Origin of the sequence: Hydrogenophaga sp. (genome assembly GCF_051858985.1) — a bacterium.
In the GTDB taxonomy this organism is placed as follows: domain Bacteria; phylum Pseudomonadota; class Gammaproteobacteria; order Burkholderiales; family Burkholderiaceae_C; genus Hydrogenophaga.
The window spans coordinates 780,496-837,910 of record NZ_JBHYGM010000002.1 but is presented as its reverse complement, the minus strand read 5'-3'; the positions used below and the strand labels follow the sequence as shown (position 1 = coordinate 837,910).

Annotated in this window: 49 protein-coding genes (2 of these 49 running past the window's edge); 39 read left to right on the top strand and 10 right to left on the bottom strand. The window is 66.8% G+C overall.

Going from position 1 to position 57,415, the window contains the following annotated elements:
• The 9 genes from purL to ACTIEY_RS10335 all read left to right on the top strand — a co-directional run.
• A protein-coding gene (gene purL, locus ACTIEY_RS10375; protein WP_439519025.1) for a phosphoribosylformylglycinamidine synthase crosses the window boundary here: on the top strand, nt 1-3,971 show its 3' portion. The gene continues 130 nt to the left of window position 1, outside the view; 3,971 of the gene's 4,101 nt are visible here — the last part of the coding sequence; the start codon falls outside the window, past its left edge; it ends in the stop codon at nt 3,969-3,971.
• A 1-nt stretch (nt 3,972) separates the two neighbouring features.
• Nucleotides 3,973-4,791: a phytanoyl-CoA dioxygenase family protein gene (locus ACTIEY_RS10370; protein WP_439519024.1), complete on the top strand. Its 819-nt coding sequence runs from the start codon at nt 3,973-3,975 to the stop codon at nt 4,789-4,791.
• Nucleotides 4,792-4,815: 24 nt separating this feature from the next.
• On the top strand, nt 4,816-5,790 hold the full coding sequence (locus ACTIEY_RS10365) for a DUF808 domain-containing protein (protein WP_439519023.1): 975 nt from the start codon (nt 4,816-4,818) through the stop codon (nt 5,788-5,790).
• 98 nt (nt 5,791-5,888) lie between these two features.
• Nucleotides 5,889-7,373 carry a toll/interleukin-1 receptor domain-containing protein gene (locus tag ACTIEY_RS10360; protein ID WP_439519022.1) on the top strand — a complete coding sequence of 495 codons (1,485 nt, stop codon included), beginning with the start codon at nt 5,889-5,891 and terminating at the stop codon, nt 7,371-7,373.
• Between the two features lie 159 nt (nt 7,374-7,532).
• Nucleotides 7,533-8,675 (top strand): hypothetical protein, encoded by a 1,143-nt coding sequence (locus ACTIEY_RS10355; protein WP_439519021.1) that lies wholly within the window; start codon nt 7,533-7,535, stop codon nt 8,673-8,675.
• The gene (locus tag ACTIEY_RS10350; RefSeq protein ID WP_439519020.1) at nt 8,672-9,694 is read left to right on the top strand and encodes a type II secretion system protein; all 1,023 of its coding nucleotides are present in this window, start codon (nt 8,672-8,674) and stop codon (nt 9,692-9,694) included. The genes ACTIEY_RS10355 and ACTIEY_RS10350 overlap by 4 nt, the downstream gene beginning before the upstream one ends.
• A complete protein-coding gene (locus ACTIEY_RS10345) occupies nt 9,691-10,980 on the top strand; it encodes a type II secretion system protein (RefSeq protein ID WP_439519019.1) in 1,290 nt (429 codons plus the stop codon). The genes ACTIEY_RS10350 and ACTIEY_RS10345 overlap by 4 nt, the downstream gene beginning before the upstream one ends.
• Entirely contained in the window at nt 10,970-11,722 is a 753-nt protein-coding gene (locus ACTIEY_RS10340) for an alpha/beta fold hydrolase (protein ID WP_439519018.1), read from the top strand. The genes ACTIEY_RS10345 and ACTIEY_RS10340 overlap by 11 nt, the downstream gene beginning before the upstream one ends.
• Before the next feature lie 4 nt (nt 11,723-11,726).
• On the top strand, nt 11,727-12,467 hold the full coding sequence (locus ACTIEY_RS10335; protein WP_439519017.1) for a heparan-alpha-glucosaminide N-acetyltransferase: 741 nt from the start codon (nt 11,727-11,729) through the stop codon (nt 12,465-12,467).
• Between the two features lie 48 nt (nt 12,468-12,515).
• Here the strand turns inward: ACTIEY_RS10335 and ACTIEY_RS10330 are convergent, their stop codons facing one another.
• The 3 genes from ACTIEY_RS10330 to ACTIEY_RS10320 all read right to left on the bottom strand — a co-directional run bounded on the left by ACTIEY_RS10330 (nt 12,516) and on the right by ACTIEY_RS10320 (nt 14,202).
• Nucleotides 12,516-13,295 (bottom strand): peptidylprolyl isomerase, encoded by a 780-nt coding sequence (locus ACTIEY_RS10330; protein WP_439519016.1) that lies wholly within the window; start codon nt 13,293-13,295, stop codon nt 12,516-12,518.
• A gap of 92 nt (nt 13,296-13,387) precedes the next feature.
• Complete coding sequence (locus tag ACTIEY_RS10325) at nt 13,388-13,663, bottom strand: BolA family protein (RefSeq protein ID WP_439519015.1); 276 nt, start codon at nt 13,661-13,663, stop codon at nt 13,388-13,390.
• Nucleotides 13,660-14,202, bottom strand: coding sequence for a septation protein A (locus tag ACTIEY_RS10320; RefSeq protein ID WP_439519014.1), 543 nt, complete (start codon nt 14,200-14,202; stop codon nt 13,660-13,662). The genes ACTIEY_RS10325 and ACTIEY_RS10320 overlap by 4 nt, the downstream gene beginning before the upstream one ends.
• Before the next feature lie 45 nt (nt 14,203-14,247).
• Here ACTIEY_RS10320 and ACTIEY_RS10315 point away from each other — a divergent pair, with 45 nt between their 5' ends.
• On the top strand, nt 14,248-15,294 hold the full coding sequence (locus ACTIEY_RS10315) for a DUF533 domain-containing protein (RefSeq protein WP_439519013.1): 1,047 nt from the start codon (nt 14,248-14,250) through the stop codon (nt 15,292-15,294).
• A 4-nt stretch (nt 15,295-15,298) separates the two neighbouring features.
• On the opposite strand, the gene ACTIEY_RS10310 is transcribed toward ACTIEY_RS10315, so the two are convergent.
• The 4 genes from ACTIEY_RS10310 to ACTIEY_RS10295 are packed head-to-tail and all read right to left on the bottom strand — an operon-like array spanning nt 15,299 to nt 19,145.
• The gene (locus ACTIEY_RS10310) at nt 15,299-16,321 is read right to left on the bottom strand and encodes an LLM class flavin-dependent oxidoreductase (RefSeq protein ID WP_439519012.1); all 1,023 of its coding nucleotides are present in this window, start codon (nt 16,319-16,321) and stop codon (nt 15,299-15,301) included.
• A 4-nt stretch (nt 16,322-16,325) separates the two neighbouring features.
• Nucleotides 16,326-17,246, bottom strand: coding sequence for a cysteine synthase A (gene cysK, locus ACTIEY_RS10305; protein ID WP_439519011.1), 921 nt, complete (start codon nt 17,244-17,246; stop codon nt 16,326-16,328).
• Nucleotides 17,243-17,662: a peptide-methionine (R)-S-oxide reductase MsrB gene (msrB, locus tag ACTIEY_RS10300; RefSeq protein ID WP_439519010.1), complete on the bottom strand. Its 420-nt coding sequence runs from the start codon at nt 17,660-17,662 to the stop codon at nt 17,243-17,245. Before msrB ends, cysK begins: the two co-directional genes overlap by 4 nt.
• A 22-nt stretch (nt 17,663-17,684) precedes the next feature.
• Nucleotides 17,685-19,145, bottom strand: a complete 1,461-nt coding sequence (locus ACTIEY_RS10295; protein ID WP_439519009.1) for a protein adenylyltransferase SelO — start codon at nt 19,143-19,145, stop codon at nt 17,685-17,687.
• 137 nt (nt 19,146-19,282) lie between these two features.
• Here ACTIEY_RS10295 and ACTIEY_RS10290 point away from each other — a divergent pair, with 137 nt between their 5' ends.
• The 22 genes from ACTIEY_RS10290 to ACTIEY_RS10185 all read left to right on the top strand — a co-directional run bounded on the left by ACTIEY_RS10290 (nt 19,283) and on the right by ACTIEY_RS10185 (nt 41,827).
• Nucleotides 19,283-20,911, top strand: a complete 1,629-nt coding sequence (locus tag ACTIEY_RS10290; RefSeq protein WP_439519008.1) for a 3-(methylthio)propionyl-CoA ligase — start codon at nt 19,283-19,285, stop codon at nt 20,909-20,911.
• Between the two features lie 138 nt (nt 20,912-21,049).
• Nucleotides 21,050-22,285: a branched-chain amino acid ABC transporter substrate-binding protein gene (locus ACTIEY_RS10285; RefSeq protein ID WP_439519007.1), complete on the top strand. Its 1,236-nt coding sequence runs from the start codon at nt 21,050-21,052 to the stop codon at nt 22,283-22,285.
• A gap of 93 nt (nt 22,286-22,378) precedes the next feature.
• Nucleotides 22,379-23,326: a branched-chain amino acid ABC transporter permease gene (locus ACTIEY_RS10280; protein WP_439519006.1), complete on the top strand. Its 948-nt coding sequence runs from the start codon at nt 22,379-22,381 to the stop codon at nt 23,324-23,326.
• A 2-nt stretch (nt 23,327-23,328) separates the two neighbouring features.
• Nucleotides 23,329-24,624 carry a branched-chain amino acid ABC transporter permease gene (locus ACTIEY_RS10275; RefSeq protein ID WP_439519005.1) on the top strand — a complete coding sequence of 432 codons (1,296 nt, stop codon included), beginning with the start codon at nt 23,329-23,331 and terminating at the stop codon, nt 24,622-24,624.
• A complete protein-coding gene (locus ACTIEY_RS10270; protein ID WP_439519004.1) occupies nt 24,621-25,409 on the top strand; it encodes an ABC transporter ATP-binding protein in 789 nt (262 codons plus the stop codon). The genes ACTIEY_RS10275 and ACTIEY_RS10270 overlap by 4 nt, the downstream gene beginning before the upstream one ends.
• Nucleotide 25,410: 1 nt before the next feature.
• A complete protein-coding gene (locus ACTIEY_RS10265; RefSeq protein ID WP_439519003.1) occupies nt 25,411-26,106 on the top strand; it encodes an ABC transporter ATP-binding protein in 696 nt (231 codons plus the stop codon).
• A gap of 113 nt (nt 26,107-26,219) precedes the next feature.
• Complete coding sequence (locus ACTIEY_RS10260; RefSeq protein WP_439519002.1) at nt 26,220-28,334, top strand: 3-hydroxyacyl-CoA dehydrogenase NAD-binding domain-containing protein; 2,115 nt, start codon at nt 26,220-26,222, stop codon at nt 28,332-28,334.
• A 30-nt stretch (nt 28,335-28,364) separates the two neighbouring features.
• Nucleotides 28,365-29,540, top strand: a complete 1,176-nt coding sequence (locus ACTIEY_RS10255) for an acetyl-CoA C-acyltransferase (protein ID WP_439519001.1) — start codon at nt 28,365-28,367, stop codon at nt 29,538-29,540.
• A gap of 12 nt (nt 29,541-29,552) precedes the next feature.
• Nucleotides 29,553-29,993, top strand: a complete 441-nt coding sequence (locus tag ACTIEY_RS10250) for a PaaI family thioesterase (protein WP_439519000.1) — start codon at nt 29,553-29,555, stop codon at nt 29,991-29,993.
• Between the two features lie 10 nt (nt 29,994-30,003).
• A complete protein-coding gene (locus tag ACTIEY_RS10245; RefSeq protein ID WP_439518999.1) occupies nt 30,004-31,827 on the top strand; it encodes an acyl-CoA dehydrogenase in 1,824 nt (607 codons plus the stop codon).
• A 119-nt stretch (nt 31,828-31,946) separates the two neighbouring features.
• The gene (locus ACTIEY_RS10240; RefSeq protein ID WP_439518998.1) at nt 31,947-32,303 is read left to right on the top strand and encodes a YciI family protein; all 357 of its coding nucleotides are present in this window, start codon (nt 31,947-31,949) and stop codon (nt 32,301-32,303) included.
• Nucleotides 32,300-33,598 (top strand): RNA polymerase sigma factor, encoded by a 1,299-nt coding sequence (locus tag ACTIEY_RS10235; protein WP_439518997.1) that lies wholly within the window; start codon nt 32,300-32,302, stop codon nt 33,596-33,598. Before ACTIEY_RS10240 ends, ACTIEY_RS10235 begins: the two co-directional genes overlap by 4 nt.
• 50 nt (nt 33,599-33,648) lie before the next feature.
• Nucleotides 33,649-34,440 (top strand): SDR family oxidoreductase, encoded by a 792-nt coding sequence (locus ACTIEY_RS10230; protein WP_439518996.1) that lies wholly within the window; start codon nt 33,649-33,651, stop codon nt 34,438-34,440.
• A gap of 7 nt (nt 34,441-34,447) precedes the next feature.
• Nucleotides 34,448-34,876, top strand: a complete 429-nt coding sequence (locus ACTIEY_RS10225) for a PaaI family thioesterase (protein WP_439518995.1) — start codon at nt 34,448-34,450, stop codon at nt 34,874-34,876.
• 10 nt (nt 34,877-34,886) lie between these two features.
• Entirely contained in the window at nt 34,887-35,903 is a 1,017-nt protein-coding gene (locus ACTIEY_RS10220; RefSeq protein WP_439518994.1) for an NADP-dependent oxidoreductase, read from the top strand.
• Nucleotides 35,904-36,014: 111 nt separating this feature from the next.
• On the top strand, nt 36,015-37,655 hold the full coding sequence (locus tag ACTIEY_RS10215) for an isovaleryl-CoA dehydrogenase (RefSeq protein ID WP_439518993.1): 1,641 nt from the start codon (nt 36,015-36,017) through the stop codon (nt 37,653-37,655).
• A 20-nt stretch (nt 37,656-37,675) separates the two neighbouring features.
• Entirely contained in the window at nt 37,676-38,611 is a 936-nt protein-coding gene (locus ACTIEY_RS10210; protein WP_439518992.1) for a glutathione S-transferase family protein, read from the top strand.
• Nucleotides 38,608-39,072: a GNAT family N-acetyltransferase gene (locus ACTIEY_RS10205; RefSeq protein WP_439518991.1), complete on the top strand. Its 465-nt coding sequence runs from the start codon at nt 38,608-38,610 to the stop codon at nt 39,070-39,072. The genes ACTIEY_RS10210 and ACTIEY_RS10205 overlap by 4 nt, the downstream gene beginning before the upstream one ends.
• 31 nt (nt 39,073-39,103) lie before the next feature.
• On the top strand, nt 39,104-40,009 hold the full coding sequence (locus ACTIEY_RS10200; RefSeq protein WP_439518990.1) for an SDR family oxidoreductase: 906 nt from the start codon (nt 39,104-39,106) through the stop codon (nt 40,007-40,009).
• A gap of 2 nt (nt 40,010-40,011) precedes the next feature.
• The gene (locus ACTIEY_RS10195; RefSeq protein WP_439518989.1) at nt 40,012-40,572 is read left to right on the top strand and encodes a methylated-DNA--[protein]-cysteine S-methyltransferase; all 561 of its coding nucleotides are present in this window, start codon (nt 40,012-40,014) and stop codon (nt 40,570-40,572) included.
• A complete protein-coding gene (locus tag ACTIEY_RS10190; protein ID WP_439518988.1) occupies nt 40,569-41,489 on the top strand; it encodes a helix-turn-helix transcriptional regulator in 921 nt (306 codons plus the stop codon). The genes ACTIEY_RS10195 and ACTIEY_RS10190 overlap by 4 nt, the downstream gene beginning before the upstream one ends.
• The gene (locus tag ACTIEY_RS10185) at nt 41,468-41,827 is read left to right on the top strand and encodes a VOC family protein (RefSeq protein WP_439518987.1); all 360 of its coding nucleotides are present in this window, start codon (nt 41,468-41,470) and stop codon (nt 41,825-41,827) included. The genes ACTIEY_RS10190 and ACTIEY_RS10185 overlap by 22 nt, the downstream gene beginning before the upstream one ends.
• A gap of 6 nt (nt 41,828-41,833) precedes the next feature.
• Here ACTIEY_RS10185 and ACTIEY_RS10180 read toward each other — a convergent pair whose 3' ends face one another.
• The gene (locus ACTIEY_RS10180; RefSeq protein WP_439518986.1) at nt 41,834-43,621 is read right to left on the bottom strand and encodes a monovalent cation:proton antiporter-2 (CPA2) family protein; all 1,788 of its coding nucleotides are present in this window, start codon (nt 43,619-43,621) and stop codon (nt 41,834-41,836) included.
• A 101-nt stretch (nt 43,622-43,722) separates the two neighbouring features.
• On the opposite strand from ACTIEY_RS10180, the gene ACTIEY_RS10175 reads away from it, so the two are divergent.
• The 7 genes from ACTIEY_RS10175 (at nt 43,723) to trhO (ending at nt 52,802) form a co-directional block, all read left to right on the top strand.
• Nucleotides 43,723-44,937: a multidrug effflux MFS transporter gene (locus tag ACTIEY_RS10175; protein ID WP_439518985.1), complete on the top strand. Its 1,215-nt coding sequence runs from the start codon at nt 43,723-43,725 to the stop codon at nt 44,935-44,937.
• Between the two features lie 50 nt (nt 44,938-44,987).
• Complete coding sequence (locus tag ACTIEY_RS10170; RefSeq protein ID WP_439519440.1) at nt 44,988-46,328, top strand: MFS transporter; 1,341 nt, start codon at nt 44,988-44,990, stop codon at nt 46,326-46,328.
• Between the two features lie 64 nt (nt 46,329-46,392).
• Nucleotides 46,393-48,843 (top strand): Tex family protein, encoded by a 2,451-nt coding sequence (locus ACTIEY_RS10165; RefSeq protein WP_439518984.1) that lies wholly within the window; start codon nt 46,393-46,395, stop codon nt 48,841-48,843.
• Nucleotides 48,844-48,942: 99 nt separating this feature from the next.
• On the top strand, nt 48,943-49,770 hold the full coding sequence (locus ACTIEY_RS10160; RefSeq protein ID WP_439518983.1) for an HDOD domain-containing protein: 828 nt from the start codon (nt 48,943-48,945) through the stop codon (nt 49,768-49,770).
• Between the two features lie 91 nt (nt 49,771-49,861).
• Nucleotides 49,862-50,695: an HDOD domain-containing protein gene (locus ACTIEY_RS10155; protein ID WP_439518982.1), complete on the top strand. Its 834-nt coding sequence runs from the start codon at nt 49,862-49,864 to the stop codon at nt 50,693-50,695.
• Between the two features lie 42 nt (nt 50,696-50,737).
• The gene (locus ACTIEY_RS10150) at nt 50,738-51,835 is read left to right on the top strand and encodes a patatin-like phospholipase family protein (protein WP_439518981.1); all 1,098 of its coding nucleotides are present in this window, start codon (nt 50,738-50,740) and stop codon (nt 51,833-51,835) included.
• Nucleotides 51,836-51,860: 25 nt separating this feature from the next.
• A complete protein-coding gene (gene trhO, locus ACTIEY_RS10145; RefSeq protein ID WP_439518980.1) occupies nt 51,861-52,802 on the top strand; it encodes an oxygen-dependent tRNA uridine(34) hydroxylase TrhO in 942 nt (313 codons plus the stop codon).
• Here the strand turns inward: trhO and ACTIEY_RS10140 are convergent.
• The gene (locus ACTIEY_RS10140; RefSeq protein ID WP_439518979.1) at nt 52,799-54,496 is read right to left on the bottom strand and encodes an ATP-binding protein; all 1,698 of its coding nucleotides are present in this window, start codon (nt 54,494-54,496) and stop codon (nt 52,799-52,801) included. The two genes, trhO and ACTIEY_RS10140, sit on opposite strands and share 4 nt — an antisense overlap.
• Nucleotides 54,493-57,415 carry the 3' portion of a CheR family methyltransferase gene (locus ACTIEY_RS10135; RefSeq protein WP_439518978.1) on the bottom strand. The gene runs 53 nt beyond the window's last position, so the window shows 2,923 of its 2,976 coding nt (coding positions 54-2,976); the start codon falls outside the window, past its right edge; its stop codon occupies nt 54,493-54,495. Before ACTIEY_RS10135 ends, ACTIEY_RS10140 begins: the two co-directional genes overlap by 4 nt.

Sequence of the window (57,415 nt, the reverse complement as noted above, 5' to 3'; positions counted from 1 at the left end):
CCGCCTTCCAGGGCGAACCCGATGCCGCCACCGTGCAGCGCCTGGGCGAGTTGCTCACCTACGGTGAGCCCTGCACCGAAGCGCATCTGGCCCTGGAAAAGGCCGGCGCTCCAGCCCTGTTGGTCATGCCCCGCCTGGGCACGGTCTCGCCCTGGGCTTCCAAGGCCACCGACATTGCGCACAACTGCGGCCTGGCGCTGCACCGGGTGGAGCGCCTGGTGGAGTTCCGCGTCGGCCTCAAATCGGGCCTGCTGGGCAAGGCCCATCTGTCGCCAGACCAGTTGCGGGCCGTGGCCGACCTGCTGCACGACCGCATGACGGAAAACGTCTCGCTCGACCGGACGCAGGCGCAAGCACTGTTCACCGAGCTGCACCCCGCGCCCATGGAGCAGGTGGACGTGCTCGGCGGCGGGCGATCGGCGCTGGAGCGCGCCAACGCCGACTGGGGCCTGGCCCTGGCCGATGACGAGATCGATTACCTCGTGAACGCTTTCAACGGCTTGAAGCGCAACCCGACCGACGTCGAACTGATGATGTTCGCGCAGGCCAACAGCGAGCACTGCCGCCACAAGATCTTCAACGCGCAGTTCACCATTGACGGCGTGGCTCAGGACAAGAGCCTCTTCGGCATGATTCGCCACACCCACCAGCAGGCGCCGCAGCACACGGTGGTGGCGTATTCGGACAACGCATCCATCATGGAAGGCAGCGTGGTCGAACGCTTCGTGGCGCGGGCGACGGGCGATGTCTCGCCGGCCTACGCTGCAGAGACCGCGACCCACCATGTGCTGATGAAGGTGGAAACGCACAACCACCCGACCGCGATCTCCCCGTTTCCGGGTGCTTCCACCGGCGCGGGCGGCGAGATTCGCGACGAGGGCGCCACCGGGCGCGGCTCCAAGCCCAAGGCGGGCCTGACGGGCTTCACCGTGGGCAAGCTCTGGGGCGGTCTCTCCGACCAGCCGGGCGGCAAACCCGAGCACATCGCCAGTCCGCTGCAGATCATGACCGAGGGGCCCCTGGGCGGCGCGGCCTTCAACAATGAGTTCGGGCGGCCCAACCTGCTGGGCTATTTCCGCGAATACGAACTCTCGGTGGACGGCGTGCAGCGCGGCTACCACAAGCCCATCATGATCGCCGGCGGCGTGGGCGTGATCGACGCGGGGCAGACCAGGAAGATCGAATTTCCCGCCGGCTCGCTGCTGATCCAGCTCGGTGGCCCGGGCATGAAGATCGGCATGGGCGGCAGCGCGGCCAGTTCCATGGCAACCGGCACCAACGCCGCCTCGCTCGACTTCGACTCCGTGCAGCGCGGCAATCCCGAAATCGAGCGCCGTGCGCAGGAGGTCATCAACCACTGCTGGCAGCAGGGCGAGGCCAACCCCATCCTGGCCATCCACGATGTCGGCGCGGGCGGGCTCTCGAATGCCTTCCCCGAGCTGACCAACGATGCCGGGCGTGGTGCGCGCTTTGATCTGCGTGCCGTGCCGCTGGAGGAAAGCGGCCTGGCACCCAAGGAAATCTGGTGCAACGAAAGCCAGGAGCGGTACGTGCTGGCGATCGCACCCGAATCGCTGGATCTCTTCACCGCCTTCTGCGAACGCGAACGTTGCCCGTTCGCGGTGATCGGAGTGGCCACCGAGGAGCGCCAGCTGGTGCTGGCCAGCACCCCGGCAGGGGCTTCGACAAGCGCAGTCCGAACGGAGATGGCCGTCGACATGCCGATGAACGTGCTGCTGGGCAAGCCGCCCAAGATGCACCGCGACGTCAAGGCCGTCGCACGCCAACCGGCACCCCTGGATCTCACCGGCGTGGATCTGCAGAAGGCCGTGATCGACGTGCTCAGCCACCCGACTGTGGCTTCCAAGCGATTCCTCGTCACCATCGGAGACCGAACCGTGGGAGGTCTCTCGCACCGCGACCAGATGGTCGGTCCCTGGCAGGTGCCGGTGGCCGACTGTGCGGTCACGCTGGCCGACTTCAAGGGCTTTGCAGGCGAGGCCATGAGCATGGGCGAGCGCACGCCGCTGGCCGCGCTGGACGCCGCCGCTTCGGGCCGCATGGCGGTGGCCGAGGCCATCACCAACCTGCTGGCCGCACCCATCGAGCTCCCGCGCGTGAAGCTCTCGGCCAACTGGATGGCTGCGTGCGGCGAGCCTGGCGAAGATGCTGCACTTTATGAGACGGTGAAGGCTGTCGGCATGGAGCTCTGCCCGGCGCTGGGCATTTCCATCCCCGTGGGCAAGGACAGCCTGTCGATGCGCACGCAGTGGAAGGAGGGCGGTGAGACGAGGAAGGTGACATCGCCGGTGAGCCTGATCGTGAGCGCCTTCGCCACGCTGGCCGATGTGCGTGGCACCCTCACCCCACAACTCGACAGCACCCTGGAAGACACCACGCTGGTGCTGGTCGACCTTGGCAGGGGCCGCCACCGCATGGGCGGGAGCGTGCTGGCGCAAGTGCTGGGGCAGGGCGGCGGCGACTCGCCCGACCTGGACGATCCCCAGGACATCGTCCGTCTGGTCGACGCGGTCAATGCGCTGCGAGCCCGGGGCCAGATCCTGGCCTACCACGACCGCAGCGACGGCGGGCTGCTGGCGGCCGCGGCCGAAATGGCATTCGCAGGGCATGTGGGCGTGGCGCTCAACGTGGACTTGCTGGTCACGGAAGGTGACGGCATCCAGGACAGCCGCATGGAGACCGGCGACGCGAAGAACTGGGCCAGCCAGGTCAGCGCACGCCGCGAGGAACTCACACTCAAGGCCCTCTTCAGCGAGGAGCTGGGCGTGGTGTTGCAGGTGCGCACCGAAGACCGCAACGCGGTGATGCAGACCCTGCGCGAACACGGGTTGAGCCAACACAGCCACTTCGTCGGCAAGACCCGCCCGGCGTCATCGACGATCGACGCCGGCAAGGGCGAGCTGCAGGTCTGGCGCGACGCCAGGGCCGTGTTCTCGGCCAGCCTGTTCGACCTGCACCAGGTGTGGGACAGCGTGAGCTGGAAGATCAACCAGCAGCGCGACAACCCGGCCTGCGCCGATGCCGAGCATGCGGCGGCGGGGCGTCCCGACGATCCAGGACTGCATTCCCATCTCACCTATGCCCCGACCGACGCCGAGACCGTTCGGGCCGAGCCTGTCGAAGCCCTCGCCAGCCGAGACCTCAGGAGCCCTTCGACAAGCTCAGGGCGAACGGGGGTCCTACTCTCCCGACCACGGGTCGCCATCCTGCGCGAGCAGGGCGTGAACTCGCACGTGGAGATGGCCTACGCCTTCACACAGGCGGGCTTCGAGGCGTTCGACGTGCACATGACCGACCTGCAGACCGGGCGCGCGAAGCTGGCCGACTTCAAGGGCGTGGTCGCCTGCGGCGGATTCAGCTACGGGGACACGCTGGGCGCGGGCATTGGCTGGGCGCGCAGCATCACGTTCAATGCCGGCCTGTCCGACCAGTTCCAGGCCTTCTTTGGCCGTCAGGACACGTTCGGTCTGGGTGTGTGCAATGGCTGCCAGATGTTCGCCGAACTGGCCGACATCATCCCCGGCGCCGAGGCCTGGCCGCGCTTCACCACCAACCAGAGCGAGCGTTTCGAGGCGCGCCTGTCGCTGGTCGAAGTGCTGGAGTCCCCCAGCCTCTTTTTCCAGGGCATGTCGGGCACCCGCATGCCGATTGCCGTGGCGCACGGCGAGGGCTACGCCAACTTCCATCACCGTGGCGACGCGGCCCGGGCCATCGCCGCCATGCGGTTCGTGGATCACCACGGCTCGGCCACCGAGGCCTATCCGTTCAACCCGAACGGCAGCCCGGGCGGACTCACCGCCGTCACCACGGCGGACGGCCGCTTCACGGCGCTGATGCCGCATCCCGAGCGCGTCTTCCGCAACATCCAGATGAGCTGGACCGACCAGGACCCGTCGGCCCACAGTGGCTGGATGCGGCTCTGGCACAACGCGCGCAAGTGGGTGGGCTGAGGTGGCACGCCGTCACGCACTGGAGGCGGAGCTGGTGGCAGCGTACCTGCGCGACGGCGCGGTCGTGCTGCGCGGCGTGCTGGATGCGCGCGACCTGTCCCGGCTGGAAGAGGGCATCGAACACAACCTGGCCCACCTGAGCCCGCTCGCCCTCGTGGCCAGCGAGCCCGACGACCCAGGCCGTTTCGTCGAAGACTTCTGCACCTGGCAGGACAATCCGGCCTACCAGGATGTCCTGCAAGGTTCGGCGCTGCCCCACATCGCCGCGCAACTCATGCAGAGCCGTGAAGCACGGCTCTACCACGACCATCTGCTGGTCAAGGAGCCCGGCACCCGCCAGCCCACCCCGTGGCACCAGGACCAGCCCTACTACAACGTGAGCGGGCGCCAGAACGTGAGCTTCTGGATCCCGGTCGATCCGGTGCCGCTGGCGAGCACCTTGCGTTTTGTGGCTGGCTCGCACGCGGGCACCTGGTACATGCCGCGCACCTTCCGCGACCAGCAGGCGAAGTGGTTCCCCGAGGGCGCGCTGGCCGAGCTGCCCGCGATCGACGCCCGGCCTGAGCAGTTCCGCCAACTGGCGTGGGCGCTGGAGCCGGGCGACTGCGTCGCCTTCCACATGCTCAGTCTGCACGCCTCCAGCGGTGTGGGTCCCGACCGCCGACGGCGCGTCTTCTCCGCCCGGTACGTCGGAGACGATGTGCGTCATGCCCCGCGCCCCTGGCGCACCTCGCCCCCTTTTGCCGGTCTTGCCCAACGCCTCGTGCAAGGCGCTCCGCTGGACGATCCGCTCTTTCCCCTGGTCTGGCCTGCGCGCTGACCTCCACCCCACCAGGACCATCCCATGGCCGGAACCAGTCTGCTCACCCTGATCGACGACATCGCCACCCTGCTCGATGACGTGGCCGTGATGACCAAGGTCGCCGCGCGACAAGGCATCACCGCCGCCGATGATGTCGCGGTCATGACCAAGCTCGCGGCCAAGAAAACCGCCGGCGTGCTCGGCGACGACCTCGCCCTGAACGCCCAGCAGGTCACGGGCGTGCGAGCCGATCGCGAACTGCCCGTGGTCTGGGCCGTGGCCAAGGGGTCCGCGCTCAACAAGGCCATTCTGGTGCCCGCGGCGCTGGTCATCAGCGCCTTCGCACCCTGGGCCATCACGCCGCTGCTCATGCTCGGGGGGCTGTTCCTCTGCTATGAGGGCGCAGAAAAACTCTGGCACGCGTTCGGCCCGAAGAAGGCCGAGAAGGAAGCGCACCACCAGGAACTGGTGGAGGCGGTGGCCGATGAGAACGTCGATATCGTGGCCTTCGAGAAGGAGAAGATCAAGGGCGCGGTGCGCACCGATTTCATCCTGTCCGCTGAAATCATCGTCATCACGCTGGGCACGGTGGCGGCCGTGAGCATGGGCCAGCGCGTGGCCGTGCTGGTGGGGATCTCGCTGATCATGACGGTGGGCGTCTACGGCCTGGTGGCAGGCATCGTGAAGCTCGATGACCTGGGGCTCTACTTCAACCAGCAGACCGCCGCCTGGAAACGTGCCCTGGGTCGCGGCATCCTGGCCGCAGCGCCCTGGCTCATGAAGACGCTGTCGGTGCTGGGCACGGCCGCCATGTTCCTGGTGGGCGGCGGCATCCTGGTGCATGGCATTCCCGCCGTGGGCCACGCCATCGAGGCGTTCGCCGCCACGCTCGGCTGGATCGGCCCGGTGGTCTCCAGCCTTGCCGGGGCGTTGGCGGGCCTGGTGGCTGGCGCCCTGGTGGTGCTGGTGGTGAACCTGATTTCGCGCCTGCGGGGCGGCGCCGCCAAGCCGGCCTGAGCGCCCATCAGCGTACCCACTTCGTCTATGGTGCGCGTCGATTCCTGCGCCTAGAATGACCCGGCCACCCTGCGGTGGCTGCAAGGGGTCCAGGCGGCATGGATGGCATTTTCATCAGCTACCGGCGCGACGACTCGGCAGGCTACGCCGGGCGCCTGTACGACCGCTTGGCCGCTCATTTCGGCGCCGGACGCGTGTTCATGGATGTCGAGGGCATCGAACCCGGTACCGACTTCGTCACGGCCATCGAAAAGGCTGTGGGCTCCTGCCGCGTGCTGATCGTGGTCATCGGGGACGAGTGGCTCAGCACCAGCGACGCAGCCGGCCGCCGTCGGCTCGACGATCCGAACGACTTCATCCGGCTGGAAACGGTCACCGCGCTCAAGCGCGACATCCGCGTGGTGCCCGTGCTGGTGGGCGGCGCGCTCATGCCACGCGCTGAAGACTTGCCCGAGGACATCCGCCCGCTGGCGCGCCGTCAGGCCATCGAGATCAGCCACAAGCAATGGGAATCCTCCACCGCCGAACTGATTCGCGCGATGGAAAGCCTGCTGACGGCGGCTGCAGGCACTCGCCCGGCTCCCGTGCCGGGCAGCGATGAAACGCCCCAGCGTCGATGGCCGTGGGCGCTGGCCGTCTTGCTGCTGGCGGTGGGCATGGCCAGCCTCTGGTGGCGCTCGCCCGACCGCACGCCGCAGAAAGAGGCCGACGCCACGGATCGCCCGGTGCTGAGCGCCAGCGTCTCCAGGCAGCCAGCCACGCCTGCCGCTGCCACCGTTGCCGTCCCTGCGCCGTCACCACCTGTGGCCGTGGCCGCCGCGCCGGCGCCGGAGATTGCCCCGGTTCCCGCGCGCCCGGCGGCAGCGACGCGCCCATCCGCGACCGCCACGGCACCGGCCCGCGCAGCGGCGGCACCCGCGCCCCCGCGTGAAGCAGGGCCTGCCGCCGTGGCCATGGCGACCCCCGCGCCCGTCGCCGCCCGAGAACCGCCACCCGCGCCCGCAGCCGATGCAAGTTGGCCCCGAACGGGCGAGACCTGGACCTACGCCACCCGCGGCAAGTGGCCCACGAGTCCGAAGCGCACGGTCGTGATGGGTGTGCAGGCCGTTGCCGGAGGTCAGGTCACCGACAGCCTGCGGGCCGACCCGGCCAGCGGCATGCCGGGCGAAGTGCGCAACCTGCCTGCCCGCGCAGCGGGCTTCGTCAACTGGAGCGTGCTGGGCCTGGAATTCAGCCCCTACCTGGGGGCATTCAACGATCTCGCGACGCTGGGCACGCAGCGGGGCTTTGCCACCCCGAGTGCCGACGGGCAGTGGGGTCAGTGGTACTCCGAAGCCCGCGTGCTGGGACAGGAGTCCGTCACGGTGCCGGCGGGGCGTTTCCATGCCTACAAGGTCGAGGTATCGAGCAACCGGCAGCCCAGCGGTGGCGCGGGCTCCATGCAGGTCGAGCCGGTGCGCATGCACTATGTGATCTGGTACGCCCCGGAAGTCAAACGCTACGTGAAGATGGAGCGGCGGCTCGTCGTGGCCTCGGGCGCCGAAAGCGAGCGCGACGTCTTCGAACTTGTCGCGCACCGCTGAGCATTCGCCGCCGGCAGGTGGCTGTCATCTGTGTTTCACATGCCTGACACGGTCGTTTCACCGGGGGCTCCCACACTCGCGCCCATGCGAGTACTTTTGACCTATCGAATCCCCGGTCCACCCGGCAGGCGTCCGCCATCTGCCAGACAACAGCGCGGCGTGGCCGCCATCGCCATGGCGCTGCTGGCGGTGGCGGTCGCTGGTGCCGCCCTGGGAAGCTTCCTGCTCCAGCAAACGAAAAACACACAGTCGCGCGCCCTGGAGCAGCACCAGGCCATGCGGTGGGCGCACCAGGCGGTGCAGACCTTCCTCACCGTGCAGGGGCGCCTGCCGTGCCCGGCTGCCACGCGCGGTGGCACCGAGGTGTGCGCGGGTGGTGGCGGCAAAGGTTGGCTCCCGGTGGCCAGCCTCATGTCCACGGCGGGCACGCGACTGCCTCCCGTGCACGGCAGCATGGCCATGCGCTATGTGGTGAACCGGGGCGGTGCAGCGGGTGCCGTTGCCGATCTGACGGCCCTCGGCGCGCTCTACCAGCCGGTGTTCTCCCCTGGCGAACGTCCGGCGGCTTATCCGCCTGGCATCGAAAGCACCATGGACGCGTGCACACGACTTGAAAGTGCTGCAGCGGCGGGCGGCATGGCCTACGGCATCGCGGTCGGGGCGCCGGGCGCGCCGGATTCGGCCTCCGGCATCAATGCAGACTTCCAGCTGGCGTCGCTGGAGTCTCCCACGCGCACCGTCGACCACGTCTATCAGGACATCGTTTCATTGCGCTCGCCTGCAGAGGTCCTGGAGTCGACCCGCTGTGAAGACACCAGCGCATCACTCGACGCCCTGGCGGTGGCCTCCACGTGGGTCGATGCGGCCACCGACGTGCAGCAGGCCAACATCGAGCGGGGCGACACCAATGCGCAGATCACGACCTTGAGCGTGGTTTCCGACGGGTTCTACCTGGTGGACGCCATGGCCGATCTGGCCAACGGCGCCTACAACCTGACGAACAACGCAGCCATGAAGGCCATTGCCTCGGCGAACCCTGCCCTGTGGGGTTTCGTGCCAGTGCATACGGGCGGCATGGCCAAGGCCTTGAGCGGCGTCGCGCTGTCGGCCATCGACGCTGCACGCAATGCCGGCACCCTGGCCATTCGCGCCGGGCAGCTCCACGCGTTCAAGAAGATGTCGAGCAGCGCCATCGAACAGCCCGTCTGGCAGGGCGCAGCGGGGATGCTGGTGGCGGCGCAACAGGCCGGCATGGCGGCCCGCCTGCCCGTTCCGATTTCCTGGCCCTCGGTCGAGCCATGAGTGCAGCACCCAGGAGGCGCCAGGCGGGATGGAGCCTGCTCGAAGCGGTGGTGGTGCTGGCCATCCTCGGGCTGATGTCCACGGGCTTGTGGAAGACGCTGGCCCTGGTCGAGGACAAGCGCCGTGGCGAACAGGTCCGCGACACGCTGCAGCGCGCCGAAGACGCCCTGCATGGCATGGCCCTGCGCGATCACCGTCTGCCCTTGCCGGACGATGCGATGCCGTCTTCGCTCGGACCGGAACACTGGGAAGGCTGGCTGCCGGTGGAGGTGCTGGGGACCGAACCCCCGCGAAGCATCCGCTACGTGGTGGACCGGTCACTGGCGGCGGGGCCCGTTGCCATCTACCGGGCCGATCCCGTGGAACTGCTGGGCGATGGCGTGAAGGCGCGCACCCGCATCAACGGCCTGGACCTGTGCCTGCTGGTGGTCCAGCGCGAACAGGCGGCCTTTGCCAAGGGGCAGACGCATCGGCTGGCGCTGCGCCTGCAGCAAGGGCAGGCGGCCAGCGACGCCACGCCAACGCGCGCCAGCGGGTACCTTGAGCTGGTGCACCGCCTGGGTTGTGCCCCGGCTTTTGCACGCCTGGCCACCGGGGTGAAGGCGGCCGTGCTGGCCTCCGATCTGGCCGAACTGGCCCGCCTGGACATGTTGCTGCGCGAACTGGCCGTGCGGGAGGCAGAGGACTCCCTGCGCAACCACCAGTGGCGCGTGGCCAACGCCATGGCCAGGTTCGGGGTGGCCACCTGGAACCTGGTGGCCACCAAGCTCACCGGGGCGACGACACCGCTGGGCGCCTTCCACGTGGCCGCCAACGTGGCGGGATTCGCGTTCGAGGCGGCGCGCTGGACGGCTCTCATCGACTACTCCCTTGAGCGCGCGCAGCACGCCCAGCAAACCCTGGACGAGGCGATGGACCGCCGCGAAATGGCCCACAAGCGCGCGGACCAGCGGAATGCAGCATTCGAAAGCCGTTTGCAGCGCGTCGACGCTTTGCAGGTCAAGGGACTGATGCCATGAGGTTCCGCAGGGTCTGCAGCGGGCGGCGACAACGAGGGCTGTCGCTGGTGGAAGCTGCGGTGGCCATGGCCGTCATGGGTGTGGCGGTCACCGTGCTGTGGCAGGCCGTCGGCGTTGACCGCCACCGCGAGGACCAGAAGCGGGTGCACGCGCAACTCCAGCGGGCCGAATCGGCGGTGCTGGCGTTCGTGGCCGTCCATCAGCGCTTTCCCTGTCCAGCGACGGGCACGGACGGCGTGGAGTCGTGCGCCGGTCGCCCGACCACCGGCCATCTGCCCTTCAGGACGCTGGGCATGCCCGAGGTGCGCGCAGCACGCATCCGCTTCACCGTCGACCCTGCCATCGCTGCCGCAGAGGGCCGCTTTCTGGCCCTGGTGAACGACCGCACCATTGCGCCCGGCGGCGACCCGCGTGCCGTTCCCATGGCCTTGAGGGATCTGATGGCCTCCAGCTACGACGGCATGCTGGATCTGTGCGAGACGCTTGCCGGCAGGGTGGAAGAGGGAAAGAGCGCCTACACGTTTGAGGCAATCCCCGACGAATCCACGGACGACTCCCGCTCGACACAGACGCTCCGCGGCATCGCCGTGAGCGCAGCGCAGGTCTCCGACCACCTGGGATGCGGCCCCATGGTGGCCGTCGCCGGTCGGGGCCAGTTCAACGCGCATCTGGCCGCAGCGGCCATGAGCAAGGCCATTCAGGACCATCGGGTGCAGTCGGAGGTGGCATATTCCCTGAACCACTGGAACCTGTCCGAAGGCATCTGGAGTTTTTCCAACGGCATGTACTCGGCCATGAAAAACTGGGCCAAGCTGGTGCAGACCGCATCCGCGCTCGACGCCAACATCTGGGCCAACCCCGGCCCATTCGCCGCACTTCACGCCAAGGCGATCACCGATCGCACCGTGGAACTCGTGGGCGTCGCCGCGCGGGCCTCCAACCTGGCGCGCTACATCAACAACCTGCGCATCGCCCAGGACGATCGAAGAGCTCACCACGACCTGGTGGCTGCCACGCTGGCTCTGTACGACCGCGTGACTCGCCATGCCCTCATCGGCGCCGCGAGCGCCTGGTTCCTGCGGGAGCAGCAGCAGGGGCATGGCGCTTCCGAAAATCCCGGGCCCGCGCAGGACTACGGCGTCAACCAGGCGGCGCAGGCGATCGCACAGGCCAGTCAGGCAGCGGCCGAAACACTGGGACACGGCGACCTGCTGGCACCACACACCCTGTTGCCGGCAGAATCCGTCAGATCACCTGAACCACCGGAGCAACGCCTTGACCCTTGAAACATCGGCCCGCAAAACCGCTTTCGTGCTCGTGCACGGTGCCTGGCATGGCGCCTGGTGCTGGCAGCGCGTGCTACCGCTGCTGCGCGCCAGTGATGTACCCGCGCATGCCGTCACGCTCACCGGTCTGGGCGAGCGCGCGCACCTCTTGTCGCCCGACATCGACCTGCACACCCACATCCAGGACGTGATGGGTCTGATCGAAGCCGAGGAGTTGCAACGCGTGGTGCTCGTGGGGCACAGCTACGCAGGCATGGTCGTCACCGGCGCGGCCGATCGATTGCTGCATGAGAAGCCCGGCAACCTGACCCACCTGGTCTACCTCGATGCCGCGCTGCCGTATCCGGGTGAGAGCTGGAGCAGCCACCACTCCGCCGAGACGAAGCAGGCGCGCATCGACGCATCCAGGCCCAGTGGCGGACTGAGCTTTCCACCGCCGGATGCCGCCATCTTCGGCCTGTCCGGCGCTGACAGGGACTGGGTGAACCGGCGCCAGACCCCCCAGCCCTTTCGCCTGTACCAGCAGCCGCTGGATTTCGACGGCGCGCGCGTGGCCGAGGTGCCGCGCACGTTCATCGATTGCACGTCGCCCGCGCTGGCCACCATTGCGCCTTCGCGTCAACGTGTGCGCAGCGAACCTCGCTGGCAGGTTCTGGAAATGGCCACCGGGCACGACCCCATGGTGAGTGAACCGAAGGCCCTGGCCGAGCTCCTGCTGAACATCCACCAGGCCAGCGCCTGACAGCATGACCCAGCGACTGGACCGCATCGACCTGCTGCGTGCGGCGGCCATGCTGTGGATGACGGCCTATCACTTCTGCTTTGACCTGGATTTCTTCGGCCTCATCCAGCAGGACTTCTACCGCGACCCGTTCTGGACCTGGCAGCGCACGGCCATCGTGAGCCTGTTTCTCTTCACGGCCGGGCTCTCGCAGGCCGTGGCCTTGCACCAGGGCCAGCCCTTGGCGCGCTTCTGGCGGCGCTGGCTGCAGGTGGCGGGTGCGGCGCTGCTCGTCACGGCCGGTTCGCTGCTGGTGTTCCCGAAGAGCTTCATCTATTTCGGCGTGCTCCACGGCATCGCCGTCATGCTGATCCTCGCCCGCGTCACGGCAGGCTGGGGCGCATGGCGCTGGCCGCTGGGAGCGCTGCTGATCGCGCTTCCCCTTGTCGCCCCGGCGGCCATGGCGGCCTGGCCCACGCTCGACATCTTCAATGCCCGCTGGCTGAACTGGCTGGGGTTCATCAGCCGAAAGCCCATCACGGAAGACTACGTGCCCCTGCTGCCCTGGCTGGGCGTGGTGTGGTGGGGCATGGCAGCCGGGCAGTGGATGCTTCAGCATCGCCCCTGTTGGCGGGGCGTGGGTGATGGGGCGGCCACTGGCGCGCGGCGCAGCCTCGTCACCCTGGGCCGATGGAGCCTGTCGTACTACCTGCTGCACCAGCCTGTGCTGATGGGCTTGATCTGGTTGGCCACGCGCGTGCTGTGACGAAAAAAAAGCGCGGCCGAACCGCGCTTTCTATCGAGCCCGCTGGCTTTACTGAATCTTGGCCTTGTCGCGCAGGCCCTTCTGGAACTCCTGCAGCTTCTGCTGTTGCATCTGCTGGGCAATCTGCGGCTTGACGTCGTCGAACTTGGGCATCTCGGCCTGGCGGACATCGTCGACGCGGATCACGTGCCAGCCGAACTGGCTCTTCACCGGCTCCTGGGTCATCTGGCCTTTCTCGAGCTTGACCATGGCTTCGGAAAACTCGGGCACGTAGCTCGCTGCCGCCGCCCAGTCGAGATCGCCGCCGTTGGCGCCAGAGCCTGCGTCCTTCGACTGCTTCTTGGCAATGTCCTCGAACTTCGCACCACCCTTGAGCGACTTGATGATGGCCTTGGCCTCGTCTTCCTTCTCGACCAGGATGTGGCGGGCGCGGTATTCCTTGCCGCTGTTGGCGGCCACGAGCTGGTCGTATTCGGCCTTGAGATCGGCGTCGGTGACCGGGTTCTTCTTCTGGAAATCAGCAAACAGGGCGCGAATCATGATGGTCTCGCGGGCAAGGGCCATCTGGTTCTTGAATTCCGGACTGGAGGCCACGCCGCGTTTCTGCGCTTCCTGCATGAAGACCTCGCGCAGCACCACTTCTTCCTTGAGCTGGGCGCGAATCGAATCGTCCACCGGCCGACCGGATGCCGCAATCTGCTCTGCCAGCACGTTCAGGCGCTCGACCGGCACGGGCTTGCCGTTGACGATGGCCACGTTCTGGGCCGATGCCAGCGTGGCGGTCGTGATCAGCACGGCCGCAGTCAGGGCCGAGAAGGAGAATTTCATGGTGTTCCTCAGGTGAAAAAAGGTTGGAGCTGTCCTGCGCGGTGGGGTTCAGCAAACTGGTATCAGAACGTAGCGCCTGGCGATCCGGGCTTTCAGGCCTTGATCTCGATCGCCAGGGCATGAAGGCCCGCGTCGGTGAATTTTTGCAGCGCATCATACACAAGGCGATGTTGCGCCACGCGGCTCTGGCCGACGAACGCAGGCCCACCGATGCGCACCCGGAAGTGGGTACCGAAACCGAGCCCGTTGGCCCCGGAATGACCCGCGTGCGCGGCACTTTCGTCCAGGACTTCGAGTTGGGTGGGCGAGAGCACTTCACGCAGCCGCGACTCGATGGCCGATGCGGTGGGCACGGTGGCTTCGCTCATGATTTCTCCACCGCGTCGTCCTTGAGGTAGCGCGAGATGTACAGGCCCTGCCCAAGGATGAAGACGACCGGGAAGATGTAGCCCCAGAGCTTGAAGTCCACCCAGAACTCGGTGGAGAAATAGGCGGCCACGTAGCCGTTGATCGCTGCCATGAAGAGGAAATAGGCGATCCAGGCCACGGTGAGCCGTGCCCAGATGGGCTCTGGCAGCTTGAGCTGGCTGCCCAGCAGAAGCTGCAGGAAGTTCTTCTTCCAGATCCACAGCGCAGCCCCCAGCACGATGGCCATGCTGGCGTACAGCACCGTGGGCTTCCATTTGATGAAGCGCTCGTCCTGAAGGAAGAGGGTGAGGGCGCCGAACACCAGCACGAGCGCCAATGTGACTTTGTGCAAGGTTTGCAAGCGCCGGTCAATGGCGTAGATCAGGCCTGTCTGCACGACGGTGGCGGCCATCAGCACGCCGGTGGCGGTGTAGATGTCGGCCATCTTGTAGGCCGCCACGAACAGCGCGATGGGAAAGAAGTCGATGAGGAAACGCATCCACGGATTATCGGGCTTGGGCGCGGGCGCCGACTTAAGCGGGGCTTGGCCTGGAACTCCCCGGCCTGGTGCAGACTCCTTCAATCGACCCGAGCGCATCGATCAACCCATTCAAGGAACGCCTCCGACATGTCCCCTCAGGAACAACAATCCATCCTCTCCATCGCCTTGCTGGCCGCTTTTGCCGATGGCAACAAGGCCGACGCCGAGCGCGAGTCGATCCGGCAGTTGGCCGACACGCTCGGCCACGAGGCCGGCGGAGCGGGCCTGACCCGGCTCTACCAGGATGTGCTGCTCAAGCGCGTGTCGCTCCATGACGCCGTGGCAGGCCTGCAGGAAGCGGGACAGCGCCAGCTGGCCTACGAAATGGCGGTGTGCGTGTGCGATGCAGACGGCCGGCAGAGTCCGGCGGAAAGCAGTTTTCTCGCCGACCTCAAGTCACGCCTGAGTCTCGGTGCGGCCGAAACCGCCGCGTTCGAGCGCGAGGCCGATGCCGTGGTGGACGCCGCTGAAGTGGCTGTGCCACGCCATGCGCCCGCGGCGGCTGCCGCTGTGGCCATGGCGGCGCCCACGCCTGCACTCGACGCTGAACTCGACAAATCGATCCTCAACTACGCGCTGCTCAATGGCGCGCTCGAACTGCTTCCCCAGTCATGGGCGTCCATGGCCATCATCCCGCTGCAGGTGAAGATGGTCTATGCCATTGGCAAGGCGCACGGTGTGGAGCTGGACCAGGGCCACATTCGCGAATTCATCGCGGCTGTGGGCGTGGGCCTGACTTCGCAGTACCTGGAACAGTTCGGCCGCAAGCTGCTGGGCGGCCTGCTGGGCAAGGCGGCTGGGCGCACCGTGGGGGGCATCGGACGCGCAGCCACCGGCATGGCGTTTTCGTTTGCCACCACCTACGCGCTCGGGCAGGTGGCCAAGCGCTACTACGCCGGTGGCCGGGTCATGAGCACCGATCTGCTCAAGCAGAGCTTCCAGGGCCTGCTGGGTCCGGCCAAGCAGATGCAGACACAGTACCTGCCGCAGATCCAGCAGAAGGCCGCCACGCTGGATGCGGGTCAGATCATGCAGATGATCCGACAGTGACGCGTCAGGCCAGTTCGGGCGTGGGCTGGCTGGCCATCGCTTCAGCGGTGAGGGTGAGCGAGCGCAACCGCAGCGCCGGGTCGTAGAGGTCGCTGACGATCATGAACTCGTCCGCCTCGGTGGCTTCGGCCAGCGCATTCAGACCTTCGCGCACGGTCTGTGGGCCGCCGATCACGGCCATGGCCAGGAAGTCGGCGATGCCCGCGCGTTCCTGCGGATGCAGGCGCTCCATGAAGTTCTCCACGGGCGGCGGCAGCAGGCCACGCCGCCCCGTGAGGATGCCCAGCACGCGCTGGTAGGTGCTGCTGGCGAGGAACTCGGCTTCCGCGTCGGTGGGCGCGGCAATCAGAGGCACGCCGACGATGGCGTACGGCTTCTCGAGCGAGGCCGACGGCTGGAAATGGCTCCGGTACACGTCCAGCGCCTGCAGCAGCAAACGCGGCGCGAAATGCGAGGCAAAGGCATAGGGGAGGCCGCGTTCGGCCGCCAGGCGCGCCGAGAAAAGGCTGGACCCGAGCAACCAGATCGGCACGTTGGTGCCGGCGCCGGGGGTGGCGATCAGGCGTTGTCCGGGTTGGGCCGGGCGCAGCAGTTGCTGCAGTTCGGCCACGTCGCGCGGAAAATCGGCCTCGGTCTCCACGCGGTCGCGGCGCAGTGCGCGCATGGTGTGCGGGTCGGTGCCAGGGGCGCGACCCAGGCCCAGGTCGATGCGGCCGGGATAGAGCTCGGCCAGCGTGCCGAAGGCTTCGGCCACCACCAGCGGCGCGTGGTTGGGCAGCATGACGCCGCCCGAACCCACGCGCATGGTTTTCGTCCCACCGGCGATGTGCCCCACCAGCACGGCAGTGGCCGAGCAGGCGATGCCGCTCATGTTGTGGTGCTCGGCGAGCCAGTAGCGCGTGAAGCCCAGCGATTCGGCGTGTTGCGCGGTGCGCAGTGCCACGGCCAGGGCGTCGGCGACGCTGCCGCCCTCGCGCACGGCGACCAGATCGAGCATGGAGAGTTGGATGTCTTGCAGTTCTTTCATGGCATCAGGCGGGCAGGAAGCCCTCGACGGAGAGATACCGTTCACCGGTGTCGTAGTTGAAGCCCAGCACCACGGCGTCCGGGGCGAGCTCGGGCAGCTTCTGCGCGATGGCGGCCAGCGTGGCGCCCGAAGAGATACCAACCAGCATGCCTTCCTCGCGCGCGCAGCGGCGCGCCATCTCGCGCGCGGGCTCGGCGTCGACCTGGATCACGCCGTCGAGCAGGCTCTTGTCGAGGTTGTTGGGGATGAAACCGGCGCCGATGCCCTGGATGGGGTGGGGCGAGGGCGCACCTCCGGAGATGACGGGCGAGGCCGCGGGCTCGACGGCGAACACTTTCAGCCCGGGCCAGCGCGCCTTGAGGACCCGTGCCACGCCGGTGATGTGACCCCCGGTACCCACGCCCGTGATGATGGCGTCGACGCCATCGGGAAAGTCGGCGGCGATTTCCTCGGCCGTGGTGCGCACGTGCACGTCCACATTGGCCGGGTTGTTGAACTGCTGCGGCATCCAGGCGCCGGGCGTGCTGGCCACGATTTCTTCTGCCCGTGCGATCGAGCCTTTCATGCCCTTTTCACGCGGGGTCAGGTCGAAGCTGGCGCCGTAGGCCAGCATGAGCCGGCGGCGCTCGATCGACATGCTGTCGGGCATGACCAGCACCAGTTTGTAGCCCTTGACGGCAGCCACCATGGCCAGGCCGATGCCGGTGTTGCCCGAGGTCGGCTCGACGATGGTGCCGCCCGGTTGGAGCGCACCGGATTTTTCCGCGTCTTCCACCATCGCCAGGGCGATGCGGTCCTTGATCGAGCCGCCCGGGTTGCTGCGCTCGGACTTGATCCAGACCTGCTGTGTGGCGTTGCCGAACAGGCGCTGGATGCGGATGTGCGGCGTGCCTCCGATGGTCTGCAGGATGTTCTGGGCTTTCATGGCGTGTCCTTGGTGGGCTGGTGTTCCAGCGAGGCGGAATTCATGCAGTAGCGCAGGCCCGTGGGCGTGGGACCGTCCGGGAACACATGGCCCAGGTGGGCGCCGCACTGGCTGCACACGGTTTCCACGCGCACCATGCCGTGGCTGCGGTCGGTGATCTCGGTGATCGCACCGGGCACGGCCTGCGAGAAGCTGGGCCAGCCGCAGCCGGCGTCGAACTTGGTGCTGGCGTCGAACAGGGTGTTGCCGCAACAGATGCAGTGGTAGCTGCCGTCGGCCCAGACCTGTTCGTACTTGCCGCTGTAGGGTCGCTCGGTGGCGGCGTGGCGCGTCACCTCGAAGGCGCGGGGCTCGGCACCCTTGCTCGCAAGCAGATCGCGCCATTCGGCTTCGGACTTCTGGACGGGAAAGGTCATGCGGGTCTCCTGATGGGTGAGGTCACGATGAACAGCTGATCTCGATCTGTCCGGCCCACTCGGGCGGGAATCCGGCCAGGTCTTCCTGGCCGGGCAGTTCTTCATATGGGTGCTCCAGCGCATTCTGCAACCGCGCCAGTTCGCTGAAGTCGCCCGCCTTGGCCCGCTGGATGGCCAGCTCGCCCAGGTGGTTGCGCAGCACCACGTGTGGATTGATGCGCAGCATCTGCGCCCGGGTGGTGTCGGCGTCGAAGCCGGGACGCGCCTGCAAACGCTCACGCCAGCGCACTGTCCAGGCATCGAACGCTTCGCGTTGCAGGAACAGGTCGCGCACAGGCTCCAGGGGCCCGGCGGCTGCATGGCTGAGGCGCCGCCAGAAGATGGTGAAATCCACCGCGTCCTGCGCCATCAGTTTCATCAGGTCCTCGGTCAGGGTCGAGTCGCCATCTTGCACATCGACCAGGCCCAGCTTGGCGTTCATGCGGCGCTGCAGCGCGGCCGGCATCAGCGCCTTGTACGGCTCCAGCGCGTCCATCGCCTGCTGCTGGTCGTCCATCAGGGGCAGCAGGGCCTGCGCCAGGGCGAACAGGTTCCAGTAGGCGATGTTGGGCTGGCGGTTGTAGGCGTAGCGGCCGCCGGTGTCGGAGTGGTTGCAGACGTGGCCAGGGTTGAAGGCGTCGAGGAACTGGAACGGACCATAGTCGATGGTCAGGCCCAGGATGCTCATGTTGTCGGTGTTCATCACGCCGTGGCAGAAGCCCACGGCCTGCCACTGCGCCACCAGTTCGGCCGTGCGCGCGCTCACCACCTCGAGCAAGGCCGAATATGGGTTCCCGTCCAGTTCCCGGCAGGCGGGGTAGAACTGGTCGATGACGAAGTCCGCCAGGGTACGAAGTTCATCGTGCTGCCCGGTGTGCGAGAAATGTTCGAAATGCCCGAAGCGGATGAAGCTCGGTGCCACGCGCGTGACCACTGCGGCCGTCTCGATTTCTTCGCGGCGCACCGGCGCCGGCGAGCCGATGACACACAGCGCCCGGCTGGTGGGAATGCCCAGCGCGTGCATGGCTTCGCTGCAAAGGAATTCGCGGATCGAGCTGCGCAGCACCGCGCGGCCGTCGCCCATGCGCGAATAGGGCGTGAGGCCTGCGCCTTTGAGCTGCACCTCCAGCGCGCCGTGCGGGCCTGTGAGTTCGCCAAGCAGGATGGCGCGGCCATCGCCCAGCTGTCCCGCCCAGTGACCGAACTGGTGGCCGCTGTACACGCTGGCCAGTGGCCGCATGCCCGGCAGCGGCGCGTTACCGGCCAGCGCCTCCAGCGTGTCCGTCTGCTCCAGGAAAGATGCGTCCAGTCCCAGTTCGCGCGCCACGGCCGCACTGCGCCCGACCCAGTGGGGGGAGGGCAGTGGCGTGGGTTGGAGCTCGGTGAAGAAGGTGGGCCCCAGGCCGGCGAAGCGGTGGGACCAGGCGCTGGCGGGCAGACTCATGCGGACCATTGTCACCGAGACGACTTGCACCCACTGGCGGTCAGGCTATCCGGGCCAACCCGCGTGTTCTGCGGGGGCCGACTGCGGCATGATGCCCATGACCTTTTTCACCTTGCCAGAACACACAGGAGATTCCGATGCTGGGCCAGATGCAGAGCCAACCACTGCTGATTTCTTCGCTGATCGTCCACGCCGAGCGCCACCATGCCTCGGGCGAGATCGTTTCGCGTCGCGTCGAAGGCGACATCCACCGCAGCACCTGGCGTGAAGTGGCCCGCCGATCCCGCCAGGTGGCCAACGCGCTGGACGGCCTGGGTCTTCCCATGGGGGATCGCGTGGCCACGCTGGCCTGGAACGGCTACCGCCACCTGGAGCTGTACTTCGGCGTCAGCGGCACGGGCCGTGTGCTGCACACGCTCAACCCGCGCCTGCACCCCGACCAACTGGTCTGGATCGTGAACCACGCCGAAGACCGTGCGCTGTGCTTCGACATGAGCTTCCTGCCGCTGGTCAAGGCCGTGGCCGCGCGCTGCCCCACGATCCGGCACTGGGTGGCGCTGTGCGACGCCGACGCCTTGCCGGCCGACAGCGGCATCCCCGGCCTTCAGAGCTACGAAGCCTGGATCGGTGCCCAGCCCGACACCTGCACCTGGCCGACGTTCGACGAAAACAGCGCGTCCAGCATGTGCTACACGAGCGGCACCACGGGCAACCCCAAGGCCGCGCTGTATTCCCACCGCTCCACGCTGCTGCACGCCTTTGGTGCAGCGCTGCCCGATGCCATGTGCCTCTCGGCGCGCGACAGCGTGCTGCCCGTGGTGCCCATGTTCCACGTCAACGCCTGGGGTCTGCCGTATTCGGCCGCTGCCGTGGGCTGCAAGCTGGTCTTCCCCGGGCCGGCACTCGATGGCAAGTCGGTCTATGAGCTGATCGAGGCCGAGAAAGTCACCATGGCCGCGGGCGTTCCCACGGTCTGGCAGATGCTGCTGGGCCACCTGCAGGCCGGCGGCCTGAAGTTCAGCACCTTGAAGCGCACGGTGATCGGCGGCTCGGCCTGCCCCCCGGCCATGATCAAGGCGTTCAACGACCAGTACGGCGTGGAGGTGCTCCACGCCTGGGGCATGACGGAAATGTCCCCGCTCGGCACTGTGTGCACATTGAAGAACGCCCAGCTTGAGCTGTCCCCCGAAGAACAGCTCAAGGTGCGTCTCAAACAGGGCCGCGCCATTTTCGGGGCGGACATGAAGATCGTGGACGAAGCGGGGGAGGAACTGCCTTGGGACGGCAAGACCTATGGCGACCTGCTGGTGCGTGGCCCCTGGATCATCGCCAGTTACTTCAAGGGCGAAGGCGGTGATCCGCTTCGCGATGGCTGGTTTCCCACCGGCGACGTGGCCACCATCGACGCCGACGGCTTCATGCAGATCACCGACCGAAGCAAGGACGTGATCAAGTCCGGCGGGGAATGGATCAGTTCCATCGACGTGGAGAACATCGCCATGGCGCACCCGGCCGTGGCCATGGCGGCCTGCGTGGGCATGCGCCACCCCAAGTGGGACGAGCGTCCGATCTTGGTGGTGGTGAGGAAGCCGGGCACCGAGGTGACGCGCGAGGAGCTGCTGGCCTTCTACGACGGCAAGATCGCCAAGTGGCAGGTGCCCGACGATGTGGTGTTCGTGGACGCCATTCCGCTGGGTGCCACGGGCAAGATGCAGAAGATGATCCTGCGCCAGCAGCTCAAGGACTACTCGCTGCCCGGCGTTTGAGCGGTCGAGGACGGTCTGCACCGGACAAACGGCACGGTGCAGTCGCCCGCGCGATAGCCCCTAGGGGCTATCCCTGAGTGGTGCGGGAGAACAGGCTTGTAAGCTGTGCGTCGACCCCAACCCCCAACGGAGACAGACATGCACTTCGCCATCAAGAGCCTCACCGCCGCATCCCTGATCGCCTGCGCTTTCGCCGCGCACGCGCAAAAGGGAGAAACCGTCAAGATCGCGTTCATGGATCCTCTGTCGGGACCCTTCGCCAACGTCGGCCAGAACCAGCTCAAGAGCTGGCAGTTCGCCGCCGAGCAGCTCTCGGGTGCCAAGAACCCCGCAGGCGTGAATTTCCAGGTGGTCGGCTTCGACAACAAGGGCTCGCCCCAGGAAAGCCTGAACACCCTCAAGGCCGCGATCGACCAGGGCTTCCGCTACGTCACGCAGGGCAACGGCTCGGGCGCTGGCCTGGCCATCCTGGACGCCGTGTCCAAGCACAACGAACGCAACCCCGGCAAGGAAGTCATCTACCTGAACTACGCCGCGGTGGACCCGGCCATGACCAACGAGAAGTGCGACTACTGGCATTTCCGGCTGGACGCCGACACCACCATGAAGATGGAAGCGCTGACCACCTTCATGAAGGACCAGCCCAAGGTCAAGAATGTCTACCTGCTCAACCAGAACTACTCGCACGGCCAGCAGGTCGCCAAGTACTTCAAGGAAGGCATCAACCGCAAGCGCCCGGACGTGAAGATCGTGGGTGAAGACCTCCACCCCATCGGTCAGGTGAAGGACTTCGCGCCCTACGTGGCCAAGATCAAGCAATCCGGCGCCGACACCATCGTCACCGGCAACTGGGGCGCCGACCTCACGCTGTTCGTGAAGGCACTGAACGACGCTGGCCTGAAGCTGCCGATGTACACCTACTACTCCGGTGTCACCGGCACGCCCACGGCGCTGGCGGCAGGCGGCGAGGGCGAGGTCTATGTGATCGCCTATGGCCACGCCAACCACAGCGGCGAGATCGGCAAGATGGCCGCGGACTTCAAGAAGAAGTTCAACGACGACTACTACACCTATGCCACGTACAACGGCATCAACCTGCTGGGGGCCGCGATTGCCAAGGCCAAGTCCAGCAATCCGGTTCAGGTCGCGGCTGCGATGGAAGGCCTGACGGTGAAGAGTTTCGCGGGCGAGGTGACCATGCGCAAGAACGACCACCAGCTGCAGCAGGCCATGTACGTCACCAAGTGGCAGAAGGTCGACGCCAAGAACCCCTACAGCGTCGAAAACACCGGCTACACCTTCGCCCCGGTCAAGCAGATGGATCCGTACGTGGCCAGCACGCCCACCAGCTGCCAGATGAAGCGTCCTTCCTGAGGGCCTGGCTGCCCCACCCTCCGGGCCTAGCGAGTCAAAGCCCGTTTACCCCCAGGTGAACGGGCTTTTCTGTTTCCAACGCCTGCACTCCTCATGGAATTCTTCACCATCTTCCTGCTGAACGGCCTGAGCTACGGGCTTCTGCTGTTCATGCTGAGCTCGGGGCTCACGCTGATCTTCAGCATGATGGGCGTGCTCAATTTCGCGCACGCCAGCTTCTACATGCTCGGTGCCTACTTTGCCTACAGCACCACGGAATTCATCGGCTTCTGGCCCGCGCTGCTCATTGCGCCGCTGCTGGTGGGCGTGCTGGGCGCCTTCTTCGAGAAATACTGCCTGCGCCGGGTGCACAAGTTCGGCCATGTGCCCGAACTGCTCATCACCTTCGGCCTGAGCTTCATCATTCTTGAGATGGTGCAACTCATCTGGGGCACGAGCTCGGTGGATTACCGCGTACCGGCCGAACTTTCCGGGCCGCTGTTCACCATCTACGGCACGCAGTTCCCCATGTACCGCGGCTTCATGATGCTGGTGGCCGTGCTCATGCTGATCGCCATCTGGCTGCTGCTCACGCGCACCCGCATCGGCCTGGTGATCCAGGCGGCGCTGACGCATCCGGAGACGGTGGAGACGCTCGGACACAACGTGCCGCGCGTGTTCATGCTGGTCTTCGGTGGCGGAGCGGCGCTCGCTGGGCTGGCGGGCGTCATCGGGGGCAACGCCTTCGTCACCGAGCCCGGCATGGCCGCCACGGTGGGATCGGTGATCTTCGTCGTGGTGGTGGTGGGTGGCATGGGCTCGCTTTCAGGCGCGTTCGTGGCCTCGCTGCTGATCGGCATCGTGCAGACGTTTGCCGTGGGCATCGACAAGGCGCTGGTCGATCTGGTGAAGGTGGTGGGTGTCACGCTCACACCCGAGACCTTCGGCTGGGCGCTGTGGAAGCTCAAGATCAGCCAGATTGCGCCCATCCTGCCGTACGTGTTCCTCGTGCTCATCCTGATCTTCCGGCCCAAGGGCCTGCTTGGAACGCGGGAGGGCTGAAGATGGCAACGCAACAACATTACCAGTTCAAGCCCTTCAACGTCGGCCGGTGGATCGTGTGGGGCCTGTATGCCCTGGTGCTGCTGGTCGCGCCGCTCCTGTTCACCAGCAGCCTGAGCCAGACCATGCTCAGCCAGATGGGTATTGCCATCATCGTCTGCCTCTCCTACAACATGCTGCTGGGGCAGGGCGGCATGCTCAGCTTCGGGCACGCGGTGTATTCGGGCCTGGGTTCGTTCCTCGCCATTCACACGCTCAACCTCGTGAGCGACGGCCAGTGGCCCATTCCCGTGAGCCTGATTCCCATTGTGGGTGGGCTCGCCGGCGTGGCCTTTGCGCTGGTGTTCGGATGGGTCACCACCAAGAAGGCGGCCACGCCTTTCGCCATGATCACGCTGGGAATCGGCGAGCTGGTCTACGCCATGTCGCTCATGTTCCCCGAGTTCTTCGGCGGCGAAGGCGGCATCGCGGGCAACCGGGTCACGGGATCGCGCCCCATGGGCATCACCTTCGGGCCGCAGATCCAGCTGTACTACCTGATCGCGGTCTACACCTTCGTCTGCACCGGACTCATGTACGCCTTCACGCGCACGCCGCTGGGCCGCATGCTCAACGCCGTGCGTGACAACCCGGAACGTGTGGAATTCGTGGGCTACAACACGCAGGTGGTGCGCTATCTGGCGTTTGTCATCGCGGCATTCTTCGCCGGTATCTCGGGCGGCCTGGCGGCGCTGAACTTCGAGATCGTCACCGCCGAGGTGGTGGGTGGTGCGCGCTCGGGCGCGTACCTGCTGTTCACCTTCCTGGGTGGGGCCACGTTCTTCTTCGGTCCCATCATCGGCGGCATCCTGATGGTGCTGGCGTTCGTGCTGCTCTCCGAGTTCACCAAGGCCTGGCTGCTGTACCTCGGTCTCGTGTTCCTGTTCATGGTCATGTACGCACCCGGCGGCGTGGCCAGCCTCATCATGATGAACGTGCGCGTGGCCGCCTTCGGCATGCTGCGACGGGTGTGGACCAGCTATCTGGCGCTGGGTCTGCTGGCGCTGGTGGTGCTGGTGGGCGCGGGCGCCATGATCGAGATGGTCTACCACCTGCAGCTCAACGCCGCGCTGGGTGACGAGCTCAAGTTCCTGGGCGCCACCCTGAATGCGCGCAGTTCCACGAGCTGGTTCGGATCCGCGTTCGTCATGCTGACCGGCCTGGGCCTGTTCGAAGTGGCCCGCCGGCAGTTCCTGCGTGAATGGCACGACATCCAGGTGGACATCGAACAGGAAATCAAGCGCAGGGAGGCGCTATGAGCGAAGTGACCCAGAACAGCACGCCCGCGCTCGAGCTGCGCGACCTGCGCAAGCGATTCGGCAAGACCGAGATCATCCGGGGTGCCAACCTGGTGGTGAACCCGGGCGAGCGCGTGGCCATCATCGGGCCCAACGGCGCGGGCAAGTCCACGCTGTTCAACCTGATCTCGGGCCGCTTCGAGCCCACGAGCGGCGACGTGCTGCTCGCCGGCCAGCGCATCAACGGCTTGAAGCCCTACCAGATCAACCGGCTCGGCCTGTCTCGCAGCTTCCAGATCACCAACATCTTTCCCAAGCTCAGCGTGTTCGAGAACCTGCGCTGCGGTGTGCTCTGGAGCCTGGGCTACAAATACACGCTGTTCAAGTTCCTGGCCGATCTGGACGACGCCAACCAGCGCGCCGAAGAACTCATGGAAATGATCCGCCTGGACCGCAAGCGCGACGTGCTGGCCATGAACCTCACCTACGCCGAGCAGCGCGCGCTGGAGATCGGCATCACCATCGCCGGTGGGGCGCACGTGATCCTGCTGGACGAGCCCACCGCTGGCATGAGCAAGAGCGAGACCAGCCGCTTCATCGACCTGATCCGCGAGGTGACGGTGGGCAAGACCCTGCTGACCGTGGAGCACGACATGGGTGTGGTCTTCGGCCTGGCCGACCGCATCGCGGTGGTGGTCTATGGCGAGGTGATTGCCTTCGACACGCCCGAGGCCGTGCGCGCCAACGCGCGCGTGCAGGAAGCCTACCTGGGCACCATGGCCGAACAGGCCGCAGCGGGACACTGACATGCTCGACATCAACAACCTGCACGCCTACTACGGCAAGAGCCACGTGCTGCATGGCGTCACCTTCCAGGTGGGTGCTGGCGAGATCGTGGCACTTCTCGGCCGCAACGGATCGGGCCGTTCCACCACGGCCAAGGCCATCATGGGTCTGGTCGAAGGCACGGGCCATGTGAGCTGGAAAGGCCAGGAGATCCTGGGCAAGAAGCCGTTCGAGATCGCCCATCTCGGCATTGGCCATGTGCCGGAGAACCGCGACATCTTTCCCAAGATCACCGTGCACCAGAACCTCATGCTGGGCCAGAAGGGCAAGGGCAAGGATTCTCGCTGGAGCTTCGAGGACATGTACACCATGTTCCCGCGCCTGAAAGAGCGCCAGCACACCGAAGCGGGTGTGCTCTCCGGCGGCGAGCAGCAGATGCTCACGCTGTGCCGCACCTTGATGGGCGACCCGGACCTCATCATCATCGACGAGCCCACCGAGGGCCTGGCACCCAAGATCGTGGAACTGGTTGGCGAGTACCTGCAGAAGCTCAAGTCGCGTGGCGTGGCCGTGCTGCTGATCGAGCAGAAGCTGACCATCGCGATGAGCATCTCCGACCGCGCACTGGTCATGGGCCACGGCAGCATCGTGTTCCAGGGCACGCCGGAGAGCCTGCGGGCAGACCCATACACCCGGAAAGAGTGGTTGGAGGTCTGATCCAGCCTGGCTCAGACAAACCCGCGACAGGCAGCCCTTGCCGCACCGCACAATCCTCCTAGAATCGAACGATCGTTCTTTTCCAGCGCATCCCGAACAACGAAGGAGCTTCCATGACCGCTGAGTACCAGGTCCACGGCGACGTCGCCGTCATCACCATGAACAACCCGCCGGTCAATGGCCTGGGCCTGTCGACCCGCCAGGGCATCGCGGCCGGGCTGGAGAAAGCCGAGGCGGACCCCGCGGTGAAGGCCATCGTGCTCACCGGTGCGGGCAAGGCCTTTTCGGGTGGTGCCGACATCCGCGAGTTCGGCTCGCCCAAGGCGCTGGCCGAGCCCAACCTGCTCTCCGTGATCCTCGCCGTGGAAAACGCGTCCAAGCCGGTGGTGGCCGCCATTCATTCGGTGGCGATGGGCGGAGGCCTGGAGCTCGCCCTGGGGTGTCACTACCGCATTGCCGCGCCCGGCACCAACGTGGCCCTGCCCGAGGTGAAGCTCGGCCTGATCCCCGGCGCCGGTGGCACGCAGCGCCTGCCCCGCGCGCTGGGTGTGGAGCCCGCGCTGAACATGATCGTGAGCGGCGAAGCCATCAAGAGCGAGATGCTGGCGCAGGTGCCTGGCCAGATGCTGTTCAACAAGCTCTCCGCTTCTGCCGAGAGCCTGGCCGACGAAGCCATGGCACTGGCGCGCGAGATGGCGGCCAAGCACGCCGACGGCAGCGCGCTGCCTCGCGTGCGCGACCTGCCGTGCAAGCATCCCAAGGGCGACGCGTACTTCCAGTTCGCGCGCAACATGGTCAAGGGCATGTCGAAGAACTTCCCCGCGCCCGCCAAGTGCGTCGACGCGGTGGAAGCTGCGACGAAGAAGAAGTTTGACGAAGGCATGGCCTTTGAGCGCGAGATCTTCATCAATCTGATGTGGACGCCCGAGTGCCGCGCACTGCGCCACCTGTTCACCGCCGAGCGCGCCGCGAGCAAGATCCCCGACGTGCCGGAAGACACGCCCAGGCGCGAGATCGCCTCGGTGGCCATCATTGGCGCCGGCACCATGGGCGGCGGCATCGCCATGAACTTCCTCAACGCGGGCATCCCGGTGAAGATCCTGGAGATGAAGCAGGAAGCGCTGGACCGCGGACTGGCCACCATCCGCAAGAACTACGAAGCGCAGGTGAAGAAGGGCAAGCTCAAGCAGGACAAGTACGACCAGCGCATGGCACTCCTGAGCACCACGCTCAGCTACGACGACATCGGATCGGCCGATCTGGTGATCGAGGCGGTGTTCGAAGAGATCGGCGTGAAGGAGGCGGTGTTCAAGGAACTCGACCGCGTGATGAAGCCGGGCGCGATCCTGGCCTCCAACACCTCCACGCTGGACGTCAACAAGATCGCGGGTTTCACCAAGCGCCCGCAAGATGTCGTCGGCCTGCATTTCTTCAGTCCCGCCAACGTGATGAAGTTGCTGGAAGTGGTGCGCGGCGAGAAGACCGCCAAGGACGTGATGGCCACCGTGATGACGGTGGCCAAGAAGATCAAGAAGACGGCGGTGGTCTCCGGCGTTTGCGATGGCTTCATCGGCAACCGCATGATCGAGCAGTACGGCCGCCAGGGCGGATTCCTGCTGGACGAAGGCTGCACGCCCGAGCAGGTGGACAAGGCGATGGAGAAGTTCGGCATGGCCATGGGCCCGTTCCGCATGGGCGACCTGGCCGGCAACGACATCGGCTGGGCCATCCGCAAGCGCCGCTACCAGGAAAAGCCGGACATGAAGTACAGCAAGACGGCCGATCTGCTGTGCGAGAAAGGCCGCTTCGGCCAGAAGACCGGCGCGGGCTGGTACGACTACGTGCCCGGCAAACGCGACGCGATCCCCAACGCCGAAGTGGTGAAGATGATCGAGGACCACCGCAAGTCCCTGGGCATCACGCCGCGCAGGATCTCCGACGAGGAAATCGTGCAGCGCCTCGTGTACGCGCTGGTGAACGAAGCCGCACACATCCTGGAAGAAGGCATTGCCAACAAGGCCAGCGACATCGACGTGGTCTACATCTTCGGCTACGGCTTCCCGGCGCACCGCGGCGGTCCGATGATCTACGCCGACACGGTGGGCCTCTTCAACGTGGTGCAGAGCATGAAGCGCTTTGCAAAGAACCCGCTGGACGACGCGAAGTTCTGGGAGCCCGCGCCGCTGCTGCAGCGCCTGGTGGCCGAAGGCAAGAGCTTCAACGGCTGAGATCAAGATTCCACACAAGGAGAACATTTCATGACCAACGCCGTCATCGTTTCCACCGCCCGCACGCCCCTGGCCAAGAGCTGGAAGGGCGCCTTCAACATGACCCACGGCGCCACGCTCGGTGGCCACGCGGTGCAGCATGCCGTGCAGCGCGCCGGCATCGAAGCCGCTGAAGTGGACGACGTCATCATGGGCTGCGCGAACCCCGAAGGCGCGACTGGCGCCAACATCGCGCGCCAGATTGCGCTGCGTGCCGGCCTGCCCATCACCACCTCGGGCATGACGGTCAACCGCTTCTGCTCGTCGGGCCTGCAGACCATTGCCATGGCGGCGCAGCGCATCATCGCGGGCGAGGGCGACGTGTTCGTGGCTGGCGGTGTGGAGAGCATCTCGTGCGTTCAGCAGGAGATGAACACCCACATGCTGACCGATCCGTGGCTCGTCGCGAACAAGCCCGAGATCTACTGGAACATGCTGCAGACGGCGGAACAGGTCGCCAAGCGCTACAACATCAGCCGCGACGCCATGGACGAGTACGGCGCTGCGAGCCAGCAACGCGCCACCGCCGCGCTGGAAGCAGGCCTTTTCAAGGCCGAGATCGCCCCCATCACCGTGACCGCCGGCGTGGCCGACAAGGTCATGGGCCTCACCACGAAGCAGGTGACGGTGGAGAACGACGAAGGCATCCGCGCAGGCACCACCAAGGAAGGCATCAGCGGCATCCGCCCCGCCATTCCCGGTGGTGTGATTTCGGCCGGCAACGCTAGCCAGTTCAGCGACGGCGGTGGCGCCTGCGTGATCATGAACGAGACCCTGGCCGAAAAACGCGGCCTGCAACCGCTGGGCCGCTTCCTCGGTTTTGCGGTGGCGGGTTGCGAGCCCGATGAAATGGGCATCGGCCCGGTGTTTGCCATTCCCAAGGTGCTCGCGCGCCTGGGCCTGAAGGTCAGCGATATTGACCTGTGGGAACTCAACGAAGCCTTTGCGGTTCAGGTGATCTATTGCCGCGACAAGCTGGGCATCCCGGGCGATCGCCTGAATGTGAACGGCGGCGCCATTGCGGTCGGCCACCCTTATGGTGTGTCGGGTCAACGCCTGACCGGTCACGCGCTGATCGAAGGCAAGCGCCGTGGCGCCAGGAAGGTGGTCGTCACCATGTGCATTGGCGGCGGCATGGGCGCCGCTGGCGTCTTCGAAGTCCTTTAAGGTCGCGCCGCCATGGCCGAGGCCAGCGTGAGCCCCGAGGTGTTTCTCGCCATGGGGCGCGAGGTGCTGGCCGCCCAGCCGTTCTCGCGCCTCATCGGCGCCGAGCTCGCGGCTTTCTCCCGCGGCCACTGCGAACTGCACGTGCCCATTGGCGAATCGGTGAAGCAGCAGCATGGTTTCGTGCACGGCGGCGTGCTGAGCTACGCTGCCGACAACGCGCTCACCTACGCCGGTGGCAGTGCACTCGGCCAGCCGGTGGTCACGTCAGAGTTCAAGATCAACTACCTGCGGCCAGCGATCGGCGAACGCCTGATTGCCCGCGCCGAAGCGGTCCACACCGGCAAGACGCAATCGGTCTGCCGCTGCGATGTGTTCGTGGTGAAAGACGGTGTGGAAAAGCTCTGCGCGGTGGCGCAGGGCACCATTGCCGCGCTGCCGCCCAAGACTTCATGAAGGCCTTCCCATGAGCCTGCGCCCCACCGTCGATTTCCTGCTCTACGACTGGCTGAACGCGCCTGCGCTCAACGAGCGTGAGCGATTTGTCGACCACAGCCGCGAAACCTTTGACGCCGTGCTGGACACCTGCGAGCGCATCGCACGCGAAAAGTACGCGCCGTTCAACCGGCTGGTGGACACCCAGGAGCCGCATTTCGATGGCGAGAAGGTGATCCTTCCCCAGGCCACGCACGACGCGCAGAAGGCCTATGCCGAAAGCGGCATGCTGAGCGCGGCACAAGATTACGACGTCGGCGGCATGCAGTTGCCCTACACGGTGGAAGCGGCCGCCAACGCCTTCTTTGCCATGGCCTCGGTGAGCATGGGCAGCGGCATGCTGACCACCGGCAACGCCAACCTCCTGATGGTGCACGGCACTCCGGCGCAGAAGCAGGTGTTTGCGCTCAACGAGTTCTCAGGCCGCTTCTCCGGCACCATGTGCCTCTCAGAACCGCAGGCCGGCTCGTCGCTGAGCGACGTGATGACGCGGGCGGTGCCCGACGGGGCAGACTTCGAGAGCGATCCACTCGGCCCGCGCTACCGCCTCACCGGGAACAAGATGTGGATCTCGGCCGGCGAGCACGAGCTCACCGAGAACATCATCCACCTGGTGCTGGCCAAGATTCCCGATGAGAACGGCAAACTGGTGCCCGGCACACGCGGCATCTCGCTGTTCATCGTGCCCAAGAAGATGGTGAATGCCGGGGGCGAGCTGACCGGCGAGCGCAACGACGTGGCGCTGGCAGGCCTCAACCACAAGTGCGGCTGGCGCGGCACCACCAACACGCTGCTCAACTTCGGCGAAGGCAGATACCCGGTGAACGGCGAGGCCGGTGCGGTGGGCTACCTCGTCGGCCAGGCCGGCAAGGGCCTGCACTGCATGTTCCACATGATGAACGAGGCCCGCATCGGCGTGGGCCTGGCCGCCACCATGCTGGGCATGGCGGGCTACCACGCCAGCCTGGACTACGCGAAGAACCGCCCGCAGGGCCGCCCGATGGGACCCGCGGGCAAAGACCCGGCGCAGCCCCCCGTGCGCATCATCGAACACGCGGATGTGAAACGCATGCTGCTGGCGCAGAAATCGTACTGCGAGGGCGCGCTGGCGCTCGAACTCTATTGCGCGCGCCTGGTGGACGAACAGCACACCGGCGCCGACCATTCGGCCGACGAAGCCCGCCTGCTGCTCGAGGTGCTCACGCCCATCGCCAAGAGCTGGCCGAGCGAGTGGTGCCTGGAAGCCAACAGCCTGGCGATCCAGATCCACGGGGGTTACGGCTACACGCGCGACTTTCCGGTGGAGCAGTACTGGCGCGACAACCGGCTGAACATGATCCACGAGGGCACGCACGGCATCCAGGCCATGGACCTGCTGGGCCGCAAGGTGCTCATGGAAGGCGGCAAGGGACTCAAGCTGCTGGCAGAGCGCATCAACGGCACCATCGAACGCGCGATCCAGGTCCCGGAGCTGGCGGGCCACGCCAACGCGCTGGGGCAGGCGCTGGCCCAGGTTGGGGCGGCCACCAAGGCCGCCTGGGCCACCGGTGAGCCCACCGACGCGCTGGCCAACGCGGTGCCCTACCTGCAGGCTTTTGGCCACACCGTGCTGGCCTGGGTGTGGCTGGACGTGGCGCTGGCTGCGCACGTCGCGCCCGAATCGAGTGCGCGCACCGGCCGCCTGGCTGCGATGCGTTTTTTCTTCCACTACGAACTGCCCAAGATCGGCGCCTGGCTGCAGGTGGTGAGCCGCCGCGACCAGACCTGCGCGGAGCTTCCGGAAGACGCTTTCTGACGAACGGTCGAGCACGCTGTCGATCGACCGGCTGTCCGCGCATCCATGAAGCAGGTGGCGCAGGGTTGCGCTGCCATTCACCGTGCCGCACCATTGGGCGGCACTCCACGGAGCTTCAAATGGAATACATGATCGTCTTCAAGGAACCCCAGTCCGATTTCGACCGCCGTCACGACGACGCCTACTGGGGCGCGTGGGGCGCGTACATCGCGGCGCTCCAGCAGTCGGGCGTGAGCAGGGGAGGCAACGGCCTGCAGCCACCGAACACGGCCACACAGGTGCGTGTGCGCGATGGGCAACGCCAGGTTCAGGACGGACCCTACCCGGACACCAAGGAACACCTGGGCGGCTATTTCGTGATCGATGTGGCCTCGCTCGACCAGGCGCTGGAGTGGGCAGCGCGGGCCCCTTGCGCCAGCACCGGCAGCGTGGAAGTGCGCCCCGTGCTCCCGCCCATGGAAGAGCCGCACGCATGACACCCACGGCGACCGAGGCAGCTGCGCGCACCGCGCGCGACGCCTACGGCCGCCTCGTCGCCTACCTCGCCTGGCGCTGGAACGACCTGGCCGGCGCGCAGGACGCGCTCGGCGACGCCCTGTTGAAAGCACTGGAGCGCTGGCCGCAGGACGGCGTGCCGGTGCAGCCCGAGGCGTGGCTGCTCACGGTGGCGCGGCGCGGGTTGCTGCACTCGGCCCGCCACCAGGGCGTGGTGCAGCGTCTGGCCGACGAGCCGGCGGTCCGGGCGCTCCTGCCGCGTGAGGACGACATCGCCCCGGTGCCCTTCCTGCAGGCGCATCCGATACCGGACAACCGCCTGCGATTGATGCTGGTCTGCGCGCATCCGGCGATCGACCGATCGGTGCGCACGCCGCTGATGCTCCAGAGCGTGCTCGGGCTGGATGCCCAGCGCATGGCGGCGGCTTTCCTGGTGTCGCCTTCGGCCATGGCACAGCGGCTGGTGCGAGCCAAACAGAAGATAGCGAAGGCCGGTATCCGCTTCGACGAGCCCGAGCCTGCCGACCTGCCCGAGCGCACGCATGCGGTGCTGGAGGCGGTGTACGCCGCTTACGGACTGGCCTGGGAGCGTGCCGGCTCGGCGGGGGACGACGCTGCCCACCACGCCGAACTGGCGGACGAAGCGCTTTATCTGGCGGAGCTGTGCGCGGCGCTGATGCCCGCAGATGCCGAGGCGCGCGGGCTTTGGGCCTTGATGCTGTTCTGCGAGTCGCGACGGCAGGCTCGCTTCGTCACCGGCCCCGATGGCAGCGAGCGATTCGTCCCCCTTCACGAGCAGGACACGGCGCGCTGGGACCACGGCCAGATCTCACAGGCCAACAGCCTGCTGCGCGAGGCAGCGGCGCTGGGCTGCATCGGTCCCTACCAGCTCGAGGCGGCCATCCAGTCGGCACACGCCCAGCGCTTCATGACCGGGCGGGTGCCGTGGGGCGGCATTGCCCGACTTTACGAAGGCCTGTTGCAGATATCGCCCACCATGGGCGCACACGTGGGCTACGCCGTGGCCCGGGGCACGTCAGAAGGCGCTGCAGCCGGACTGGCTGTGCTGGATGCGCTGCCGGAGCGCGACGTGCGCAACCACGCACCCTGGTGGGTGGCCCGGGCGCATCTTCTGGAACAGCAGCGCCTCTGGTCGCAGGCGGCCGAGGCGCTGCGGCGTGGCATGGGCTTGACGGATGATCCGCGCCTGCGAGCGCATCTCTGGCACAGGGTGCAGGCACTGCAGGCCGCGCCGGTGACAGACGCCTGCGCCTGATTCGCCCACAATGCCCTGAGCCATTTTTCCCCCACCAAGAGGACGACAACATGACCCGCACCATTCCCCAACTCTTCGACCTCAAGGGCAAGACCGCCCTCATCACCGGAGGCTCGCGCGGCCTGGGCCTGCAGATGGCCCATGCCCTGGGCGAGGCCGGCGCGCGCGTGCTGGTGAGCTCGCGCAAGGCCGAAGACCTGGAAAGCGCCACGGCCGAGTTGCAGGCCGCGGGCATCGACGCGCGCTGGTTCGCCGCCGACTGCTCGAAAGAAGAGGACATCCACCGCCTGGCCGACGAGAGCCTGCAGCGCCTGGGTGACATCGACATCCTGGTGAACAACGCGGGCGCCGCCTGGGGCGCGCCGGCCGAGGAGCACCCGGTGGAAGCTTGGGACAAGGTGATGAACCTCAACGTGCGCAGCTACTTCATCCTGAGCCAGGTGGTTGCCCGGCGCAGCATGATCGCGCGCAAGCACGGCCGCATCATCAACACGGCGTCCATTGCCGGGCTGGGCGGCAATCCCTCGGGCATGAACACCATCGCTTACAACACCTCCAAGGGCGCCGTGATCAACTTCACCCGTGCACTGGCTGCGGAGTGGGGCAAATACGGCATCACCGTCAACGCCATCTGCCCGGGTTTCTTCCCCAGCAAGATGACGGCGGGCACGCTCAAGGCCATGGGTGAAGACAAGCTCGCCGCCCACGCGCCGCTGCGCCGCCTGGGCGATGACGAAGACCTGAAAGGCCTGACCGTGCTCTACGCCTCCGACGCGGGAAAGCACATCACCGGCCAATGGCTGGCGGTGGATGGCGGCGTCTCGGTGATCACGGGTGGCTGAAGAAGACATGGAATTTTCCGTCCGCATACCGTTCGTTGAACTGCTGGGTTTCGAACTCCTCCGCATGGACGGCGGCGAGGCAGAGATCGCTTTCAATCCGGCGCCCGACCACCTGAACTCGTTCGACGTGGTGCACGGTGGCGCCAGCATGACGCTGCTCGACGTGGTGATGGCCCATGCCGCGCGCTCGGTGCAGACGGACATGGGTTGCGTCACCATCGAGATGAAGACCAGCTTCATGCGTGCGGCCAAAGGGCCGCTCACCGCCAAGGGCCGCTTGCTGCACCGCACCGCCACCATGGCCTTCACCGAAGGCAGTGTGTTCGACGCCTCGGGCAAGCTGTGCTCGCACGCCACCGGCACGTTCAAATTCGTTTCCCGCCTGCCCACCGGCCCAGGCAGCACCCAGCCACTCAACCGCATATCCACCGACTAGGAGACACCCCATGCCCACCAACCACCAGATCCTGCTCGACAACCGTCCCGAAGGGGAGGCCAAGGCTTCCAACTTCAAGCTCGTCACCACCCAGACGCCCGCGCTCACCGAGGGCCAGGTGCTGGTGCGCCACCATTTCCTGAGCCTGGACCCGTATATGCGCGGCCGCATGAACGACAGCAAGAGCTATGCAGCTTCTCAGGCCCTGGGCGAGGTCATGATCGGTGGCACCGTGGGTGAGGTGGCCGAATCCAAGCACCCGAAGTTCCAGCCCGGCGACAAGGTCGTGGGCATGGGCGGCTGGCAGGAGTACAGCGTGGTCGATGCGGGCCAGCCCGGCGCTTTGCGCAAGGTCGACACCACCCACGTGCCGCTCTCGCACTACCTGGGTGCGGTGGGCATGCCGGGCGTGACCGCCTGGTACGGCCTGGTGAAGATCATCAACCCCAAGGCCGGCGACACCGTGGTGGTGAGCGCAGCCACGGGTGCGGTGGGCAGTGCCTTCGGTGCGCTGGCCAAGGCGCGCGGCTGCCGCGCAGTGGGCATTGCCGGTGGCCCAGACAAATGCAAGTACGCGGTGGAAGAACTCGGATTCGACGCCTGCATCGACTACAAGCTGCACAAGGACGCGTACTCGCTGGCCAAGGCGCTCAAGGACGTGTGCCCCAAGGGCATCGATGGCTATTTCGAGAACGTGGGCGGCATGGTGCTCGATGCGGTGCTGCTGCGCATGAACGCCTTTGGCCGCATCGCCGTGTGCGGCATGATCGCCGGCTATGACGGCCAGCCCATGCCCCTGGCCAACCCGGCACTGATCCTGGTCAACCGCCTCAAGGTGGAAGGCTTCATCGTCAGCGAGCACATGGAAGTGTGGCCCGAGGCGCTCACCGAACTCGGCACGCTGGTGGGCACCGGCAAGCTGCGCCCGCGCGAAACCGTGGCCCAAGGCCTGGCTTCGGCGCCCGAAGCGTTCCTGGGCCTTCTCAAGGGCAAGAACTTCGGCAAGCAACTCGTCAAACTTGTGTAACCCCCGGCGCCGCCTTCGGCGTCACCCTTCAGGGGGCGCCACTGGCGGCCCGGCAAAGCCGGTTCCGCGGTGGCCTGGTCTGAAGTCACCGCTCTTGTTGGAGGTGTTGCGATGAACGCGACGCATGAAGTGTTCAACCAGCCCGCGCCGCTGGTGGATGTGAACCTCTTTGCCGTCAACCGGCCGATGCAGGCGGCGTTGAAGTTCAATGCGCCTGCGCTGGACACCGCGCCCTTGCAGGCGCTGGGCCAGGTGGTGGGCAGCGGCGACATGCAGACGCACGCGCGGCTGGCCAATGTGCACACGCCGCAGCTCAAGACACACAGCCGCTTCGGGCACCGCATCGACCAGGTGGAGTTCCATCCCGGCTACCACGCGCTGATGACCGAGGCGGTGGGCGCTGGCCTGCACGGCGCGCCCTGGGGCGAGCGTGGTTCGAATCCCCATCTGCTGCGCGCCGCCGGGTTCATGCTCTTCACCGAGCTGGAACCCTCGGTCCTGTGTCCCGTCTCCATGAGCTATGCGGTGGCCCCCGCGCTCAAGGACAACCCGGCCATCCACGCAGACTGGGCGCCCGGCCTCACCAGCCGCGCCTACGACCCCGCACTCAAGGTCTGGCGCGACAAGCCTGGCCTGACCATGGGCATGGGCATGACGGAGAAGCAGGGCGGTTCGGACGTGCGCGCGAACACCACGCGCGCCGAGCCCGCCGGCAGCGACGGCTGGGGCCCGCGCTTCACCGTCACCGGGCACAAGTGGTTCTTCTCCGCCCCCATGTGCGATGCCTTCCTGATCCTGGCGCAGACAAAGAGCGGCTTGAGCTGCCTGTTCCTGCCGCGTGTGCTGCCGGATGGTTCCTTGAACCAGCTGTTCATCCAGCGCCTGAAGGACAAGCTGGGCAACAAGGCCAACGCGAGTTCCGAAGTGGAATTTGCCGGTGCCACCGCCTGGCTGGTGGGCGAAGAGGGGCGCGGCGTGCCGCAGATCCTGGCCATGGGCACCATGACCCGACTGGACTGCGCGCTGGGCACGAGCGGCCTCATGCGCCAGGCTTTGTCGATCGCGCTCAACCACACCACGCAGCGCAAGGCCTTCGGCAAGTTGCTGATCGACCAGCCGCTCATGAAGAACGTGCTGGCCGACCTGGCGCTCGAATCCGAAGCGGCCACCGCGCTGGCATTGCGTCTGGCGCGCAGCTTCGACCGGCCGGGCGATCCGCTCGAGCAGGTGATGAGCCGCCTGCTCACGCCCGTGGCCAAGTTCTGGATCTGCAAGCGCGGCAGCCACTTTGCGCAGGAGGCGATGGAATGCCTGGGCGGCAACGGCTATGTGGAAGAGGGCGGCGAGGGCATCCTGGCGCGCATCTACCGCGAGATGCCGCTCAACTCCATCTGGGAAGGCGCCGGCAACATCATGGCGCTGGACCTGCTGCGTGCCCTGCGCAAGGCCGACGCCGCCGCCGCGCTGGCCCATGAACTCGCACCCGCGCGCGGCATGCACCGCGCGCTGGACCACCTGGCCGATCGGCTGCCAGCCCGCGTGGAGGAAATGGCCACCGAAATGGAAGCGCGCCGCCTGGCGCAGGACGTGGCCCTGGCGGTGCAGGCGGCGCTGCTGGCGCAGACCGCGCCGCCCGAGGTGTTCAGCGCCTTCTGCGATTCAAGGCTCGACGGCCAGTGGGGCCACAGCTTCGGCTCGCTGGGCGCGGGCACCGGCTTCGACGCCATCATCGAGCGCGCAATGCCGCGCTGAATTTCCTCCTGGAAGCCCTCATGTCCGACCTCATCCTCCATCACTACGCCTCGTCTCCCTTCTCCGAGAAGGTTCGCCTGATGCTCGGCCACAAGGGCCTGGCCTGGCAGGGCGTGAACATTCCGCGCATCCTGCCCAAGCCGGATGTGATCGCACTCACGGGTGGCTACCGCCGCACGCCGTTCCTGCAGGTCGGTGCCGACATCTATTGCGACACGGCGCTGATCACTGATGTGCTGGAACACCGCCAGCCCGAGCCGCCGCTCTACCCCGAGCACCAGAAGGGTGTGGCGCGCGTGCTGGCGCAATGGGCCGACAGCGCGCTGTTCTGGGCTGCCATGGCCTACAACCTGAGCCCCAAGGGCGCGGCCGCGTTGTTTGCCGGCCAGCCGCCTGAAGCGGCGCAAGCCTTTGCGGCCGATCGCGGTGCCATGCGCGGCGGCATGGTCAGCCTGCGCCCGGGCGATGCCACTGCCGCCTACCGCAGCTACCTGCGCCGCCTCTCCACCATGGTGGAATCGCAGCCGTTCCTGCTGGGCGAAGCGCCCTGCGTGGCCGACTTCGCCGCCTACCACCCGCTGTGGTTCAGCCGCGTGGTGAATCCCAGCATGGCCGGCATCCTGGACGCCACGCCGCACGTCATCGAATGGCTGGACCGCATGGCACAGATCGGGCATGGGCAGATGAGCAAACTGAGCGCGACGGAGGCCATTGCCATCGCGGCAGCGGCCGAACCCGAGCCGCTGCACGACGATGTGTTCCAGGACGAGCACGGCATTGCGCAGGGCAGCCGCGTCACCGTGAGCGCCGAAACCTTCGGCCAGGAGCCCACCGAAGGCATCCTTCGTGCGGCCACGCGCACGCGGTACACGCTGGAGCGCACCGACGAACGTGCGGGCCGCCTGCACGTGCACTTCCCGCGCATCGGTTTCGTGCTGAGGGAAGTGCGCGCTTGAGTCCAGCCGACCACCTCACCTGGCGCTGCCTGCCTTTCGATGCCCTGCATGCCCGCACGCTCTACCGCCTGCTGCAACTGCGAACCGAGGTGTTCGTGATGGAGCAGAACTGCGCGTTCCAGGACATGGACGGCGCGGACCCGGCCTGCTTCCATCTGCTTGGCGAATCCGTCGACGGCGCCCTCCTGGGCTACGCCCGCCTGGTGCCCGCCGGCCTCAAGTTTCCCGAGGCGAGCATCGGCCGTGTGATCAGCGCCCAGGCCGCGCGCGGCACCGGAATCGGCCATGTGCTCATGCGCGAAGCGATTGGCGCTGCGCACGCCCTGTGGGGTGCGCAGCCCATCCGCATCGGCGCGCAGGCGCGGCTGCAGGCCTTCTACCGGCAGCACGGCTTCGAGCCTGCCAGCGACATCTATCTGGAAGACGGCATCGATCACATCGAAATGCTTCGAGCCGTCTGACTTCGCTTTCAAAACACAACAGGAGACACGGATGATTCAGGATTTCAAGGACAAAACGGCCGTGCTCACCGGCGCCGGCTCGGGCTTCGGGCTCGAATGCGCGCGCATCGGCGCGAAGCTGGGCATGAACCTGGTGCTGGTGGACGTGCAGCAGGACGCGCTGGACAAGGCCACCGCCGAGATCGAGGCCACCGGTGTGCGCGTGCTCTCGCGCAAGGTGGACGTGTCGGACCAGGCGCAGATGGAAGCCCTGGCGGCGGATGTGCAGAAGACCTTCGGCGCGCCGCACTTCGTCTTCAACAACGCCGGCGTGGGCTCCGGTGGGCTGATCTGGGAAAACTCGGTCAAGGACTGGGAGTGGGTGCTGGGTGTGAACCTGTGGGGTGTGGTGCATGGCGTGCGCCTGTTCACACCCATGATGCTGGCCGCTGCCAAGGCCGATCCCGCATGGCGCGGCCACATCGTCAACACCGCCAGCATGGCCGGCCTGCTCACACCGCCCAACATGGGCATCTACAACGTGAGCAAGCACGCCGTGGTGAGCCTCACCGAGACGCTCTACCAGGACCTGAAGCTGGTGAGCGATCAGCTCAGCGCCAGCGTGCTATGCCCGTACTTCGTGCCCACCGGCATCAGCCAGAGCCACCGCAACAAACCGGCCGATCTGGCCAGCGAACAGGCCACGCAAAGCCAGATGATCGGCCAGGCCATGAGCGACAAGGCCGTGAGCTCGGGCAAGGTGACGGCGGCTGAAGTGGCGCAACTGGTGTTCGACGCCATCAGCGCCGACCGCTTCTACATCTTCAGCCACCCGCGCGCGCTGGGCAACGTGCGCGCGCGCATGGAAGGCATCGTCAACCAGACCAACCCGGCGGACCCGTTCCATGAGCGGCCGGAGATTGGCGTCGGTCTGCGCGCGGCGCTGCGCGCCGTGTAGCCATGGAAGAGGGCGGTCACGCGCTGTTTGCCACCGCCATCGGTGTCTGCGGCATCGCGTGGGGCCGCGGCGGCATCCTGGCGGTTCAGTTGCCTGAAGCCGATGGGGCACGCACGCGAAGCCGGCTGCTCAAAGGCCTGCCGTCCACCCTGCCTGAAACCGCGTCACCGCCCGCCAACATTCAGGTCGCCATCGAGGGCATCCAGGCGCTGCTCAACGGTGAGCCGCGCGATCTGCGCGAGGTGCCGCTGGACATGAGCCGCGTCACGCCTTTCCAGCGCGACGTGTACGCGATCGCCCGCGCCATCGACCCAGGCCGCACGCTGACCTACGGCGAGGTGGCGACAACACTGGGCGACCCTGGACTCGCACGTGCGGTGGGCCAGGCCCTCGGCCACAACCCGTTCGCGCCCGTGGTGCCGTGCCACCGCGTGTTGGCGGCGGGCGGGCGTTCAGGCGGCTTCTCCGGTGGCAACGGCGTGCCCACCAAGCTGCGTATGCTGCAGATCGAGGGCGCGCAGATCGGTGATTCGCCAGGACTCTTCGATGAGGATCGCCCATGATCACGGCGACCGAACTCCTCGCTGGTCCCGTTCGCGTGATGGACTTCCGGTGCAGCGCGGGTCCGGCCGAGAAGCCCTTCACCGAAGTGCATCAGGGGTATTCGGTGTCGTACGTTCGCAAGGGCAGCTTCGGCTACCGCACGCGGGGCGAGACGTACGAACTGGTGACGGGCTCGGTGCTGGTGGGCCGGCCGGGCGACGAGTTCGTTTGCACGCACGATCACCACGTTTGTGGTGACGAGTGCCTGTCGTTCCACCTCTCGCCGCGCTTTGTGGAGCTGGTCGGCGGCGACCGGGATCGATGGCGCGCGCAGGGCCTGCCACCGCTGTCGGAGCTGATGGTGCTCGGTGAACTCGCGCAGGCGGCGGCCAGTGGCCACAGCGATGCCGGGCTGGACGAGGTGGGACTCTGGTTCGCCTCCCGTTTCCTTGACGTGGTGACGGGTCGCGAACCGGCTTCGCCCAAGGCCAGTGTTCGCGACCGACGGCGTGCGGTGGAAGCGGCGCTGTGGATTGCCGAGCATTCGCGGGAAACCATCGACCTGGATCGCGTGGCGGGCGAGGTGGCGTTGAGTCCGTTTCATTTCCTGCGGGTGTTCTCGCGCGTGCTCGGCGTGACCCCACACCAGTACCTCGTGCGCTCGCGGTTGCGCCATGCTGCGCGGCTGCTGGCGGAGAGCGAGCAGGCGGTGACAGACGTGGCGCTGGAGGTGGGCTACGGCGATCTCAGCAACTTCGTGCGCAGCTTTCACCGCGCGGCCGGCATGTCGCCGGGCGCGTTTCGCCAGACAGCCCGCAACGGCCGCAGGAAAGACCGCAAGATTCTCCAAGACCGCCTGGTCGGCTTGATCGACGATGACCGCCTGATCCACCCATCGAGCAGGAAACCATCGCCATGTACGACCACCTCGGATTGAAAGTCCACGACCTCGCTGCCAGCCTGCGTTTCTACGAAGCTGCGCTCGCTCCCCTCGGCCACGTGCCGGGTTCTCACGACGATACCTATGCGGGCCTTGGCCCCGCGGGCGCGCCCGCCCTCTGGCTGTATGCCACGCCGAACGCCAAAAGGCCGGGCACGCACATCGCATTCCGTGCGGAGAACGCCGCGCAGGTGGATGCGTTCTACAGAGCGGGGCTGAAAGCCGGTGCGGCGGACAACGGCGGCCCGGGGCCACGCCCTGACTACAGCCCCACCTACTACGCGGCGTTCCTGATCGACCCCGACGGCAACAACGTCGAAGCCGTCTGTCCCTGACGGCGCTCAGGTGGCGGGCTGCGCCGCTTCCTCGGCATCGTCCTTCTTCACGCGGTTGCCCAGCACCAGCGCGCGACCGGCAAACAGGCCGCCGGCGGCTTCGAGGTCCATGCGCTCGGCGTCGCGCCGGCGCAGGTGATCCATCACCTCGTCCGCTTCGGCCTCCGCCGCACCCAGAGTGAGCACCGCCTGGCGGCCCATGGCCATGGCGGATTCGAAGGTCTCGCGCACGAGGTAGCCCACGTCTGCCTTGCGCAGCTCCAGGATGTGTTCGCGGTCGAAGGCGCGCACCAGCAGCTCCGCCTGCGGAAACTCGGTTTTCGCCAGCACGGCCACGCGCGTGGCAGCCTCCTTGTCGTCGATGCACACCAGGATGGCCTGCGCCGCGTGGGCACCGGCGGCGTGCAGCACGTCGGAGCGGCAACCGTCGCCGTAGTACACCTTGAAGCCGTAGGCCTCTGCGTCGCGGATCATCTGCACGTTGTTGTCGATGATGGTGATGCTGGCGCCGCGCGCGATCACGCCCTGGCTCGCGATCTGTCCGAAACGCCCGAAGCCGATCACCAGCACGCTGGCCGCCCGATCGTGCACCGCTTCCACGCCTTCCATGGAAACGGCGTTGTCCCTCGCGAGGAATCGCCGGTGCAGCAGCACCATCAGCGGCGTGAGCGCCATGGAGAGCACCACGATGGCCGTCATGTTGGCATTGACCACCGGGTCGATGACGCGGGCACCCAGGGCGGCCGCGAAAAGCACGAAGGCAAATTCGCCACCCTGCGCCATGAGCACGGCGCGGTCCAGCGCATCGGCATGCGAGCTTTTCGCGAAGCGCGCCACGGCGTAGATGCACAGGCCCTTGACGATCATCATGGCGACCACACCGGCCACGATGATGGGCCAGTTGCTGGCCACGGCGGCCAGGTCCAGCGACATGCCCACGCTCAGGAAGAACAGGCCGAGCAACAGGCCGCGGAAGGGCTCGATGTCGGCCTCGAGCTGGTGACGGAAGGTGGACTCGGAAAGCAGCACGCCGGCCAGGAACGCGCCCATGGCCATGGAGAGGCCACCCACCTGCATGAGCAAGGCCGCGCCCAGCACCACCAGCAGGGCGGCGGCGGTCATGACCTCGCGCGCCTTGGCATTGGCCAGGATCCGGAAGAGGGGGTTGAGCAGCCACACGCCAGCGGCCACCAGTGCGACCAGCGAACCCAGGGCCAGACCGATGGTGGCCAGGCGCGATGAGTCGGCCGCGGCCTGTTGGCCGAGGTCGGGTGCCATGAAGGTCACCACCGCCAGCAAGGGCACGATCAGAAGGTCTTCGAACAGCAGGATGGCCACGATCTTCTGGCCACGCGGTTGCGCGATGTCGCCACGCTCGCCGAGCAGCTGCATCACCACGGCGGTGGACGTAAGCACGAAGCCCATGGCACTGACGAAAGACACCGGCAGTGAGAAACCGAACGCCAGGCCCACGCCGGTGAGCAGCAGGCCGCACACCACCACCTGCAGGCTGCCCAGGCCAAAGATGGCGCGGCGCAGGCTCCACAGGTGCGAGGGCTGCATCTCCAGCCCGATCACGAAGAGGTACATCACCACGCCGAGCTCGGCCGTGTGCAGGATGGTGGCCGGGTCGCTGATGAGGCCCATGCCGAACGGCCCGATGGCCAGGCCCGCCGCCAGGTAGCCGAGCACCGATCCGAGGCCGAGGCGTTTGAACAGCGGCACGGCCACCACGGCCGCGCCCAGCAATGTCACGACCTTGAGCAAGTCGCCCGCGCTGCCTTCCACGGCCATGGTGGAGTCCCTCTGTGTTTGTTGAATCGTGAAATTGTGACGCAAGCAGCGCGCCAACCCCACTTCAGCAAGGAATGCCTCCCAAGGCGACAATCGCCGCCATGCGTTCTTCTGGTTTCTTCCGGATCGCCCTGATCCTGGGCCTGCTCTCGGCCATCGGTCCCTTCGCCATCGACATGTACCTGCCCGCGCTGCCCGCCATTGGCAGCAGCCTGGGGGCACCCGTGGGTCAGGTGCAATGGACGCTCACCGCCTTCTTCATCTCGCTCGGCGTGGGCCAGCTGTTCTACGGACCGGTTTCGGACATGGTGGGCCGCAAGCCCCCGCTGTACTTCGGGTTGGGCCTGTTTGCGCTGGCCAGCGTGGGCTGTGCATTGACCAGCGACGTGCAGACCCTGGTGGTGCTGCGTTTCCTGCAGGGCCTGGGCGCGGCCGCCGGCATGGCCATTCCGCGCGCGGTGGTGCGCGACCTGCATACCGGCAACGACGCGGCGCGCATCATGTCGCTGCTGATGCTGGTCTTCAGCATCTCGCCCATCCTCGCGCCGCTGGTGGGCAGCGGCGTCATTGCGCTTACCGGCTGGCGCGGCGTGTTCTGGGCCGTGGCGCTTGCCTCGCTGGCCGGGCTGGCCCTGGTGTATGGCGCCCTCACCGAGACGCGCACCCAGGCAGACCGCCTGGAGAGCAGTGTGGGCAGCGCCTTGCGCTCGTATGGCGTGCTGCTGCGCGACCGGCACTACCTGGGCCTGGTGGGCATTGCCAGCACGGCGCTGGCCGGCTTCTTCGTCTACCTTGCCGGTTCGCCGTTCGTGATGATCGACCACTACGGGCTCACGCCCACGCAGTACAGCCTGGCCTTCGGCGTGAATGCCGCTGCTTTCTTCGGGGCCGCGCAATGCACGGCACTGCTGGGGCGGCGCTTCGGGCTGGTGAACGTGGTCAAGGGCGCGGCGACCGCCTCGGGCGCCACCATGACGCTGCTGCTCGTTTACTACCTTGCAGGCGGCGACAGTTTGTGGGTGTTGATCGCCTTGTACTTCGTGGCCAGTGGATTCATGGGCCTGGTGATTCCGACCACCTCGGTGCTGGCGCTGGAGCAGCATGGCGCGATCGCCGGCACCGCGTCGGCGCTGATGGGCACGCTGCAGATGCTGGGTGGTGCGGCCGCCATGGCTGTGGTCAGCCTGTTTGCCAACGGGCAGCCGCTGCCCATGGTGGTGGGCATGGCCATCGGCGCCCTGATCGGCGTGGCGCTGACCTGGCTCACGCTGGGCGGTGCAGCGACCAGCGCGCGGGCGCACGAGGCCACCGGTTGAATCCAGCGGTGCTCGACGGCCTGCCGCCCGCCCAGCGCTGGCGCGCGGTGATGGTGATCATGCTGGGCATTTCCATGTCGGTGCTGGACGGCAGCATCGTCAACCTGGCGTTGCCGGGCATCGCCCGCGAGATGAACGCCCCCGCATCGCAAGCCATCTGGGTGGTGAACGCCTACCAGATCGCCATGCTGGTGATGCTGCTGCCCCTGGCCTCGCTGGGCGACCGGCTGGGCTACCGTCGCGTCTACCTGGTGGGCATGACCTTGTTTGTGCTGGCCTCGGTGGCGGCTGCGCTGGCCACCAGCCTGCCCATGCTGGCCACGGCGCGCGCGCTGCAGGGCCTGGGCGCGGCCGGTGTGCTGAGCGTGAACACCGCGCTGGTGCGGCTGGTGTACCCCAGCGCGAAGCTGGGGCGTGGGATGGCGTTGAATTCCATGGTGGTCGCCACCTCGGCCATGGCCGGGCCTTCCGTGGCAGCAGCTATCCTGTCCGTGGCTTCGTGGCCGTGGTTGTTCGCCCTCAATCTGCCGCTGGGTGCGCTCACCATCTGGCTGGGTCGGCGGGCCTTGCCGGCCAACCCGCCGCACGCCGCCTTGCCGCCGCGCCTCTCGCTGCTCGACGTGCTGCTCAACATCCTCATGTTCTCGCTGGTGTTCCTGGCGGTCGAGCAACTGGGCGTGCGCGGTGCATCGAGCCAGGGCGCTTCGCCCACCGGCTGGGGCCTTCTGTTGGCGGGCGTGCTGGTGGGCGTGTTCTACCTGCGTCGGCAGTGGCATCAGGCGGCACCCCTGTTTCCGGTGGATCTGTTCCGCATTCCCGTGTTTGCGCTGTCGATGGGTGCTTCGCTGGGGGCGTTCTGCGCGCAGATGCTGGCCTTTCTCGCCTTGCCCTTCCTGCTGCTTGAGGTGCACGGGCGCAGCCATGTGGAGGCCGGCCTGCTGCTGACCGCCTGGCCGCTGGCCACGGCGGTGGTGGCGCCCATTGCCGGTCGCCTCATTGGCCGCTACCCGGCGGGTTGGCTCGGAGGCGCCGGCATGGCGGTGTTCGCCACCGGGCTGCTGCTGCTCGCCGTGATGCCCGCGCAGCCGGGCAGCGCAGACCTGGTGTGGCGCATGGCCTTGTGCGGCGTGGGCTTTGCGCTGTTCCAGTCGCCCAACAACCACACCATCGTCACCACCGCGCCTTTGCACCGCAGCGGCGCGGCCAGCGGCATGCTGGGCACGGCGCGGCTCACCGGGCAGACGCTGGGCGCAGTGGTGCTCGCGGCGATTTTTGCGGTTTGGGATCAGCACGATGGCCGGGGCGAAGCCATCGCCATGTACGTGGCGGCGGCGTGCGCATTGCTGGCGGCAGTCAGCAGCACGCTGCGCGTGCGGGCCACCCGACGCTGAGGCGGCGGGGGCCTCAGGGTGCCTGTGGCAAACTTCCGCGCTTCGCGTTTTCACATCGGTTCGAATGCAGCAGATCATCCGGCAGATCGCCACGGAAATCAGGGTAGGGGAGCACCAGGTCCGCGCGGCGGTGGAGTTGCTCGACGGCGGGGCCACGGTGCCCTTCATTGCGCGCTACCGCAAGGAAGCCACCGGGGGCCTCGACGACATCCAGCTGCGTGAACTCTCCTACCGGCTGGATTACCTGCGCGAGCTGGAAGACCGCCGCGCTGCGGTGCTCAAGGCCATTGACGAACAGGGCAAGCTCACCGACGCGCTGCGTGCCGCGATCGCCGCCGCACCCACAAAACAGGAACTGGAAGACCTCTACCTGCCCTTCAAGCAGAAGCGCCGCACAAAGGGACAGATCGCTCGCGAGTTCGGCATCGAGCCGCTCGCCGACCAGCTCTTTGCCGATCCCACGCTCGACCCGGCCGCCGAGGCCGCCGCCTTCACGAAACCGCCGGAAGTGCTGGACGACGGCAAGCCAGGCGCCGATTTCTCCACCGTGCCGGCAGTGCTGGACGGCGTGCGCGACATCCTGAGCGAGCGCTGGGCCGAGGACGCCGCGCTGCTGCAGAACCTGCGCGAATGGCTGTGGGCCGAAGGTCTCCTGAAAAGCACGCTGGTGGCGGGCAAGGACCCCAACGTGCCCGACATCGCCAAGTTCCGCGACTACTTCGATTACGACGAACCCATCTCCCGCGTGCCCTCGCACCGCGCGCTCGCGGTGTTCCGTGGTCGTGCGCTGGAAATTCTGGACGCGAAGCTGGTGCTGCCTGAGCCCATGGATGGATCGGCTTCGACAGGCGCAGCCCGAACGGCCGCTGTGCCCTCGCTCGCTGAAGGTCGCATTGCCCTGCACCTGGGCTGGAGCCACCAGGGCCGAAAGGCCGACGACCTGCTGCGCAAATGCGTGGCCTGGACCTGGCGTGTGAAGCTCTCCCTTTCCAGCGAGCGCGACCTGTTCGCCCGCCTGCGCGAGAGCGCCGAGGGCGTGGCGATCAAGGTGTTTGCCGACAACCTGCGCGACCTGCTACTGGCGGCCCCCGCCGGCCCCAAGGTGGTGATGGGCCTGGATCCGGGCATCCGCACCGGCGTGAAGGTGGCGGTGGTGGACGCCACCGGCAAACTGGTCGACACCGCCACGGTGTACCCGCACGAGCCGCGCCGCGACTGGGACGGCGCGCTGCACACGCTGGGCGGCTTGGCGCGAAAACATGGCGTGAACCTGATCGCCATCGGAAATGGAACGGCCAGCCGCGAAACGGACAAGCTGGCTGCCGATTTGATCAATTTGTTGGAGAAACACCCTCCCGTTCGGGCTGAGCCTGCGGAAGCCGCCGAAAACCCTTCGACAGGCTCAGGGCGAACGGACTCCATCCAGAAAGTGGTGGTCAGCGAGGCCGGCGCTTCGGTGTACTCCGCCAGTGAATATGCGTCTCAGGAAATGCCCGATGTGGACGTGAGCCTTCGCGGCGCCGCTTCCATTGCGCGCCGTCTGCAGGATCCCCTGGCCGAGCTGGTGAAGATCGATCCCAAGAGCATCGGCGTGGGCCAGTACCAGCACGACGTGAACCAGAGCGAACTGGCGCGCACGCTGGAAGCGGTGGTGGAAGACTGTGTGAACGGTGTGGGCGTGGATCTGAACACCGCCAGCGTGCCGCTGCTCGCGCGCGTGTCGGGACTTTCCGGCAGTGTGGCCAAGGCGGTGGTGCGCTGGCGTGAGACGCATGGCGCGTTCAAGAGCCGCCAACAGCTCATGGAAGTCGCCGGGCTGGGTGCCAAGACCTTCGAGCAGAGCGCAGGCTTTCTGCGCATCCGTGGCGGCGAGAACCCGCTGGACATGACGGGCGTGCACCCCGAGACGTACAGCGTGGTCGAACAGATCATGGCAAAGACCGGCAAGCCCGTGGACGAACTCATGGGCCGCGCCGACATGCTCAAGACGCTGCGTCCCGAGCTGTTCGCCAATGAGCGATTCGGCGTGATCACGGTCAGGGACATCCTGGGCGAACTGGAGAAGCCCGGCCGCGACCCGCGACCGGATTTCCAGGTGGCGCGTTTCAACGACGGCGTGGACGACATCAGCGACCTGCGCGAGGGGATGATTCTGGAAGGCACGGTGAGCAACGTGGCCCAGTTCGGCGCTTTTGTCGACCTCGGGGTGCACCAGGACGGGCTGGTGCATGTGAGCCAGCTGGCCCACAAGTTCGTGAACGATGCCCGGGAAATCGTGAAAACCGGCGACATCGTCAAGGTCCGGGTGATGGAGGTGGATGTGGCGCGCAAGCGCATCGGCCTGTCGATGAAGCTGGGTGAGGCGCCCGCTCGTGCTTCCGACGGCGCGCGAGACAACCGGTTCGAACCGGCCCGCCATGCCCGCGGGGGCCAGCCGGTCGGCAAGGCCAACCCGCCGGTGACCTCGGCCATGGCGTCTGCCTTTGCGCGGTTGCAGGGCTCCGGAAAGCGCTGAATCCGGTAGTTCAAAGGCATTCAGGGGGCTCAAGTCGGGGCGTCCGATGTCGATAGCCTTGGGTAGTCAAACCCATCCAAGTCATCGGACTTCAGCCCCATGCAACTCGAAGCCCTGTTGAACTATCCCCGCGCGCTGCCAGCGATGTCGCGCACGGTCTCGGATCTGCTGGCCGAGATGAACAAGGAGGACCCGAGCCCGAGGCGGGTGGCGGGCCTGATTTCCCAGGACCCGGCGCTCACCACCCGCGTGCTTCGCCTGTCCAATTCCGCCTTCTTCCGCGCCAGTCGCCAGATCGGCAGTGCCGACGAGGCTGTGGCGCTGCTGGGCATGACCCATGTGCGCTCCCTGGTGATGGCCGCCGCGCTGGGATCGAGTTTCAAGAACGTGCAGGGCGTGGACATGCGCCAGTTCTGGCGCTACAGCCTGCGCGTGGCCGACATTTCTCGCTCACTGGCGGGCCTGTTGCGGCAGAACGAGGGCAATGCCTTCACCGCCGGTCTGGTCCACGCCATTGGCGACCTCATCATGCACATCGCCATGCCCGACGTGATCGGCCCCATCGACATGGGCACGCCACCGCTGGACCTGCGCCGTGCGGACGCCGAACGCGCGGTGCTGGGCTACACCTACGCCGAAGTCGGTGCCGGCATGGCCGAGAAATGGCAGTTTCCGTCCGACATCGTCTCGGCCCTGGCCAACCAGGTAGCACCCTTTGATGGGGAAACCTACGACGCGCTGGGGGGTGTGCTCCACCTGGCGTCATGGCGCGCGCGCGCCGAGGAAATCCAGCTCGACGAAAACGGGCTGGTGGCCACGTTCCCCGACATGGTCGGCCTGACCCTGGGCCTGGACCTGAACAGCGTGCTGGGCAAGGACCCCACCGAGTGGTCGTTCAGCCAGGCGTTGGGCGCGTTCATCGATTGATGCCCACCGAAAGTTCTCAAGACTCTCTCCGGCCTGACGAAGAAACCATCAGTCCTCCAACAACAAGCCAACCACGTCGAAGGGTCAGATCATGCAACTCGAAAAGCTGCTCAAGCAACCGGACGCATTGCCCTCCGCCCCCAAGGTGGTGCGCAAGCTGATCGACACCTTCGACCAGGAAGAGGTCGACGCGATGCTGGTGGCGTCCTACATCGAAGACGATCCGGTGCTCACGGCCAAGCTGCTGAAAACCGCCAACTCGGCCTTCTTCGGCCTGACGCGCCAGGTCTCGAACGCCCGAGAAGCGATGAACGTGCTGGGCATGATCAAGGTGCGCGCGCTGGTGATTGCTGCTTCGCTCGGCGAGGGCTTCCACACCGTGGGCAGCGTCAACCTGAACCAGTTCTGGCGCTACAGCCTCAACACGGCCAACCTCTCGCGCTACATCGCGCTGCCCATCAAGATCGACGAAAACACCGCCTTCACCGCCGGTCTCATCCATGGCATTGGCGAACTGGTGATGCACGTGGGCATGCCCGAAGCCATGCTGGACCTGGACCGCAGCGTGCCCATGCTCGATCTCAAGCGCTCCAAGGCCGAGCGCGGCATCTTCGGCTACAGCTACGCCGAGGTCGGCGCTGCGCTGGCGCGCGAGTGGCACTTTCCCAAGCGCATGATCAACGCCATCGAACACCAGACCGCTCCGTTCGACAACGACGTGTACGAACCCATTGCCGGGGTGATCCACATCGGTTCCTGGCGCGCCCGTGCCGAAGAGCAGGCCATGCGCAGCGAACTGCTCATCAACACCTACCCCGATCCGGTGGGCCTGGTGCTGGGCATCGACCCCGACACGGTCGTGGCCGAAGAGATCCCGTCGCTGTCCCGGCATTCGGAAGAAACCGAGTCCCACGTTCACCACTGAACGACCAGGGGCTTGCCTCAGGCTGCGAGACAATCGCAGCCTATGCCTCCTGCGCTTCGCCTCTACGCCGGCCCCGCGGCCCGCCAACACCTCCAGCAGCACGGCCTTCGTCCGCAGGACGTGGGCATCATCCCCGCCGCCGCGGGTGGCCCCAAGGGCCTCGTCCTCGGGCCGCTCGACCGGTTTCTGTTTGGTCCATGGCTCGGCGCCAGCCAGCAGCCGGTGCACCTGGTGGGTGCGTCGATCGGTGCCTGGCGCATGGCCACGGCCTGCCTGAACGATCCGGTGGCAGCTTTCCAGCGCCTTGAAACCGACTACATCCACCAGCACTACGAGCTGCCACCTGGCCAGAAGCGGCCCACGGCGCTGCAGGTGAGCGAGCGATTCGCGGACAACCTCCAGCTGTTCTACGGCGGGCGGATCGCGGAAGTGCTCAGGCAACCTCGTTTCCGGCTTCACATCGTCACCTCGCGCGGGCGGCATCTGCTGGGCCGGGATGGCCGCCTGCGCACCCCGCTGGGCTACCTGGGCGCCTATGCGGCCAATGCCTTCAGCCGCCAGGCGCTGGGAAGCTGGCTGGAGCGGGTGGTGTTTTCGTCGCCCGCGCCGGGCGCCGGGGGCGTCAGCGCGCTGCCGTTCTCCACGCAGGACTTCCGCACCCGGCAGGTGGCCATGGCGGAGAACAACTTCATGGACGCCCTGCAGGCGAGCTGCTCCATTCCGTTCGTGCTTCGGCCGGTGCACGGCATCGCCGGGGCGCCCCCGGGCGCCTACTGGGACGGCGGCATCACCGACTACCACCTGCACCTGCGATACCTGCCCACGGCAGAGGCGCCGATCGTGCTGTACCCCCATTTCCAGAAGGCGGTGGTGCCCGGCTGGCTCGACAAGGGCTGGAAGAGCCGCCACCTCGCCAGCCCCGCGCTGGACCACATGCTGGTGATCGCGCCGGACCCGGCCTGGGTGGCCACGCTGCCCCATGGCCGGCTGCCCGACCGCAACGACTTCACCCGCTACGGGCAGGACCTGCCGGCGCGCGTGAAGGCCTGGACCGGCGCCGTGTCGGCCAGCCGCCAACTGGCCGACGAATTCGCAGCCTGGGTGGAGCGGCCGGATCTGTCCCGGATCGAGCCGCTTTGAAACGGGAAGGGGATAATCCTGCCCCATGCCCAGCGAGTCCGTCAGCCCCCGTTTCCTCACCGCCGCCCTCTACCAGTTCGTCGACCTGCCGGACTTCGCTGCGTTGCGCGCGCCCCTGCTGGCCTGCTGCGAGGCCAACGAGGTCAAGGGCACCCTGCTGCTGGCGCCCGAAGGCATCAACGGCACCATCGCCGGGCACGAAGCGGGTGTGCGAGCCGTGCTGGCGCACCTGCGAGCCGACCCGCGTCTGGCCCGACTGCCGCACAAGGAATCCTGGAGCGATCATCCGCCGTTCCACCGCATGAAAGTGCGCGAGAAACGCGAGATCGTCACCCTGCGCGTGCCCGGGCTGGACCCCAACCGCACCGTGGGCCAGTACGTGAAGCCGGAAGACTGGAACGCGCTGCTGGCCGACCCCGATGTGCTGCTGATCGACACGCGAAACGACTACGAGGTGGCGATCGGCACCTTCGAAGGCGCGGTCAACCCCGGGATTAAGTCGTTCACCGAGCTGCCCGCCTGGCTGGACGCGCAGGCGGCCCTGCAGGGAGAGAAAAAGCCCAAGGTGGCGATGTTCTGCACCGGTGGCATCCGCTGCGAGAAGTCGACCGCGCTCATGAAGATGCGCGGATTCGACGAGGTCTACCACCTGGAAGGCGGCATCCTCAAGTACCTGGAGTCAGTGCCGCCGGCGCAGAGCACCTGGCAGGGCGACTGTTTTGTGTTCGACGAGCGCGTGAGCGTGGGCCACGGCCTGGTGCCCGGGTCGCACGAGCTCTGCCGCTCCTGCCGCTGGCCGCTTTCGCCAGAGGACAAGGCCTCGCCGCTCTACGTGCGCGGCGTGAGCTGCGCGCACTGCCACGACCAGCGCAGCCCGGAGGAAAAGGCGCGCCTGGCCGAGCGCCAGAGGCAGGTGGAACTGGCCCAGGCGCGTGGCGAGCAGCACGTCGGCGCGCGCATGCCCTAGCGCGCAATCAGGGACAGGATCAGCTCGCGCAGGGCGGCCGGGCGTGCCGGCTTGTACAACATCGAGATGCCCAGGCTCCTGGCGCGCTCGGCCACCGCCTTGTCCATGTCCCCGGTGATCAGACAGGCCGGTATCTGTCGCCCGGTGAGTTCGCGCAGGGCGATGATGGCATCGATGCCGTTCTCCTCCCCGCGCAGCCGGTGGTCGCTCACGATGACATCGGGAACGTGTCCCCGGGCCACCAGCGCACGTGCGGTCTCGATGCCCTCGGCCGCCTGCGGAACCGCCTTCCAGGTCTTCAGGAAGTCGAACAGTGCGTCGCTGGCCATCGCGTCGTCTTCGATGATGAGTGCGCGCAAGCCCACCAGCGGCTCCTGCGTCAGGTCCCATGGAGCCGCCCGCGGTTCTTCTGCCAGCGCCGGTTGCGGGGGCGCCAGCGGCACCGTCACGCTGAAGCAGCTGCCCCAGCCGGGTGCCGAGCGAACCTCCAGCGGATGGCCGAGCAGGTCGCAGGTTCGACGCGCGATGCTCAGGCCCAGCCCGAGGCCCTTGCTGCGGTCGCGCTCCGGGTTGTCGACCTGGAAGAACTCGTCAAAGATGTGTGGCAGGTGTTCAGGGGCGATGCCGATGCCGCTGTCGCGCACCTCGATGCGGGCGTAGGTGCCGCTGCGGTTGCCGCGGCAAGCCACCAGCACCGTGCCTTGCGGCGTGAAGCGAAGCGCGTTCCCCACCAGGTTGTGCAGCACGCGCTGCAGCAGCGCGAGGTCGGTGTCAAGCCAGAGGTGCGAAGGCCTGAACTTCAGGCGCACCCCACTGCGGATGCCTTCGCCGGGAAACAGGGGGCGCAACTGCTCCACCAGCCGGGCAAAGGGTACGGCGGCGGGTTTCACCTGGACGACGTCGGAGTCGAGTCGAGAGAGATCGAGCAGGGCGTTGAGCATGTGCTCCAGGGTTCGCACCGAGGCGTCCAGCCGGCTCACGAGCACGTGGTTCTGCGGGCTGCCGGGGAGTTGCTTCAACTGGTCGATCAGCAGGCCCATGGCGTGCGTGGGCTGGCGCAGATCGTGGCTGGCGGCCGACAGGAAGCGTGACATGGCGCGCCGTTCCGCCTCGGCGGCTTCCTGCTTCTCGCGCAACTGCGCGGCATGCCGGCGCATGGTGATGTCGATCATGACGATGCGCAGCAGCACTTCGCCGTCGTCGTCGGGCGCGGCCGTGGCGTCCATTTCCACCCAGACATGCTCACCGGTGGGACCCAGCAGGCGCATCTCGCAGGAGCGCTGTTCTCCTTCACGCAGGTTGTCCCGGCACTGGCGGTAGAAGTGGTCCCGGTCTTCCGGCGCGATGAAGCGCGCCAGCGAAGTGTCCACCAGCGCCTCGCGCTCGTGGCACAACAGCCTTGCTGCGCACTGGTTGACCTGCTGGATCAGGCCGCTGGCGTTCACGGTGCAATAGGCCACTGGCGCCATGTCGTACAGGTTGAAGTAGTGCTGGCGCGTGGCGTCCAGTGCAGCCTGAGTGACGCGCAGTTCCTCGTTCTGCATCTCCAGCTCGATCTGGTGCAGGCGCAGTTCCTGCACCAGCAGTCGCAATGCGCCTGCAGGGAGGTCGTCCACCGGCGCGACGGCCGCGGCCGCCATGCGGCGCGCGGGTACCTCGCCAGGCGGCGGGCTTGGCTGGTCGGGGTCCTTCATGGCGGGAGGTCCGTTGGTACGTCCAGCGTGGCCACGGGTTGCTCCATCAGGGCAATGCCGTAGAGGTGCTGCGACCCGTCGCGCAAGGCGGTTGCTGTGACCCAGATCTGCTGCGAGCTGCCGTCCCTGTGAAGGCGGGTGGTGCGCCAGGGCATGGCGGCTTTCCCCATGCGCAGCGCTTCAAGCCGGTGCAGATGGTCGTGGCGCTCGGCCGCCGGAATGCGCGCACGTGCCGGCAAGGCCAGCGCCTCGTCATCGTCCCAGCCGTACAGCTTTCGAGCGGCGTCGTTCCAGCCCTGGATGAGCCCGTCCATGTCTTCAACGACCATCGCGGCATCGGCGTCGCGCAGCATGCGCGCCATGTGGCTCAGACCAGACGCCTTGCGCAGCGCTTCCTGGGTCTGCCGAACTTCCGTGATGTCGACAAAAGAGATCACCGCGCCCTCGATGACGTAGTCCAGCGTGCGGTAAGGCTGGATGCGCATGGTGAACCAGCGCCGCTGGGAGGTCTGCACATCGAGTTCGAAATTCTCCAGGGTGTCGAGCACGCCCCGCACGTCGGAAACGAGCTGGTCGTAGCCGACCAGGTTGGACGCGATGTGGCCGATGGGTCTGCCCACGTCGCCTGGAATGAGATGGAGGATGGAGGACGTGGCCGGCGTGAATCGCAGGATGCGCAGGTCGTGGTCCACGAACACGGTGCCGATGCCGGTCCCGGCGAGCAGGTTGTTCATGTCGTTGTTGGCGCGGGAGAGATCGGCCACCTTGATCTGCAGCTCGGTGTTGACGGTGGTGAGTTCATCGTTCACGGCCTGCAGTTCTTCCTTGGACGTTTCGAGCTCTTCGTTGGCCGACTGCAGTTCCTCGTTGACAGCCTGCATCTCCTCGTTGGACGAACGCAACTCTTCGCTGGAACGTTCGAGGGCTAGCGAAAGAGACCTGAGGTGCTCATCGCGAACGTGCAGGGCTCGCCGGAGATACTGGGTTGCATCACCCGCGGCTGGCGCTTTCTCGGGAAGCGCGTCCGACCGAGCCGATGCTGCCTCCTCGAACACCACGAGATACAGCGCTTCGCCAGACGCTTCCGAGCCCTGGGACGTCACGGGCCGGACGGTGAGATTGACCACTGTGAAATGGCCATTGGATCCGACCTCGACGCGAGGGATGTGGGGGGCCTCCTGCTGCACCACTGCAGCGTGCAGCGCAGCTTCAAGCGACGGGCCCAGGCCCTCGCGGGCCATCTTGAGGATGTTGTTCACCCCAGCCTCGCCGGGGGCCGGTTCGAGCAGATGGCCGGAGCGGCCGTGCAGGTAACGGATGTCACCCTGCGCATTGACCAGCGCGCTGGTCGGCGCCATCCGCAGCATTGCCTGCTCGGCAATTTCACGCAGGGAAGTTTTCATGGGGGTGTCCCGTCTTTCCTCACCCGTGGGTGGCGCGACTTCGATCCTGACCGTGGGAAGCAGCGTGGCGGTCGTGTAGCCAGTACGGTGCGGTTTCGAGACCTTCCTGCTCCGAAAGATCTTGGAACGCCGGTCCACCACGGAAAACAGATCGACATTCTCTCCGATGCTCTCGGAAGGTCCAAGGAACAGCGTACCGCCAGGCTTGAGTGCGTAGTGAAAAAGCGGAATGAGCCGCTTTTGCAGATCGGCTTCGAAATAGATCAGCAGGTTGCGGCAGGCGATGAGGTCGAGCCGCGAGAACGGCGGATCCCGAATCACATCGTGTTCGGAAAACACCATCATGTCGCGCAGGCTCTTGAGCACTCGGTAAGGACCGCCGTCCATTTCCCGGGTGAAGAACCTGGAGAGGCGCGAAGGCGAGAGCTCTGAGGCGATGCTGGCGGGATAGACGCCGGCGCGCGCCACCGAAATCGCCCGGCTGTTCAGGTCGGTCGCGAAGATCTGAACCTTGTGCTGTTGCTGCCGACGCTCCATGGCTTCCGCCACCAGCATGCCCAGGGAATAGGGCTCCTCCCCCGTGGAACACCCCGCCGACCAGATGCGCACAGGCTCCGACGGATCCTTGGTGGACAGCAGGCGCGGCAGGATGTCCTGCTCGATCGCGTGGAAGGTGTCCGCGTCCCGAAAGAACGCGGTCACGCCAATTGGCAGGTCGAAGTACAGGTTTCGCAATTCGCCGGGCGTGTGGTGCAGGTGCTCGGCATACGCCTGCAGGGATTCCAGTTGGTGCACCCCCATGCGCCGCTCGATGCGCCGCCGGATCGTGCCCATCTTGTACTGGGAAAAATCGTGCCCGGTGTGCATGCGCAACAGCTGCATCACCGAGAAGTAGGCGTCCTCGGACCAGATGCCGGCGCGTGCAGGAGGCGCGCCGCGCCTGCCGCTTCGCTGGGGATTCAGGGACACGAGGTGGGCGGCCATCTGGTCGGGCGGCAGATCGATGTCGACCACGCCCGTCTCCAGGGCGCTCTGCGGCATGCCCTGAAACTGGGCGGTGGCCGGTGTCTGAACCATGACCAGCCCGCCGACTTTCTTGATGGCGCGCAGTCCCATCGCTCCGTCGCTGCCGCTGCCCGACAGCACGATGCCGATCGACTGCTCGCGCAAGTGACGCGCGAGCGAATTGAAGAAGATGTCGATGGTCTGGGGGGCGCCGAGTGGGCGGGGGCGTTCCTGCAGCAGCAGCCTGCCGTCCAGGTACAACACTGCGCGATTGGGAGGAATCACGTAGACGCAGTCGGGCTGCACGGCCATACCGTGACGGATCTCGAACACCTGCATGCTGGTGTAGCGCTGGATGGCCGCGCACAGGATGCTGGGGTGATCGGGCGCCAGGTGCTGCACCAGCACATAGGCCATGCCGGAATCGGCATCGACCGATGCGCTTCGAAAGAAGGCTTCGAAGGCGGCCAACCCACCGGCAGACGCACCGATTCCCACCACCTTCAAAGGG

Excerpts from the sequence above, each read along its gene's own strand:
- ACTIEY_RS10365 (WP_439519023.1), top strand. The coding sequence starts at position 4,816 with ATGGCCGGAACCAGTCTGCTCACCCTGATCGACGACATCGCCACCCTG.
- ACTIEY_RS10360 (WP_439519022.1), top strand. The coding sequence starts at position 5,889 with ATGGATGGCATTTTCATCAGCTACCGGCGCGACGACTCGGCAGGCTAC.
- ACTIEY_RS10350 (WP_439519020.1), top strand. The coding sequence starts at position 8,672 with ATGAGTGCAGCACCCAGGAGGCGCCAGGCGGGATGGAGCCTGCTCGAA.
- ACTIEY_RS10345 (WP_439519019.1), top strand. The coding sequence starts at position 9,691 with ATGAGGTTCCGCAGGGTCTGCAGCGGGCGGCGACAACGAGGGCTGTCG.
- ACTIEY_RS10335 (WP_439519017.1), top strand. The coding sequence starts at position 11,727 with ATGACCCAGCGACTGGACCGCATCGACCTGCTGCGTGCGGCGGCCATG.
- ACTIEY_RS10330 (WP_439519016.1), bottom strand. The coding sequence starts at position 13,295 with ATGAAATTCTCCTTCTCGGCCCTGACTGCGGCCGTGCTGATCACGACC.
- ACTIEY_RS10325 (WP_439519015.1), bottom strand. The coding sequence starts at position 13,663 with ATGAGCGAAGCCACCGTGCCCACCGCATCGGCCATCGAGTCGCGGCTG.
- ACTIEY_RS10320 (WP_439519014.1), bottom strand. The coding sequence starts at position 14,202 with ATGCGTTTCCTCATCGACTTCTTTCCCATCGCGCTGTTCGTGGCGGCC.
- ACTIEY_RS10310 (WP_439519012.1), bottom strand. The coding sequence starts at position 16,321 with ATGAAAGAACTGCAAGACATCCAACTCTCCATGCTCGATCTGGTCGCC.
- cysK (WP_439519011.1), bottom strand. The coding sequence starts at position 17,246 with ATGAAAGCCCAGAACATCCTGCAGACCATCGGAGGCACGCCGCACATC.
- msrB (WP_439519010.1), bottom strand. The coding sequence starts at position 17,662 with ATGACCTTTCCCGTCCAGAAGTCCGAAGCCGAATGGCGCGATCTGCTT.
- ACTIEY_RS10295 (WP_439519009.1), bottom strand. The coding sequence starts at position 19,145 with ATGAGTCTGCCCGCCAGCGCCTGGTCCCACCGCTTCGCCGGCCTGGGG.
- ACTIEY_RS10290 (WP_439519008.1), top strand. The coding sequence starts at position 19,283 with ATGCTGGGCCAGATGCAGAGCCAACCACTGCTGATTTCTTCGCTGATC.
- ACTIEY_RS10285 (WP_439519007.1), top strand. The coding sequence starts at position 21,050 with ATGCACTTCGCCATCAAGAGCCTCACCGCCGCATCCCTGATCGCCTGC.
- ACTIEY_RS10280 (WP_439519006.1), top strand. The coding sequence starts at position 22,379 with ATGGAATTCTTCACCATCTTCCTGCTGAACGGCCTGAGCTACGGGCTT.
- ACTIEY_RS10275 (WP_439519005.1), top strand. The coding sequence starts at position 23,329 with ATGGCAACGCAACAACATTACCAGTTCAAGCCCTTCAACGTCGGCCGG.
- ACTIEY_RS10270 (WP_439519004.1), top strand. The coding sequence starts at position 24,621 with ATGAGCGAAGTGACCCAGAACAGCACGCCCGCGCTCGAGCTGCGCGAC.
- ACTIEY_RS10265 (WP_439519003.1), top strand. The coding sequence starts at position 25,411 with ATGCTCGACATCAACAACCTGCACGCCTACTACGGCAAGAGCCACGTG.
- ACTIEY_RS10260 (WP_439519002.1), top strand. The coding sequence starts at position 26,220 with ATGACCGCTGAGTACCAGGTCCACGGCGACGTCGCCGTCATCACCATG.
- ACTIEY_RS10255 (WP_439519001.1), top strand. The coding sequence starts at position 28,365 with ATGACCAACGCCGTCATCGTTTCCACCGCCCGCACGCCCCTGGCCAAG.
- ACTIEY_RS10250 (WP_439519000.1), top strand. The coding sequence starts at position 29,553 with ATGGCCGAGGCCAGCGTGAGCCCCGAGGTGTTTCTCGCCATGGGGCGC.
- ACTIEY_RS10245 (WP_439518999.1), top strand. The coding sequence starts at position 30,004 with ATGAGCCTGCGCCCCACCGTCGATTTCCTGCTCTACGACTGGCTGAAC.
- ACTIEY_RS10240 (WP_439518998.1), top strand. The coding sequence starts at position 31,947 with ATGGAATACATGATCGTCTTCAAGGAACCCCAGTCCGATTTCGACCGC.
- ACTIEY_RS10235 (WP_439518997.1), top strand. The coding sequence starts at position 32,300 with ATGACACCCACGGCGACCGAGGCAGCTGCGCGCACCGCGCGCGACGCC.
- ACTIEY_RS10230 (WP_439518996.1), top strand. The coding sequence starts at position 33,649 with ATGACCCGCACCATTCCCCAACTCTTCGACCTCAAGGGCAAGACCGCC.
- ACTIEY_RS10225 (WP_439518995.1), top strand. The coding sequence starts at position 34,448 with ATGGAATTTTCCGTCCGCATACCGTTCGTTGAACTGCTGGGTTTCGAA.
- ACTIEY_RS10220 (WP_439518994.1), top strand. The coding sequence starts at position 34,887 with ATGCCCACCAACCACCAGATCCTGCTCGACAACCGTCCCGAAGGGGAG.
- ACTIEY_RS10215 (WP_439518993.1), top strand. The coding sequence starts at position 36,015 with ATGAACGCGACGCATGAAGTGTTCAACCAGCCCGCGCCGCTGGTGGAT.
- ACTIEY_RS10210 (WP_439518992.1), top strand. The coding sequence starts at position 37,676 with ATGTCCGACCTCATCCTCCATCACTACGCCTCGTCTCCCTTCTCCGAG.
- ACTIEY_RS10200 (WP_439518990.1), top strand. The coding sequence starts at position 39,104 with ATGATTCAGGATTTCAAGGACAAAACGGCCGTGCTCACCGGCGCCGGC.
- ACTIEY_RS10195 (WP_439518989.1), top strand. The coding sequence starts at position 40,012 with ATGGAAGAGGGCGGTCACGCGCTGTTTGCCACCGCCATCGGTGTCTGC.
- ACTIEY_RS10190 (WP_439518988.1), top strand. The coding sequence starts at position 40,569 with ATGATCACGGCGACCGAACTCCTCGCTGGTCCCGTTCGCGTGATGGAC.
- ACTIEY_RS10185 (WP_439518987.1), top strand. The coding sequence starts at position 41,468 with ATGTACGACCACCTCGGATTGAAAGTCCACGACCTCGCTGCCAGCCTG.
- ACTIEY_RS10180 (WP_439518986.1), bottom strand. The coding sequence starts at position 43,621 with ATGGCCGTGGAAGGCAGCGCGGGCGACTTGCTCAAGGTCGTGACATTG.
- ACTIEY_RS10175 (WP_439518985.1), top strand. The coding sequence starts at position 43,723 with ATGCGTTCTTCTGGTTTCTTCCGGATCGCCCTGATCCTGGGCCTGCTC.
- ACTIEY_RS10170 (WP_439519440.1), top strand. The coding sequence starts at position 44,988 with ATGGTGATCATGCTGGGCATTTCCATGTCGGTGCTGGACGGCAGCATC.
- ACTIEY_RS10165 (WP_439518984.1), top strand. The coding sequence starts at position 46,393 with ATGCAGCAGATCATCCGGCAGATCGCCACGGAAATCAGGGTAGGGGAG.
- ACTIEY_RS10160 (WP_439518983.1), top strand. The coding sequence starts at position 48,943 with ATGCAACTCGAAGCCCTGTTGAACTATCCCCGCGCGCTGCCAGCGATG.
- ACTIEY_RS10155 (WP_439518982.1), top strand. The coding sequence starts at position 49,862 with ATGCAACTCGAAAAGCTGCTCAAGCAACCGGACGCATTGCCCTCCGCC.
- ACTIEY_RS10150 (WP_439518981.1), top strand. The coding sequence starts at position 50,738 with ATGCCTCCTGCGCTTCGCCTCTACGCCGGCCCCGCGGCCCGCCAACAC.
- trhO (WP_439518980.1), top strand. The coding sequence starts at position 51,861 with ATGCCCAGCGAGTCCGTCAGCCCCCGTTTCCTCACCGCCGCCCTCTAC.
- ACTIEY_RS10140 (WP_439518979.1), bottom strand. The coding sequence starts at position 54,496 with ATGAAGGACCCCGACCAGCCAAGCCCGCCGCCTGGCGAGGTACCCGCG.